Below are 42,893 nucleotides of genomic sequence, written 5' to 3' on the forward strand. Positions count from 1 at the left end.
ATCTACCCACAGTCACGCAGGCGAATCGGTTAACGATCTACAGATGTAGTACCGGCGGCCCCGATCAGCTCCAGCCGGGTACCCGCCCACATCCACCACGTCGGCAGAGAACTCGTTCGCGCCACCCCGGGAGTTGTCTGTCGACGACCGGTGTGAACCTCCGCCTGCTGGCGCTGCACCAACAAGTTGTGGTGATCGACCGGTGTCCGACACTGGCCCCACCCAAGACGCGGGCGTCCATCCGTGACGTCCCGATACCGACCGTCCTCGCCGACGCGCTGGCCGGGCACATCGATCGGCACAAGCCCGAGGGCGCACTGTTCCGGACGACGCGCGGCAACCTGATCCGGCGTGACTACTTCAACGCCGACATCCTCAAGCCCGCGATCCTCGCGGCCGGGGTGCCGGCGGACATGACGTTCCACGATCTGCGGCACAACTTCGCCAGTACGGCACTCGCCGAGGGCGTGCCGATCTCCGAGGTGTCGCGGTGGCTCGGACACGAGTCCATCACCACGACCGTGGACCTGTACGGGCATCTGGTCCCGGAGGCATCCGAGCGGGCGCGGACGGCGCTGGACAACGCCTTCGCCTCGGCGCTCGGGTCCGCGTAATGTGCCCCCGATGTGCCCTCTCAAGGATTCGATCTTCCCGAGCGAGGGTTCCACCGCAGGTCAGGGGCGGATAAGGCGGACGAGTCGGCCTGTAGGCCGGGTTTTGTCCTTCACTGATGTGAAGGGGCGACCATCCATCTAGGGCCGTCGTTGCCGGCGGCCTCAAGCGGTCTACCCGCGCGGCTCGGGCGGGCAGCCCTCGAACGTCGCGCGCGGAACGCTCCGGGGAGCGTCCCTTCTTGACCTTGCTCCAGGTGGGGTTTACCGAGCCGCCCACGTCACCGTGGGCGCTGGTGGTCTCTTACACCACCGTTTCACCCTTACCCCTCCCGCGAGGGAGGGGCGGTCTCTTTTCTGTGGCACTGTCCCGCGGGTCACCCCGGGTCGGCGTTACCGACCACCCTGCCCTGTGGAGCCCGGACCTTCCTCGGCGGGCCCCGCGAAGGGACCCGACGCGGCCGCCCGGCCGGCTCGTCCGCCGTACTCCAAGCTTATCGGCTCCCAACCGATCTCCAACCGGACGACAAGTCGTCTCCGGTCGAATGGGGAGCGCGGGCGGCGCCGAGGAGGGAGCCGCCCGCGCTCCGGACGGACGTGCGGCACGTCACGGCCCCCAGCCTGTACGGACGTCCGGAGCGCAGGCTTCAGCAGGCTTCAGGGACGGGCGGACGTCCGGCGCGCGGATCTCAGCGCGGACGGACGCCCACTCGGTGGACGCCCGGAGAACGGACGTCCACGGACCGGAGGGCCTCAGCGGAGGTGGGAGGTGTCGTTGACCGCCTTCACCACCGCGGGCCCGTCGGCGTAGTACTCGATCAGGGACAGCGCGGCGAGGTCGAGGTGCATGCGGTACAGCGCGGAGGGGGGAGCCTCCAGCGCGAGCCGCAGCAGCGTCTTGATCGGCGTGACGTGGGAGACGGCGAGGACCGTCCTGCCCTCGTAGCGCTCGACCAGCCGGTCCCCGGTCGTCCGGACCCGCCGCGCCGCCGTCTCGAAACTCTCCCCACCCGGCGGCGCGGCGGACGGATCCGCCAGCCACGCGGCGAGCTCGTCCGGCCAGCGGCGCTGGATCTCGGTGAAGGTGTGGCCCTCCCAGTCGCCGAAGTCGACCTCCTTGAGCCCCTCCTCGACCTCGACCTCCAGCCCCAGCCTCGCCGCGACGATCTCGGCGGTGACGCGGGCCCGTTTGAGCGGCGAGCTGACGACAACCTGGATCCCGTACGGCGGGCGCGACAGCCTGGCGGCGGCGGCCTCGGCCTGGGCGATGCCGATGGAGGTGAGCTCGGGGTCGCCGACGCCGGAGAAGCGGCGCTCGGCGGAGAACGGGGTCTCGCCGTGCCGGAGCAGCAGCAGCGAGGTCGCCACGGTGGTGGGCGGACGCCAGCCGGTGCCGACGCCGGATCCGGTCGCCGCGGTCGTCTCGGGATCCGTCCCGTTCGCCGGGCCGTACGGGGCCGGTGTCGCGGTCTCCTCCCCGCCGATGAGGTCCAGCAGGGAGTCCTGGATGGTGGTCGCGGTCCGGTGACCGGCCGGGCCCGTGGAAGCCGGAACGGAGGCCGCCTCGCCGGCGAGGCGCCAGGGGCGGCCCTTGGCCGCGGCGTCCATCGCCTCGTTCGCCAGCCGGTCGGCGTCCTTGTTCTTCTCCCGGGGGATCCACCGCCAGGTGACCCGCAGCCTCCTGGCCAACCCGGCGGCCTCGGAGGCGAGCGGCCGCAGCCCCTCGTTCTTGATCTTCCAGCGGCCGGCCATCTGCTCGATGACCAGTTTGGAGTCCATCCGGACCTCGACGGCCGCGCCGTCGCCGGCGATGGCCAGGAGGGACCGCAGGCCGGCGATCAGCCCGCGGTACTCGGCGACGTTGTTGGTCTGGGTGCCGATCGCCTCGGCGGTCTCGGCCAGCACCTGGCCGTCCGAGGCGTCCTTGACGACGGCGCCGTACCCGGCGGGCCCCGGGTTGCCCCGGGAGCCGCCGTCGGCCTCGATGACGAAGGAGGTCACAGGCCCGATTCCGCGGTGCGGACCAGGATGCGGCGGCACTCCTCGCAGCGGATCACCTCGTCGTGGGAGGTGGCCTTGATGCGGTTGATCTCCGCGATGGACAGGCTCGTGCGGCAGCCGAGGCAGCGGGCGCCCTGGAGCATGGCGGCGCCCACCCCGAACTGCTCGCGCAGCTTCTCGTAGAGGGAGAGCAGGTCGGCGGGGATCTCGGTGGCGACGTCGCCGCGCTTGCCCTTGACCTCGCCGTTCTCCTTGTCGATCTCGGCGAAGGCGGCGTCCCGGCGGTCCTCGGCGTCGGCGCGGAGCCCGGCGAGCCGGTCCCGCTCTGCGGAGAGCTTGGTGACCTGCTCGTCGGCCGCCTCGCGGCGCTCCATGATCTCCAGGACGACCTCCTCCAGGTCGCTCTGGCGGCGGTGCAGGGAGGCGATCTCGGACTGGAGGCTCGCGAGGTCCTTCGGAGAGGTCACCTGGCCGGAGTCGAGGCGCTTCTGGTCGCGGTCGGCGCGGACGCGGACCGAGTCGACGTCGGACTCGGCCTTGGTCTGCTCGCGGGCGAGGTCGCCCGCCTCGGTCTCGGCGGCGATGACCTGCGTGGCGAGCCGGGCCACGCGGGCCGACAGGTCGTCGATCTCGGCCAGCTCGGGCAGGGTGCGGCGGCGATGGGCCAGCCGGTCGATGACGGAGTCGAGTTCGGCCAGGTCGAGTAGGCGCTTCTGCGCCGCCGGGGCTGCTTTCACTTCAGATCCTCGCACTCTGCTGTTGTCGTCCAGGCGTCCGTGACCGTCTCGGATACGCGCGTCTCCACAGTATTCCCCTTCGCGGCCAGTTCGGATGCCAGGCGGCGCGCCGCGTCGGCGAGCCAGGGCCACTCGGTCGCCCAATGGGCGGCGTCGATCAGCGCCGGCCCCCCGGGCTCCTCGGTGAACTCGCTGGCCGGGTGGTGGCGCAGGTCGGCGGTGAGGAACACGTCCACCCCGGCGGCGCGGGCCGCGCCGAGGAGGGAGTCGCCGGAGCCGCCGCTCACCGCGACGCGCCGTACCTCGCGGTCGGGGTCTCCGGCGATCCGCAGGCCGCCGGCGGTGGCGGGCAGGCCCCGCGCCGCCTGCCGGGCGAACTCGCGCAGGGTGACGGGGGCGGGCGGCGATCCGACGCGGCCGAGGCCGCGGCGGGGGTCGTCGGCGGCGGGTACCAGGGGGGTGAGCGGGCCGGTGAGGCCGACGGCGCGGGCCAGCGCGTCGGAGACGCCGGGGTCGGCGACGTCGGCGTTGGTGTGCGCGGCGAACAGGGCGATGTCGTTTCTGATCAGTGTGTGGACCAGGCGGCCCTTGAAGGTGGTGGCCGCCACGCTGGTGGTGCCGCGCAGGTAGAGGGGGTGGTGGGTGACGATCAGGTCGGCGTTCCAGGCTCGGGCCTCCTCGGCCACGACCGGCACCGGGTCCACGGCGAACAGGATCCGCCGCACCGGCGCGGCGGGGTCTCCGCAGACGAGCCCGACCGCGTCCCAGGACTCGGCCCAGCGGGGATCGTAGGTCGATTCGAGCTCGGCGACGACGTCAGCAAGGGTAGGCACGTGCGCAGACTACCGGCCGGGCCGGCGGCCGGTACGGACGGCGTTCCCGGCGTTCCCCGACCACCACGACTCCCTCACGGAGGCCCGGCCGGCGCGAAGACCCTGCCGGTGGGGCGCGCCCTCGTCGCGGTCCGGGGCCGGTCCTTCCGCGCGGTCTTTACTTCGCCGCCCGGTCTGCAGGACGCTGATCTCCAGCGGGGTGTACGGCCCGCCGGGACCTCCCGGCGGGCGGACACGGGCATCCGGGAGGGCCGGCGCATGGGGCCGACTGTCGCGATCATCGGGGCCGGGTTCGCCGGCCTGTGCATGGCCATCCGGCTGAAGGAGGCCGGGATCGGTTCGTTCACGGTCTTCGAGCGGGGGCCGGGCGTCGGAGGCACCTGGCGGGACAACACCTATCCAGGGGCCGGGTGCGACATCCCCTCGCACCTGTACTCCTTCTCCTTCGAGAGGTATTCGAGCTGGACCCGCCGCTACCCCGGGCAGCCGGAGATCCTCTCCTACCTGGAGATGTGCGCCGACAGGTACGGCGTGCGGCCGCACGTCCGGCTGGACACCGAGGTCACGGCCGCCGTCTACGACGAGTCGCTGGGCCGCTGGCGGGTGCGGACCGATGCCGGGGAGGAACTGTTCGACGTGGTGGTGTCGGCGGTGGGGCAGCTCAGCCGTCCCCGCCTGCCGGACATCCCCGGCATGGAGGACTTCCGTGGCGTCTCCTTCCACTCGGCCCGCTGGGACCACTCGGCGGACCTGACCGGGCGGCGGGTCGCGGTGATCGGGAGCGGGTCGTCGGCGGCGCAGCTCATCCCGCCGGTGGCCGAGGCCGCAGCCCACCTGGACGTCTTCCAGCGCACCCCCAACTGGGTGCTCCCCAAGCCCGACGGCGTCTTCGGTCCCGTCGCGCGGACGGCCCTGCACCGGGTGCCGTTCCTGCAGCGCGGGTACCGGGAGTGGTTCTACCGGTACACCGAGGGCACCCTGTATCCGGCCCTGTCCGGCGGGTGGAGCGCCGGGATGGTGCGCGAGCGGGCCCTGGCCCACCTGCGGGCGCAGGTGCCGGACCCGGCGCTGCGGGCGAGGCTGACCCCGGACTACCCGGTCGGCTGCCGGCGGATCGTCATCGACAGCGGGTTCTATCCCGCGCTGACGCGGCCGGACGTGGACGTCGTCACCGAGCCGATCGTCCGCGTCGCGCCGGGCGGCGTGGAGACGACCGGCGGGCTCCGCGAGGCCGATGTGATCGTCTACGCGACCGGTTTCGACGCCACCGGCTTCCTGTCGCCCGTCGAGGTCGTCGGCCGCGGCGGGCGTCGCCTGGCCGAGGAGTGGAAGGACGGCGCCGAGGCGTACCTCGGGATCGCGGTGCCGCGCTTCCCGAACCTGTTCCTGCTGTACGGTCCCAACACCAACCTGGGCCACACCTCGATCGTCTTCATGATCGAGTGTCAGGTCGGGTACGTCATGGGCTGCCTGCCGTACCTGGTGGAGCGGGGGCCGATGGAGGTGGATCCCGCGGCGATGGACGCCTGGCGGCGGCGTCTCGCGGAGGCCATGGGCTCGACGGTGTGGCAGGCGGGCTGCACGAGCTGGTACAAGGACGCGGCGGGCCGGATCACCACGAACTGGCCGGGCCCGACCACCCTCTACCGGCGGCTCACCAGGGCGCCCCGGCCGTCGGCGTTCCGCTTCGCCCGCTGACGGCCGTACGCCTGCTGACGGCCGTACGGCCGCGGCACGGGCGGCGGGCCGTACGCGATGGGCCGGGGGGCCGTGCGTGGCGGGCCGTGCGGCGCGGCGGGCCGGTTGGCGGTAACGTCGCGGGGGCCGAACCGCCATCCCGCGAAGAAGGGCCCGCCCGTGTCCGTTGACCTCCACCGTGCCGCCGTGGTCGCCGACACCCACAACGACCTGCTGATGGCCGTCACCGCCCGGCCGCCGAAGCGGTGGGCGGCGTTCTTCCGCGAGCGCTGGTTGCCCCAGCTCCGCGAGGGCGGGGTGAACGTGCAGGTGCTGCCGGTGTTCGTGGACGACGGGTTCCGGCCCGAAGGCGCGCTCCGGCAGACGCTGCGCATGATCGAGTGCGCGCACGTCATCGCCGAGGGCAACGCCGACGCGGTACGGCTGTGCGCCGACGGCGCACAGATCGACGCCGCGCTCGCCGAGGACCGGATCGCCCTGGTGCTGGCGCTGGAGAGCGCCCCCGGCCTGGACGCGAACGTCGAGCTGCTGTCCACCGTGCACCGGCTGGGCGTGCGGGTCGCCTCGATCGCGCACGTGGGCCGTACGGCGCTGGCCGACGGCAGCGGCGAGGACGCCACCGGCAGCCGGCTCACCGCGGCCGGGGTGGAGGCCGTCCGGGAGATGGAGCGGCTGGGCATGATCTTCGACATCTCGCACCTGAGCGCCTCCGGGGTCGCGCACGTGCTGGAGCTGGCCACCCGGCCGGTGATGGCGACCCACTCCGCGGCGCGGGCGCTGCGCGACCACCACCGCAACCTCACCGACGACCAGATCCGCGGCGTGGCCGCGACGGGCGGCGTGGTGTGCGTCAACTTCCTGGCGGCCTTCCTGGCGGAGGACGCGGCCGACCACACGATGGACCGGCTGGTGGACCACATCGAGCACGTGGTGAGCGTCGGCGGGCTCGACCACGTGGGCCTGGGCCCCGACTTCATGCGGGAGGTCATGACCGACCTCACTCCCCCGTGCTGTGAGGGGTTCAGCTACAGCGGCGTGGACGCCTGGGCGGCCGTCCCGGGGCTGGCCGGGCCGAGCGGCCTGCCGCTGGTCACCGACGCGCTGCTCAAGCACGGGTTCTCCGACGAGGAGGTCGTCAAGATCGTCGGCGGTAACGTCCTGCGGCTGTTCCGCGAGGAGCTGGGCCGCCCGACCTGATCACGGGAGTTCCCGGGCTCAGGCCGGGCCGGTCCGGAAGGCGGCCCGCCCTGCCCCGAGACGGTCCCGCGCTCTCAGGACCCCGCTCTCAGGACCCCGCTCTCAGGACCCCGTTCGGACAGGACCCCGCTCGGACAAGGCCCCGCTCGGACAGGACCCGGCTCAGACGGGACCCGCCGCGGGTCCGGGGGCGCGGTCCGTCAGGTAGTCCTCGCGCAGCCGGGAACGGGAGAGCTTGCCGGTGGGGGTGCGCGGCAGCTCGTCGCGGAACTCGATGATCCGGGGGTGCTTGAACCGGGCCAGGCGCGGGCCGAGGTGGTCCAGCAGCTCCTGCGGGGTGGGCCGGGCGCCCGGCGCGGGCTGGACGAGCGCGGCGACGCGGTGGCCCCACTCCTCGTCGGGCACGCCGATCACCGCGACGTCGGCGACCGCCGGGTGCTCCAGCAGCGCGGCCTCGACCTCCGCCGGGTAGATGTTCACCCCGCCGGAGACGATCAGGTCGGTACGGCGGTCGCACAGGAACAGGTACCCGTCCTTGTCCAGGAACCCGATGTCGCCGGGCGCGTACCACTCGCCGCGCATGCCGGCGGCGGTCTTGGCCGGGTCCTTGCGGTAGGTGAAGCGGCCGAGGCCCGACTTGACGTACACCATGCCGGGCTCCCCCGGCGGCAGCTCCTCGCCCTCGGGGCCGAGGATCCTCGCCTCGAACCCGGGGACGGGACGGCCGACCGTGCCGGGGCGCTCCAGCCACTCGTGCGGCTTGACGGCGAAGGCGATGGCCGCCTCGGTGGAGCCGTAGTACTCGTACAGGACCGGGCCCCACCAGTCCATGACGGCCTTCTTCACCGCCGGCGGGCAGGCCGCGCCGGTGTGCATCACCTGCCGCAGCGACGACAGGTCGTAGGAGCGGCGGACCTCCTCGGGCAGCCGCAGCATCCGGTGGAACATCGTCGGCACCATCATGGAGTTGGTCACCCGGTGGCGGTCCACCAGCTCCAGCACCCCGGCCGGGTCGAAGCCGGGGGCGATCACGAGGGTGTGGCCCAGGTGCAGGGCGAACATGGTGTGCGCGCACGGCGCGGAGTGGTACATCGGCGAGGTCACCAGGTGGATCCCATCGCCCGGCCGCAGGTCGCAGACCTCGCCGAGGAACCAGGTGACGGCCGGGACGGCGGCCTCCGGCTCGGCGCCGGACAGCCGCCGCTGGACGCCCTTGGGGAAGCCGGTGGTGCCGGAGGTGTACCACATGACCGATCCGGCGGTCCGGTCCCCGGGGTCGGTCGCCGGCTGCCCGGCGGCCAGGCCGGCGGCGGTGAGCGCCCCGGCCACGGGGCGGTCCGGTCCGGCGACCACGACCCGGGCGTCGCAGTCGGCGAGGATGTAGGCGATCTCAGCGTCCGTCAGGTGCCAGTTGACCGGCACGTAGTACAGGCCGATCTGGCCGGTGGCCATCAGCATGACCACCTGGTCCAGCCCGTTGGGCAGCACCCCGGCGACCACGTCGCCCCGGGTGAGGCCGCGGGCGCGCAGGCCGTGCGAGACCCGGTTCACCAGGGCGAGCAGCTCGCCGTACGAGGTGGTCGTGCCGTCGCCGTCGATCACCGCGCGGCGTCCCGGGTCGGCGTGCGCGATCCGGTAGAAGCCGGGGAGCGCGGTGATGTCGGGCATGGGTCCTCCCGGTGCCGTCGGCCGACGAGACGCGAACGGGGCCCCGGAGTACGGCGGGCACCCCTTCCGTCCCTTTTGTAGTAGAGATGCGCGCGGCGGTGTCCGGCGAAACCGGAAAGGCGGGACGGGGAGCGGCTAGGGTTCCGATGTGGCACGGGGATTCGGGCGTCTGCGGCGTGACGACCTGCTCCGCGCGGCCTGCGGCGTGATCGCCGCACGGGGGTTCGGGCGCACGCGCACGACCGACATCGCGCGGGCCGCGGGGGTCAGCCAGGCGCTGCTGTTCTATCACTTCGAGACGAGGGAGAAGATGCTCGCGCATGCCCTCGCCTACGCGGCCGAGCGCGACCTGGCGGCCCTGGAGAGACTGGAGGCGTCGGGCGGCTCCCCGCCGGAGCGGCTGCGCGCCCTGCTCGCCCTCTACTCCCCCGGCGGGCGTCCCACCTCGTGGACGCTGTGGATCGACGCCCGCGCCGAGTCGGTGCGCGACGCCGACCTGGAGGCGATCTGCCGGGAGACCGGCCTGCGCTGGCGGCGGGCGCTGCGCTCCGTCGTCGACGAGGGGGTCGGGGCCGGCGCCTTCTCCTGCGCCGACCCCGAGGGCGCGGTCTGGCGGATCATCGCGCTCGTCGACGGCCTGGCCGTCCAGGCGACCGCGCACCGGCGGCTGCTGACCCGGGCCCGGCTGGCAGAGCTCGTCCGCGCGTCCGCCGAGCTGGAGCTGGGTCTGCCGCGTGACGCGCTGTCCTGAGCCGCCCGCCGGGCCACCAGCGGCCTCCGGGCGACCGCCGCCCGCCGGGCCACCACCGCCCGCCCGGCGACCGCCGTGCGCCGCGTGACCTCCGCCCGCCGGACGGTGGGCTCCCGCCGGGCGACCGGCGGCCGCCGGGCCGCCACCGGCCGCCGGGCAGCACGACCATGAGCATGGCCAGGGCGATGAGCCCGCCGCCGACGAGGAAGGTGCCGGTGAGCGGCTCGCCGTACGCCGCGACGGCCAGGGCGGTGACCCAGAGCGGCTGGGCCGACAGGATCACCGCGGCGGGCACCGGCGGCACGTGGAGCTGCCCGAAGGAGCGGGCCAGGAAGCCGAGGGCGCAGGCGACGACCGACAGGTGACCCAGGACCGCCCAGTCGGCCGGGGTGGCGGGCAGCGTGAGGCCGTCCGGCGCGGCGAGGACGCCGGTCATGAGCGCGATGGTGCCGAGCTGGATCACCGCGATCGGGTAGGCGTCGCGGTGGGCGCCGTCGTAGCCGCCCAGCACCAGCGTGTGCGCCGCGTACAGCACCGCCGACAGCAGCGTTACGGCCAGCGCGGGCAGTGACACGTCGCCGCCCTCGGCCTCCTTCAGCAGCGTGAAGGCCGCCATCGCGGTCGTCGCGAGCGCCACCGCGACCCAGGTGCGGCCGGAGATCCGGGCGCCGGTCAGGATCAGCCCGAGGATCGGGGTGATCACCACGTAGGAGCCGACGGCGAAGCCCGAGACCGAGGAGGGGAGGTCGCTCAGGGCGACCGCCTGGGCGGTCTGGCCGACGCCGAACACCAGGCCGAGCAGGGCTCCGGTCAGCCACGTCCGCTCCGGCAGTCCCCGCAGGCAGCGGGGGCGGATCGCGACCAGGACGAGCGTGGCGATGCCGTACCGCTCGGTGAGCAGGTCGGCCACGGGCACGCGGGCGATGAGGTCCTTCATCAGCGGGAAGGCCGAGCCCCAGGCCGCGCTGACGAACAACAGGAGGACGGTTCCCAGGAGGGGACGGGGGGCGGACACCGCTGTCATACCCGGAAGGATTACATCACGTTCGGCGACGTTGACGTCACCGAATGAATCGGAGTGGTCCTAATACGCCCCTGAGGAAGACCGTTCCACCGGCGTGTGACACCTCACACCCCAGGCGGCGGTTTTTGAGGCTTACGGACGTTACGTCCGGTTGCCGGGGGGCGCCAGGAGAGCACCTGCGGATGTTCCGTCCGGTTCCGGGGCGGGGGCCGCTTGCGGGCGTTCCGCCCGGCTCCGGGGTGGGGCACCGGGAGGCCACTTGCGGGTGTTTCGTCCGGTTCTCGGGTAGGGGTGCCGAAAGGCCGTCCGCGGGTGTTCCGCCGATCACCGGGCAGGGTCACCGGACGGCACAGGAGACGCGGGAGGCTGCTGATGAAGACGGCGATCGTGACCGGGGGCGCCTCCGGCATCGGCCTGGCCCTCGCCCGCGAGCTGCGCGGGCACGGCGTCCACGTGGTGGTCGCGGACTCCGACGGCGACGGAGCCGGGCGCGCCGCCGCCGAGCTGGGCTGCGCCGGGGCGGCGCTGGACGTCACCGACGCGGACGCGGTCCGGGACCTGGTGGCGAAGGTCCGGGCCGACCACGGCCGGCTGGACTTCATGTTCAACAACGCCGGGATCGCGGTCGGCGGCGCCGCCGAGGAGTTCGGCCTGGAGCACTGGAACCGGGTGATCGACGTGAACCTGCGCGGGGTGGTCCACGGCGTCCACGCCGCCTACCCGGTCATGATCGAGCAGGGGTTCGGCCGCATCGTCAACACCGCGTCCGTGGCGGGGGTGTTCCCCGCCCCGTTGATGCTGCCCTACACCACGTCCAAGCACGGGGTGGTCGGGCTGTCGCTCGCGCTGCGCGCCGAGGCGGCGGCGCACGGGGTGAAGGTGCACGCGGTCTGCCCGGGTTTCGTCGACACCCCGCTGTTCGACCGCGTCAACCCGGGCCTGCCGCAGACCGCGGTCAGCGCGAACGCCCGGCGCTCGGCGGAGCTGGCGGCGCCCTTCCTCTATCCGGCGGAGACGCTGGCCCGCGACGTCATGCGGGGCGTCGCCCGCGACCGGGCGCTCATCGTGGTCCCGGCGTCGGGCCGGGCGGCCTGGCTCCTGACCCGGCTCTCGCCCGCGCTCGCGGTCCGGGCGGCCTCACTCGGCGTCCGCCGCCTGCTCCGCGGCTGACGACCGGACGGTCCGCCCGGAGGCCCGGCACCGGGCCGGGCCCCTTGGATCGCTCCTGGCCCGGGGCCGGGGTCCGAGGTCCACGGGTTCAAGACACCGCGGGGTCACGGCCCCACGAACTCATGAACTCATGAACTCACGAACTCACGAACTCACGGGCTCACGGGCTCACGGGCTCACGGGCTCACGGGCTCACGGGCTCACGGGGTCGCTCAGGGGGAGGTACTCGAACCAGTCGAAGTCCGCCGGGTTCCGGGCCGCCTCCGGGCCGCCCGCGGCGTACATGCCGATGTAGGCGCCCGTGAAGCCTCCCGCGACGGTCGTGCTGAGCACGCGCCCGTCCACCGCGTCCCCGAGGGGCAGCCACCGCCCGGGGGCCGTGGCGTAGCGCATCCGGTACTCCTGGCCCCTCGCCTCCACCCCGAGGAACAGCCTGCCGCCGGGCACCGGGGCCGTGGCGAGCACCTCGTCGGCGCCGGCGTGCCGGCGGACCACCTCCAGGCCGCGCGCCGACAGGACGTAGCGGATGTGGAAGTCGTCGTTCTGCACCAGCACCAGGCCCGCGCACCCGTCCCCCGCCGGGGTGAAGTCGAGGGCGGTGTGCGCGGCGAAGTCGCGGTGGCACTGCCTGCGCGCCACCAGGCTCGGCGCGGCCCGCTCGGCGAGGGTCCGCGGGCCCGGCCGCAGCCTCAGGTGGCCGGGCCGCTCGGTCAAGCTCCAGTACGGCTCACGCGGGGTGCGCAGGTGGTTCCAGCACGGCGCGAGCCGTTCCGCGTCGAAGTTGTCGCAGACGGGTTCGGCGGGCCAGCGGTGCTCGGGCAGGTCCGGCGCGGCCGCCTCGGGTTCGACCTGCTCGGCGAGCGGCCAGCCGTCCTCCCAGCGCACCCGGGTCAGGAAGGTCTCCCGGCCCAGGTTGTAGTGGTATCCGCCGTAGGGGCGCATCGCCAGCAGCACCATCCACCACTCGCCGGCGGCGGTCCGCACGAGGTCGCCGTGGCCGGTCCCGACGATCGGGTGGTCGAGGCCCAGGTGGCGGTGGGTGAGGACCGGGTTGCGGGGGTTGCCGCGGTACGGCCCGGCGACGTCGTCCGAGCGGGCGACGGTCACTGCGTGGTCGTGCGCGGTGCCGCCCTCGGCGATCAGCAGGTGGTAGCGGCCGTCGACCTTGTAGAGATGCGGGCCCTCGGCCCAGACGGCGTCCTTGAGCGCGCCGTCCCACAGCACGGTCTCCTCGTCGGTGAGGGTCATCGTGCCGAGGTCGAGCCGGCGCAGGAAGATCTCCGTGTGGCCGAGGTCGTTCGTGGGGCGGGTCGCGGTGACCCAGGCGGTCCCGTCGTCGTCGAAGAACAGCGACGGGTCGAAGGCGCGGGGCAGGTCCAGCGGGTACGGCTCGCTCCACGGGCCCGCCGGGTCGGTCGCGGTGACCACGAAGTTCTCCAGGCCGGCCTCCGGCCGCCCGTCGACCAGCGTCGCGATCATGTAGAAGACGCCCTCGTGGTGCCGGAGCGTCGGGGCGTAGATCCCGCCGCTGGGCTTGGTCCCGTCGAGCGGGAGCTGGGAGGGGCGGTCCAGGACGTGGCCCAGCGGCCGCCAGTGCACCAGGTCGAGGCTGTGGAAGATCGGCACCCCGGGGAACCACTCGAAGCTCGACGTGACCAGGTAGTGGTCGTCGCCGACCCGGCAGATCGACGGGTCGGGGTGGAAGCCGGGGAGGATCGGGTTGGCGAACGTCCTCGCCGCGCCCGCCGTACCGGGACCGCCCGCCGTACCCGCCGTACCGGGACCGCCCGCCGTGCCCGCCGGGTTCACCGTGCCGGAGACGTCCGCCGTGCCCGTCGCCTCGGGGCCGCCCGTCGTCTCCGGGACGCCCGCCGTCACCGCGCCGCCAGGTTGCCGGCGAGGAGTTCGAGCAGGGGCTCGCGGCGGACGCAGGCCGGCAGGGCGAAGGAGTCGGCCAGCGCGATCAGCTGCTCGTCGGACAGGCCGCGGAACAGCGAGGCGTACTCCGGCAGCATGGCCTGGGCGACGAGGATGTGCCGGATGAGGTCGTCGGCCTGGTACCGGGCGCCCCACGGGTAGGGGTCCCAGCCGGGGAACTCGGTCTCCAGGAGCCGGTGCAGCGGCGCGAGGATGTCCGCGGACTCCTCCATGGTGGAGCCCCACCGGTCGGCGCCGAGCCGCGACTTCTTCGCGATGAACGGCCCGAAGCGCTCCATGTAGGGGCCCGCGGCGTACACCAGCCCCTGGAGCCCGACGTCCTTGTAGGTCCACAGGGACCAGCCCGCCTCGTGGGCGTCGTAGATGTCGAGCTGGTCGCGGAGGATCTGGTAGCGCTGCCCGTCCACGCCGGGGTCGCCGGTGTAGACGGGGCCGAACTCCCCCACCCACAGCGGTGTGCCCGTCTGGCGCTGGAAGGCGGTGCGCCGCTCGAAGGCCAGCTCCAGCTGCTCGCGGTCCACCCACTCGCCCCGGGTGTGACCGGGGTACGGCCCGCCGTGCGCGAACCCGGCCAGGGCGTAGTCGTGGCAGACGAAGACGGTGTTCTCGTAGACCTCTCGGAAGACGGAGAAGTCGGTGGAGTAGGTGTTGCCGTCGAGGAACAGCACGTGGCCGGGGTCGACCGCGCGGACCGCCTTGACCAGGCGGTCGTAGAACGGCCCGACGACCGTGCCGGTGGGGTCGGCGGGCTCGTTGACCGGGTTGTAGCCGGCCACCCACCGGTGGTCGCGGTAGCGGTCGGCGATCGCCTCCCACAGGTGCACCACTCGATCCTGGAAGTGCCGGTGCCGCCAGAACGACGCGACATGGGTGGGGTTGTCGGAGTGCCAGTGCTGGTTCTGCGCCCCGGGCAGCGCGTGCAGATCGATCACACTGTAGATGCCGTGCTCGCCGAGCAGGCCGACGACGCGGTCGAGGTGCCGGAAGCCCCGTTCGACGATCTCCATGGGGCGGTCGTCGGACTCCAGGTGGCGGTAGTTCACCGGGATGCGCACGCAGTTGACGCCGAGGGAGGCCAGCAGCGCCGCGTCGCCGGGGCCGAAGAAGGAGGTCAGCAGCCGGTCGAAGAACAGCTCGGCCCGGTCCTCACCCAGCACCTCGCCCACCGAGCGCCGCATCTCCGACTCGGTGGAGGGATAGCCGGTGATGAAGTTCTCCATGTTCAGCCAGCCCCCGAGGCCGACGCCGCGCAGCCGTACCGCGGCGCCCTCCGGGTCGACGAGCCGGGATCCGGAGACACGCAGGGTCATGGATTCTCCTTGTGCGACGATCGCCGCCCGCCGAGCGGGCGCCGAAAGCGGTTCTTTGAAACTTTCATCAGGAAATTGAACTTTTCAGAGCCGGGCGATACGCGGAACGCGCATATCACTCGAATGATCCGTTCGGACGGAATGACCGGCATGCCGCGCCGGGCGGGCGGTGAGCCGAAACTTTCGGCTACACTCCTGGGCATGCCAGCGAAGAGGCGGGTGACGATCGCCCTCATCGCCGAGGAGGCGGGGGTTTCCGTCCCCACGGTGTCCAAGGTCATCAACGGGCGTCCGGAGGTCGCCGCCGAGACCCGGCGGCGGGTCGAGCGGTTGCTGCACAAGCACGGCTACCGGCGGCGCGTCAGCCAGAGCGACGGGCCGGTCGGGCTGATCGACCTGGTCTTCTCGGAGATAGAGAGCCCGTGGGCGATGGAGATAGTGCGCGGCGCCGAGACGGCCGCCCGCGAGGCCGACGCCGGCATCGTGGTGTCCGTGCTGCACACGCACGCCGGCCCCGGCCGCGACTGGCTGGAGCGCATCGCGGCCCGCCGTACCGACGGCGTGGTCGTCGTCGCCTCGAAGCTGTCCGCCACGCTGCAGGGGCAGCTCAACGCCCGCGCGATGCCGTTCGCCGTCGTCGACCCGGAGGGCGAGCCCGCGCCGGGCGTCACCTCGGTCGGCGCGACCAACTGGAACGGCGGGCTGGCCGCCACCCGGCATCTGCTGGAGATGGGGCACCGCAGGATCGGGATGATCGGCGGACCGGCCGACATGCTGTGCAGCCGGGCCAGGATCGACGGCTACCGCGCGGCGCTGGAGACCGCGGGCGTGACCGTCGCGCCGGAGCTGATCTGCCACGGCGACTTCCTGGTCGACTCCGGCCGCGACCACGGCCACGCGCTGCTCTCCCTGGACGACCCGCCCACCGCCATCTTCGCCGGCAGCGACATGCAGGCGTTCGGGGTGTTCGAGGCCGCCCGGCGGCGCGGCCTGCTCGTCCCGGACGACCTCAGCGTCGTCGGCTTCGACGACCTGCCGCTGGCGCGCTCGGCCTGGCCGCCGCTGACCACCGTCCGCCAGCCCCTGCAGGACATGGCGGCCGCGGCCACCAGGATGGTCCTGGGCATGGGGCGGGGCGAGCCGGCGCAGGCCCGGCGTGTCGAGCTGGCCACCGACCTCGTCGTCCGGGAGAGCACCGCGCCGCCCCGGGCCGCGCGGGGCTGAGGCGTCCGAGGGGACACCGTACCCCTGGGCCGACGGGGCCGGCGGGGCCGCGCCGTACTCCGGCCCCGTCCGCCCCGGGGCGCCCGCCGGGGTGCCATGTCCCGGGGCGCCCGCGGGGGCGCCGCGTCCCAGATCCACCGGCCGTCAGCCCTTCATCGCGCCGGCGGTCAGGCCGCTGACGAGCCGGCGCTCGGCCAGGGCGTAGAACGCCAGCGCCGGCACCATCGCGACGGTGACGTAGGCGAGGACGCGCGCCCACTCGGTGGCGTACTGCCCCTGGAACTGCTGGACGCCGAGAGGGAGGGTCCACCAGGAGGGGTCGTTGAAGACGACCAGGGGGAGCATGAAGTTGTTCCAGCTCCCCACGACCGCGAGCACCGAGACGGTCGCCAGCGCCGGGCGGGCCATCGGCAGCAGGATCTTCCAGAAGAAGCCGAACGCGCCGCACCCGTCGAGCGTCGCCGCCTCCTCGATCTCCCCCGGGATGCTCCGGAAGAAGCCCCGCAGGATGATGATCGTCATCGGCAGGCCGAAGGCGGCCTGCGGCAGCACGACCCCCAGCGGGTTGTCCAGCAGGCCGGCGGCCCGCAGCAGGACGAACAGCGGGAGGATCGCCACCGCGAACGGGAACATCAGCCCGACCGTGAAGAGCGTGAAGAACAGCTCCCGCCCCCGGAAGGCGAAGCGGGCGAAGACGAAGGCGGCCAGCGCGGACACGCCGACGACGACGAGCGTCGTGGCCGCCGCGATGAGGACGCTGTTGCCGAGCTGTCGCCAGAACGTCGGGGCGGTCAGCACGTCGGCGTAGTTGGTGAACACCCACGGCGACGGCAGGCCGACCGGGTTGGTGGACAGCTGGACGGTGTCCTTGAACCCGCCGAGCAGGCCGAAGAGGATCGGCACGATGACGAACGCCCCGACCGTCACGGCGATGACGTGCAGCCCCAGGGACCGCGGCCGGACTCCGGCGCGGGAGGGGGCGGGCCGCCGGTTCAACGCTGGCTCCGCATGGCGGTGAGGGCTCCCTCGGTGTCGCGGCGCATGACGTACCGCTGGTAGACGAGTGCGAAGACGAGGCTGATCGCGAACATCACGACGCTGATCGCGTTGGCGTAGCCGACCTGGTAGCGCTTGAAGCCGAACTGGAACATCGTGACGGCCATGGTCTCGGAGGAGTGGGCCGGCCCCCCGCCGGTGAGGACCCAGACCAGGTCGAACAGCTGGATCGCTCCGATGACGGACAGGAAGACGCTGATCCGGATCGTCGGGCCGAGCAGCGGCAGCGTGACGTACCGGAACACCTGCCAGCTCCCCGCGCCGTCGATCTGCGCCGCCTCGGTCACCTCGTGCGGGATGCCCTGACGGCCGGTCAGGTAGAGGATCATGTGGAAGCCGAAGTACTTCCAGGTCATCACCAGGAAGAGGGACGGCATGACGGTGGACGGGTCGGAGAGCCAGTCCGACTCCAGTCCCACCGTCCCCAGCACGAGGTTCGCCAGGCCGCCGTCCGGGGACAGGATCATCGAGAACAGCACCCCGGTGATCACCTCGGAGAGGATGTACGGGGCGAAGAAGATCATCCGGTAGACGGCCCGGCCGCGCATGCGCTGGTTGAGCAGCATGGCGACGCCGAGGGCGAACGGGAGCTGGATCACCAGCGACAGGACGATCAGCACCACGCCGCGCCACAGGTCGCCGAGGAAGACCTCGTCGCCGAACATCCGCTCGAAGTTGGCCGTCCCGATGAAGTCGTCCGGGAGGCCGCGCAGGCCGTTCCACTTGAAGACGCTGGTGTAGATCGCCACGAGGATCGGGGCCAGGACCAGCAGGCCGAACAGCAGCAGGGCCGGGAGCAGGAACGCCGCTATCGTCAGCCTGCCCCGGAACCGGTGCCCGCGCGGCGGCCGGGGCGCCGGCGCCCCGGCCGCCGTGTCGGCGGCCGGGGACGGCGCCCGCCGCTCCCCCGTGGGGGGCGCGAGCCGGGAGGTGCCTTCCGCAGCCCTCATCTACTCGGACTTCGCCGTCTCGGTGATGGCCTGCGCGACCTGCTCGGGCGTCTTCTTGCCCACGATCAGCTCGGCGACGCTGTCGTTGACCTCCTGCCCGACCGCCGGAGGGTAGGCCTGGTCGAGGTAGAGCTGGAAGCCGCTCGCCGTCGACAGCGCCTTGGCCACCGTCGCCAGGTTCGGGTCCTTGACGGCGTCCTCGGTGCCCTTCAGCACCGGCAGGACCGCCCCGGACGCCACCACGTCGCGGTGGTTCTTCTCCTCGGAGATGAACTTCAGGAAGTCGAGCGCCTCTGCGGGGGCGTCCGCGCCGACGGCGTACCCGCCGCCGCCGCCGAAGGCGTCCGTCACCTTGCCCGTCCCGCCCTCGACGGCCGGGAAGGGGAAGAAGCCGAGGTCGTCGCCGATACCCTTGCCCGCCTCCTTCTCCACCGACGGCGCCCACTGGCCCATCAGCTCCATCGCCGCCTTGCCGTTGCCGACGAGCGCGGCCTGGCCGTCGGGGGTGTTGTACGCGGCGCCGAGGAAGCCCTTCTGGAACGGGTCGAGGTCGGCGAGCTCCTTCAGGCGCCGCCCGGCCTCCACGAAGGGGGGCTTGGTGAAGTCGTGGTCGGTCGCCGCCTGCTGCAGGGCCTGCAGGCCGCCGATCCGCATGGCGAGGTAGGCCCAGTAGTAGTGGCCGGGCCACTTCTCCTTGCCGGCCAGGGCGATCGGGGTGATGCCGGCCGCCTTGAGCTTCTTGACGGCGTCGATGTAGGCCGACCAGGTGGCCGGCGGCTCGGTGACGCCCGCCTTGGCGAACAGCGCCTTGTTGTACCAGAAGCCGACCATGCCGATGTCGGCCGGGATCGCGTAGGTCTTCCCGTCGACCTGGTACGGCTGCAGCGAGGCCGGGGTGAACGCGCCGCTCCAGGCCGCGCTGTCATCGGTCAGGTCCTTGACCAGCCCGGCGTCCACCTGCTGCTTCAGGACGCCGCCGCCCCAGGTGGTGAAGAGGTCGGGCGTCTTGCCCGACTGGTTCAGCGTCGTCATCCGGGCCTTGAAGGCCTCGTTCTCGATGGGGAGGTTCTTGATGACGACGTTCGGGTGCTGCTTCTGGTACTCGGTGGCCATGCGCGCGAGGAAGGACTTCAGCGGTTCGGTGGTCCCGATGTTCCACCACTCGACCGTGACCTTCCCTCCACTCCCGGAGGCGGCCTTCGGCTCCTCGCCGCCTCCGCCGCCGCATCCTCCGAGGAGGAGCGTGGCTGCGACCAGGGCCGCCGCGCTTCGCCGTCCCAACGACATCACAGTGGTTCCCTTCCTCATCTCTCGGGGGTCGTGCGGGGGCTCAGGCCCTGGCCGACGTCGGGCGGACGCGCCCGGCTCCGCCGCCGCACCACTGTTGCTGAAAGTTTCGACAGATACCCGATATTTTCTGGGTGGCGCCGACGTTACATCGGCGTGACGGCCGGATCAACGGTCGTTGTAGAGACGTTATGGGGCGGTCTCCGCACCTCCGGGGGGTGGATTCGCGACGCCGTACGGTGTCCCAGCTCAGGGCGTTCTCCGACGGCCACCCGGGAGGGCGGCCCCTGCCACGGGGGCCGAAAATCCCGGGAGGGGCATGAAAGTTTCAAAGGCCGGCCGCCGCGGGCCGGTCCCGCACCGGGCCGGCGCGGGACTCCGTCGCTTCGGCCCCGTGCCCGTCACGTCGCCGTGGCCGTGGCCGTGAGCGCGGGGCCGCCACCGACCCGCTATCCGTGGCCACCACGGAGGCGGCCCGCGTCCCCTATGCGGAATGCTGTGACCACGGCGGCCGGGCGGGACGTCCCGCCCGGCCGCACACCCGTACCGACAGGAGTGATGACGATGGCCGGCGACGAGAGCGGCACCTACGAGGGATTCACGGCCGAGGAGCGCGCCGCGATGAAGGACCACGCCCAGGAGCGGAAGAAGGCGGCGCGCCGCGCCTCGCGGGAGGAGAAGGCGGCGGAGGCGGAGCGGGACGTCCTCGCGAAGATCGCCGAGATGGAGGACACCGACCGGATCATGGCCGAGCGCGTCCACGCCGTCATCAGGGCCACCGCCCCGGAGCTCGAACCGAGGCTCTGGTACGGCATGCCCGCCTACGCGCTGGACGGCAAGGTCGTCTGCCACTTCCAGAACGCGGGGAAGTTCAAGACGCGCTACGCGACGCTCGGGTTCAGCGACGTGGCGAAGCTGGACGAGGGCGCGATGTGGCCTGTCGCCTTCGCCCTGACCGAGGTGACGCCCGAGGTGGAGGAGCGGATCGCCGCGCTGGTGAAGCAGGCGGTGAGCTGAGGCCCCCGCGCACCGGGGAGCCGCCGGGCCCCGTTCCCTGCCGGTTCGGCCGGACCGGCGGGGTGTCTCCCGTCAGGGGACGGAGCGGATCTTCCCGACCAGGACCGCGCCGAGGAGCGTCAGCGCCGCGGAGGCCAGGTAGAGGGCCGGGTAGCCGCCGGCGCCCGCCACGATCGGGCCGGCGATGACCGGCCCGAGGACCTGCGGGCCCGAGTTGGCGATGTTGATGACGCCGAGGTCCCTGGCCCGCCCGTCGGCGGCGGGCAGCACCTGGGTGACCAGGGCGTTGTCGACCGACAGGAAGACGCCGAAGCCGACTCCGAGGATCACCGCGGCGACCAGGGCCGCCTGCCAGGTCGGGCGGAACGCGAGCAGGACCGCCGGGACCGCGCTGATCAGGCCGGAGACCACGACCAGGAGCCGGCGGCGGCCGAGCCGGTCGGAGACGACGCCCGAGACGATGGTGGTGACGACCACGGCGGCGGTGTAGATGAGGATCAGCACGAGCAGGCCGTCCTCGGACTTCTCCCCCGGGAAGATCCGCTCGTAGCCGACCGCGTCGGTGAGGAAGTACAGCAGGTAGAGCGTGGCGATCGCGTTGCCGAGCTGCATCAGGAAGCGGGTCAGCCAGGCCCAGAAGAAGTCGGGGTGGGTGCGAGGGCTGATCCGGAAGCTCCTCAGGAAGGCCCGCGCGTCGAACCGGGGCGCGGCGGCCAGCGGAGGGTCGGCGGTGGTGAGCACGAAGGGCAGCACCCCGAGGGGGACCAGTGCGGCGATCAACAGGTAACCGGACCCGACGGTGGTGGCCACGGCGGTGACGAGCACCACCCCCAGCACCACGCCCAGCGCCTGCGGCATGCCGACCCAGCCCGACACCTCGCCCCGCTGGCGCACCGGCACGTGGTCGGGCACCCCGGCGCTGAGCGCCGCCTGCATCGCGTTGAGCCCGGCCTGGGCCAGGCACCAGCAGATCATCACGCCGGCGACGGTGTCCTGCCCGGCCAGCAGCGCCAGCGCCGCGGCCCCGGCCAGCGCGCCGGCCAGCGTCCAGGGGTGCCGGCGGCCGAACCGGCCGGCCGTGCGGTCGGACAGCGCCCCGGCGACCGGGTTGGACAGCATCGCCACCGCGGCCCCCGCACCGGTGACCAGCGCCAGCGCCGTCTCCTTGCCGTCCGGCGCGATCCGCGCCATCTGCAGGGGCAGCAGCATCTGGAGCGGCCCGGAATAGCCGATCCAGAGGGCGAGGTTGGCCAGCGAGATGCCGGTGATCCACCACGGCCCGACCCTGCGCACCGGCTCGGCGAGCGCGGCCGGGACCTCCGGGACGGGCTGGACAGCGCTCATACGGCTCGCACCTCGCGATCACGACCGGGCACCCGACAACATGAGGGGTGCTCGGATGTTACGCCCCTCTCATCCCGTGCGACAGCCCCCGCCGCGAGATCACGGAAGGCGGGACCGGAGGCGGCGGAGACCCGGGCCGGGGCGGAGACGGACGGCTCCGGAACCGTTCGGCCGGGCCGTCAGACGGGCCGGGCGAAGGCGGGCCGAGCCGTCAGGCGGGCGGGCCGGGTGAAGGCGGGCCGGACGGTCAGGGGGGCGGGCCAGGGAAGGCGGGCCCGGCGGTCAGGCGGGGCGGGCGGTCAGGCGGGGCGGGAGGCGTCGCGGTTGCGCGCCCACTCCCCGCCCTCGGGGCCGGTGTCGAAACGGACCGCGGCGACGGCGTTGCCCTCCAGGTCGTTGTCCACCACCCGGCCGGATACGCACCCCCCGGAACCGGTGATCCACAGCCCGTGGGTCTGGGTCCCCGGCCGCCCGCTGTCCCAGATCCGGTTGGCGCGGACGGTGTAGTCGCGGGCCTCGGCGTTCAGCGTGATGCCCGCCCGGACCTCCGGAGACCCCGGCAGCCGGTACGGCGTGCCGGGCGCGGGCGGCTCGCCCCGCCACGCCGAGGCCGCGCCGGGACGCCAGGGGGCCAGTGTCAGCCCGGTGGCGGTGTTGCCCGTCACGACCGCCGTCACGGCCGCCGCGCCGTCGCCGGCCGTGAGGGTCTTGCCGAGGTGCCCGCCGGGCTCCCATCGGGCCGAGGTGTCGGTCATGGCCGTGGCCGTGTAGGTGACGGACGGGCCTCCTCCCTCCGCCGCCGGGGCCCGCCGCGCGCCGTTGTCCCGGATCCGGTTGCCGAGGACGGTGGCGTCGACGACGGGGCTGTCGGTCCGGATGCCGTCGAGGGCGTTGCCCCAGATGTCGTTGCCATCGAGGACCATCGCGACCGAGGCCGCGGAAGCGGTGGAGACGGCGGCGAAGGCGGAGGTGCCGGGGGTGTCGTACTCGCGGTAGCCGTAGCGGCCGTTGCGGCTGATCCGGTTGCCGGTGACGGTGTAGCGGCCGGGGGTGTTGCCGACGCTGACGCCGTCGCGGACGTTGGCGTCGATGACGCATCCGGTGACGATCCCGCCCCGGCCGGGGACGCCGGTGGTGCCCAGGCCGGAGACGTCGAACCCGGCCTCGTGGTTTCCGATCATGACGCAGGCGGAGACCACCAGCCCCTCGGCGCCCCAGTCGGAGATGCCGTAGCGGTTGTCCTCGGCGTGGCAGTTGGTGATGCGGATGCCGCGCGGCGGGGTCCACTTCGCGTCCTGCAGTTCCAGGAAGATGCCGTTGGTGCCGTTGCCGACGGCGGTGCAGCCGCTGATGGTCAGCCGTTCCACCCCGCCCCAGCCGCCGATCCCGATGCCCAGCCCCGCGCCGCCGATCTGCGTGCCGGTGTCCAGCCGCCCGCAGCGCAGCGCGATGACGCCCTGCACCACCGTGTCCTGCAGGAAGTCGCAGCCCAGCCCGGAGGCGGCGGTGTCGTGGATGTACAGGTCGCGGAAGCGGCCGCGGAGCACGTACTGCAGGCCCAGCCCCTTGGCCAGCACGTCGTACGGGTCCGCGCTCACCCCGGATCCGTCGATCTCGAAGTCGGCGAAGGTGCAGTCGGCGATGTGGTGGCCGGGGCCGGCGCCGTGCTGGAGCGCGGTGAAGAAGGCCAGCGGCACCGCGGTGCCCGGGTTGCCGGCGTTGGACAGCGTGAAGCGGGTCGCGCCCGCCCCGGCGCCGATGAGGGACACCCCGCTGCGCCACACCGTGCCGGCGTCCCGGATCGAGTACACGCCGGGCGGGCAGTAGACGGTGCGCGCCCTTCCGTCGGCCGCGCAGGCCGCCCCGACCCGGTCGACCAGCGCGGCCAGCGCCGGCTGGTCGTTGGTGACGCCGTCGCCCGTCAGCCCGTGGTCACGGGCGTTGTAGACACCGTCGGGACCGTTCACCGGCGCGCCCCCTCTCACCGAACCGGACAGTGCGCGCCTCTTCGGTGACGCCCGTCCCATGATCCGGCCGGACACGCCGGATCACGGGCTCAATTCCCCCTTACGGAAAGGAGTAAGCGCAGGTCATCGGCCATTTATCTGCCCCGCCCCGACGCCGGGGGCGGTCAGGGCTCCTCGGCCCCGGCGAGCAGCGCCTCGGCCTCCTCATCGCTCAGCGCGGTCAGCTCCTCGATCAGCAGCCGTTCCGCCTCCTCGGCCAGGGCCGCCACCGTGCTCGCGGCGAAGATCGTCTTGATCGGCACCTCGACGCCGGTGGCCCGCCTGATCCGGGCGGCCACCCGGGTGGCCAGCAGCGAGTGGCCGCCGAGGTCGAAGAAGTCGTCGAAGACGCCGACCGGGCCCGTGCCGAGCAGCTCCTCCCAGATCGAGGCCACCAGCCGCTCGCCGTCGGTCCGCGGGAGGACCCGCGCCGCCGCCGGGGCGGCCTGCGGCTCGGGGAGCGCGGCCCGGTCCACCTTGCCGCCCGGGGTGAGCGGCAGGGCGTCGAGCCGTACCCAGCCCGTCGGGACGAGCTGGCGCGGGAGCGCCCGCTCCAGGCGGGCGCGGAGGTCCGCCGGGTCGGCGGTGCCGGTGACGTAGGCGACGAGCTCCCCGCCCCGCGCGGTGACGAACGCCTGCCCCACACCGGGGCAGGCCAGCAGGCGGCTCTCCACCTCGCCCGGCTCGATCCGGAAACCCCGCACCTTCAGCTGGCCGTCCAGCCGCCCGAGGAACTCCAGCCGCCCGTCCAGTCGGCGGCGCACCCGGTCGCCGGTGCGGTAGCGGCGCGCCCCGGGCCGTCCGCCGGGGTCGGGCACGAAGGCGGCGGCGGTGAGGGCGGGCCGGCCCAGGTAGCCGCGCGCCACCCCGGCCCCGCCGACGACCAGTTCCCCGGCCGCACCGGAGGGCAGCGGCTCTCCCCCGTCGCCGAGCACGTACGCCGTGGTCGCGCCGATCGGGCGGCCGATCGGCGGGCGGCCCGTCGCGGCGTCCGCCCCGAGGTCGCAGGCGGTGGCGATCACCGTCGCCTCGGTCGGGCCGTAGGTGTTGACGAGCCGTACGGCGTCGCCGAACCGGTCACGCCAGCGCGCCACGGCCGCCGCCGAGACCTGCTCGCCGCCCAGGATCACCAGCCGCAGCGCGGCCGGCCAGGCGATCTCCGCCAGGTCCTCGGTCAGCGAGTGCCAGTAGGCGGTCGGCAGGTCCAGTACGGTGACCCGGCCGCCCTCGGGGGAGGCCAGCACGTCGGGCAGGGTCGCCGCGCCGTCGGGCAGGAGCAGCAGCGTGGCCCCGGCGGCCAGGGCCGGGAAGACCTCCTCGACGTGCGCGTCGAAGCTGAGCGAGGCGAACTGGACGACGCGGTCGGCGGGGGTGAGCCCGTAGTCCGCGCGCATCCACCGCACCCGCGCGGCGAGGGCGCCGTGCTCGACCAGCACGCCCTTGGGCACGCCGGTGGAGCCGGAGGTGGTGATGACGTAGGCGGCGTCCCGGGGCGTCACCCCCGCCGGAGGGCCGGCCGTCCCCGGGCCCGGCGGTGACGGGTCGACGGCGGTGAGACCCGCGGGAGCCGCGCGCCGGGTGACAACGTGGGTGGCCGAGGCGTCCGCCAGCGCGAAGGCCAGCCGCTCGTCCGGCACGTCGGGGTCGAACGGGAGATAGGCGGCTCCGGCCCGCCACACGGCGAGCAGCGCGGCGACGGCCTCCGGTGAGCGGGGCAGGCAGACGCCGACGACGTCGCCCGGCCGCACCCCGCCGTCGCGGAGTGCGGCGGCGAGCGCGTCGGCGCGGGCCAGCAGCTCGCCGTAGGTGACCCGCTCGGAGCCGCAGACCACCGCGACGGCGCCGGGCGTCCGCCGCGCGGTCTCGGCGACCATCTCCGGCACCGTCCGCGGTCCGTCTCCGCCAGGGAGGGCCGGGCCGGCGTCGGGGAGGCTCAGTTCGGCCTCGTCGTCGTCCGTCCAGATCCGCAGCGCGGAGACCGGGGTGCCCGGCCCCGCGGCGGCCGACTCCAGCAGCCGCGTGAACCGCCCGGCGAGGCGGCCGATCTCCTCGGCCCCGAACAGCCCGGTGTCGTAGAAGAAGGCCACGGAGAGCCCGCCGGAGCCGTCGTCGCTCCGCCACGCCTCGACCATCAGGTCGGTCTTGACGCGCTGCAGCCCGACGTCGACGTGGGACACCTCCAGGCCGCCGAACGACCGGCGCGGGCCGGCGTCCTGGCTGTGCAGGATGAGCATCGTGCGCAGCAGCGTGTCCGCCGGGTGGCTGAGCTTCTCGAACGGCACGGCGGGGTTGCCCAGGGCGCCCAGGACGTCGCCGCGGGCCCGGCCCACGAGATCGGCGAACGTGGGATCCCCGCTCAGGTCGCCGCGGAGCAGCACCGTCTGGGAGACGTATCCCACCATCGGCTCCAGCTCGACCCGTTCCCGTCCGGCGACGACGCTGCCGACCAGGACGTCCCGCTGCCCGCTGTGCCGGGACAGCAGGACCTGGTAGGCCGCGGTCAGCACGGTGAACAGGGTGGTGCGCGCCGCCCTGGCCAGCTCCTCCAGCGCGCGGACCGTCGCGGGCGCGACCGCGACGCGGTGCAGTCTCCCCTCCCCGGTCGCACCGCCGTCGCGGCGGAACGGCAGCTCGGTCACGGGCGGGCCGGCCAGCCGTTCCAGCCAGTACGGCTCGGCCCGCCCGGCCCGGCGGCGCTGCCAGCGCCCGTAGTCGCCGGCCTGGACCGGCAGCGGGCGCAGGGACGGCTCGACGCCGCGGACCCGCGCCGTGTAGCACTCGGCGAGGTCGTCGAGGACGACGTTCAGCGACCACCCGTCGGCGACGATGTGGTGCATCGTGACGCACAGCAGGTGCTCGCCGCCGGTGACGCGGATCACCGAGACACGCACCGGCGGCCCGGCGGCGAGGTCGAACGGCGTGTCGATCCACTCCGCCGCCAGGCGGTGGGCCTCCCCGTCGTCCACCGGGCCGACCCACTCGACGGGCGGCGGGGCGGGTTCGAGGACCGCCCACGGCACGCCGTCCTCCTCGGCGAACCGGGTGCGCAGGCTCTCGTGCCTGGTCAGCACGTCGGTGAGCGCCCGGGTGAGGGCGTCCTCGTCGAGCGGGCCGCGCAGGCGGCGCGCCAGGTACATGGTGTAGGCGGCGTTTCCCGGGTCGAAACGCTGCAGGAGCCAGAGCCGCTCCTGCGCCGGGGACAGCGGGGCCCTCATGCGCCCGGCGCCATCTCGTCGAGGACGGCGGCCAGCTCGTCGGCGTCGAGGCCGTCGAGCTCGTCGCGCAGCGCGGCGATCTCGGACAGGTCGAGGTCGTCGTCGAGGCGTTCCAGCTCACCGGCGAGCCCGGCGATCGTGGGGTTCTCGAAGAACGCCACGATCGGCACGGCGGCGCCGTAGCGGGACTGGACGCGGGCGATGATCTGGGCCGCGGTCAGCGAGTGCCCGCCGAGGTCGAAGAAGTCGTCGTCCACTCCGACGGGCTCGCCGAGCCCCAGCACCTCGGCCCACATCGAGGCCAGCTCGTCCTCCACGGCCGTCCCCGGGGCCCGGTAGGCGGTGATCCTGGCGGGCGCGGCCTCCGGCGGCGGCAGCGCCGCGCGGTCGAGCTTGCCGTTGGGGGTGAGCGGCAGCGCCGGGAGCGTCACGAGGTGGGCGGGGACCATGTACTCCGGCAGGCTCCGGCGGAGCCGCTCACGCAGCCCCGGCCACAGGTCCGCGCCCGCGGGCGGCGTCGCGCCCCCGGACGGCGCCGGCCCCCCGGGGGGCTCGCCCGCCACCGTGCCGGGGCCCGCGGGGGGCTCGTCCCCGGCGGGGACCACGTAGGCCACCAGCCGGGGCGAGCCGTCGGGTCCGGTCCACACGCCCGCCGCGGCCTGCCGTACCTCCGGGGCGGCGCGCAGCGCGGTCTCGATCTCCCCCAGCTCGATCCGGAAGCCGCGGATCTTGACCTGCTGGTCGGCCCGGCCGAGGTACTCCAGGCGCCCCCCGGGGCCGAGGCGGACGAGGTCGCCGGTGGCGTACATGCGCGCCCCGGGCCGGCCGGACCAGGGGTCGGGCAGGAAGCGGTCCGCGGTCCTGGCGGGCATGCCGTGGTAGCCGCGTGTCACGCCCGTCCCGCCGATGTGCAGCTCGCCGACCTCGCCGCCGGGCACCGGCAGCCCGGTGTCGTCCAGGACGTACAGCGACGTCTCGGCGATCGCCTCCCCCAGGTCGATCGGGGCCGGGGAGGGCAGGACCCCTCCGGCGGCGGACCACACGGTGGTCTCCGTGGGGCCGTAGACGTTCCACAGGCGGGCGCCGCCGGCCAGCAGTTCGTCGGCCAGGTCGCGGGGCAGGGCCTCGCCGCCGCACAGCCGGGTCCGCACGGCCTCCGGGACTCCGCCGGCCTCCAGCAGGATCCGCCACGTCGCGGGGGTGGCCTGCATGACCGTGACCCCCTCGGCGAGGGCCAGTTCCCGCAGCGCCCGGCCGTCGGACGCCTCGCGGGCGTCCGCCAGCACCACCCGGGCCCCGACGGACAGCGGCAGCAGCAGCTCCAGCACCGAGATGTCGAACGACAGGGTGGTGACGGCCAGCCACCGGTCGGCCGGGGTGAGGCCGAGCAGACCGGCGAACGAGACGAGCAGGTTCGTCACCGCCTCACGCGGGACCGCCACGCCCTTGGGACGTCCGGTGGAGCCGGAGGTGTAGATCAGGTAGGCCAGCGCGCCCGGCGGCGTGGGATCGTCCCCGGCGGGAGCCGCCGTGGCCGGAGCGGCGCCGTCTCCCCCGGCCGGGAAGCAGGGGGCGAGGACGTCGCCGTACCCCGAGGCGTCGCCGTACGCCTGGGCGCCGCCGTACGCCAGGACGTCGCCGTATACCGGGGCGTCGCCGTACGCCGGATCCGCGCCGGGTGCGCCGGGGACGGCGGCGCGGCGGGCGTCCGCCGGAGCGGCGCCGTCCCACCCGAGCCGCAGCACCCGGGACACGCCGCGCAGCAGGTCGCCGTCCACCCCGTCCTGGGTCAGCACCAGGTCGATCCCGGCGTCCTCGCGCACCATCCGGAGCCGGTCGGCGGGGAAGGCCGGGTCGAGCGGGACGTACGCGCCGCCGGCCGCCCAGACCGCCAGGAGCGCGACCACCATCCCGGGGGTGCGCTCCATGCACAGCCCGACGAGGGACTCCGGGCCGACGCCGTGCCCGCGCAGCACCGCCGCCAGGTCGTCCACCCGCCGGCACAGCTCGCGGTAGGTCAGCTCGCCCCCGCTCCCGGTGACCGCCACCGCCTCGGGGGCCGCCTCCAGCCGGCGCCGGACCAGCCCCGGCAGGGTCACCGGTTCCGTTCCCGTCGTCTGCGCCGCCGGTCGTGCCGTCGGTCGTGCGGTCGTCGTTGTCATCGCCGTCGTCGTCACGGTCGGATGCCTTTCAGGTCGGACAGCCGGAGTCCGGGGTCGGCCCCGGCGCGCTCCACCAGTTCGGTGAAGGCCCCGGCCAGCCGCCGCGCGGTCCCGGCGGAGAAGACGTCGCTGTTGTAGTCGAGGTGGCCGCCCAGTCCCTCGGGCGCGCGCCAGGCGTCCACCGACACCTCGGCCTTGGTACGGCCCGCCGCCGGGACCGGGTAGACCTCGGCCTCGAGGTCGGCCATGGAGGTCCGCAGCAGGTCGTCCTTGGGCAGGTTGTGCAGGTTGAACATCACCTGGAAGAGCGGCGGGCGGCTCAGGTCGCGGGGCAGGCGCAGCGCGCCGAGGATCCGCTCGAAGGGCACCTCGGCGTGCTGCATGCCGGTGAACACCGCCCTGCGGGTCCGGCCGAGCAGCTCCTCGAAGGTCGGGTCGCCCGACAGGTCGGCGCGCAGCACCATGGTCGTGGCGAAGTAGCCGATCAGCGGCTGCAGCTCGGTCCGGCTCCGCCCGGCGACCGGCACCCCGACGCACAGGTCCTCCTGCCCGGCGGCCAGCCCGAGGACCGCCTGGTAGGCGGCGAGCAGGGCCATGAACAGGGTGCAGCGCCGCTTCCTGGCGGTCTCCTCCAGCCGGGAGACCACCTCGTCGGGTACGGCCAGCTCCACCCGCCCGCCCCGGCCGGTCCAGCGCGGAGGGCGGGGACGGTCCGCGGGCAGGTCGAGGACGGGCACGCCGGCGAGCGTCCGCGTCCAGTAAGCCAGGTGGGCGCCGTCGTCGTGCCCGGCCCGGCGCCGCTCCTCGGCCGCGACCTCGGTGTACCGCACGGGCAGCTCGGCCAGGACCGGCTCGCGTCCCTCGCGGTACGCGGCGTAGCACTCGGCGAGCTCCCGCATGAGGACGTCCAGCGACCATCCGTCCACCACGATGTGGTGCAGGACGATGCAGAGCACGAACTCCCCGGCGGCCAGGCGCAGCAGCGCCACCCGCAGCGGCGGGTCGTTCTCCAGGTCGAAGGGCCGGTTGACGAACTCCACGACGGCGGGCGCGGGGTCGCCGGTGACGTCGGCGCATTCCACGGTGACGGGCGCGGCGGGCACGATGACCTGCACGGGGCGGTCCCCGGCCAGGCGGAAGCGGGCGCGCAGCACGTCGTGCCGTTGGGTCACCCGGGTGAAGGCGGCGGCGAGCCCCTCGGCGTCCACCGGGCCGCGCAGCGTCACGCACCAGGGGGTGTGGTAGGCGGTGTCGGCCGGGTCGAAGCGGCTGAGGAACCACAGCCGCTCCTGCCCGAACGACAGCGGCCACTCCTCCGTCCCGGCTGTCCCGGCGTCGTTCCCGGAACCGGTCCCCGACGTGTCCGCCGTGTCCGCCGTACCCGCGACGTCGCCGGCCGTCCCTGAGCCGGCGGCCCGCTCACGGGCGCGAGCGAGCAGTGCGCGGCGCTCCCCCGGCGGCAGCGCGGCCAGGCGGCCGAGCAGCGCGGCCCGCCGGTCGGCGCTCATCGGACGCCTCCCCCGGCGGCCACGTCCTCGGCGGCCCTGACGGCGCGTGCGGCCTCCACGGGCACGGCCTCCGTGGGCACGGCCACCGCGGGAACGGTCTCCACGCGCGCGGCCTCCACGGGCACGGCCTCCGTGGGCTCCATGGGATCCGTCCCCGCGTCCCCGCCCGCCGCTCCGGGCGTTCCCGGACCGCTCCCGTGGGGCCGGGTGACCGGGGTGATCCCGCACAGTTCCGCGACCGCGCCGAGCGGCACCTCCCCGGCCACACTGCTCACCAGCAGGGTCTCCATCCCCAGCAGCAGCTCGTGGGCGGTGGAACGGGGCAGGCGGGCGGTGTCCACCAGCAGGTGGAGGCCGCAGGTGTGGGTGGCGGGGGTGGTGGAGAAGAACACCGTCGCGTCCACCTCGGGCCACGCGCCGACGGGGAACGTCCGGGTCCGCCCGGTGAGCGCCGCGATCGCGGCGGGATCGCCGGGCGGCTCGACCCGGGGCAGGTTGGGCCAGTGGCCGACGGACCGCGCGTCGTTGAAGTAGGCCGACAGGTCCACGGTCCCGCCGCGTTCCCGTCCGACCTCCTCGCGCAGCGCCATCATCGCGAACGGGTCGTAGTGCGCGTTGCGGTAGGCGGTCAGCGCCCGCCCGTGCCCGGTCCGCGCCGCGTCGGCGAAGGTCCCGCCGGACAGGTCGAGGACGAAAAGTCCGTCCTGTACGGCGGTGCCCGCCATCGCGCCGGTCCTGGGGTCGTGCCGGTTGGCGACGATGAGCTGCATGGCCACCCGGCGGTGCCCGGTCAGCGCGTACAGCAGCACGGCGCTCGCGGTGGTCAGCACGCTGGCGGTGCTGACCGACCAGCGTTCCGCCAGCGTCTCGGCCGCCGCGGCGATGGCGGCCGACTCCATGCCGATCCGGACGAACCGCGGCTCCTCCGGGGTGACGCCGGGGAAGTCGAACAGGGTTAGGGGCGTCGTCTCCAGCTCCGCCCGCCAGTGCCGCAACGCCCTGGCCCCGCGCGCGGCGCCGGCCCCTTCGCGTTCGAATCCGGCCTGGTCGAGCGGCTGCCAGGCGGGGGCGGGCAGTTCCCGCCCGGCGAGCAGCGCCTTCCAGTCTGCGGCGAGGATGTCCAGCGTCCAGGCGTCCACCGCGAGGTGGGACAGGGCGAAGGCGATCGCCCGGGGCCGTCCCTCGCCGGTCACGACGACGCAGCGCAGCGGCGGCTCGGCGGCGTAGTCGAACCCGGTGGAGGCCAGTCCGGCGGCGATCTCCGCGGCCACGGCGAGCGGCCTGGCCTGCCCGGCCTCGGCCACCCCGACCGTCAGCCGGCCCTGCCGGGCCACCCGCTGCACGGGCCCTTCGGGGGTCTGCGCGCAGGTCGTGCGGAGCGTCTCGTGCCGCTCGACGAGCCCGCGCAGCGCGGCGAGGACCGCGTCGAGGTCGTACCGGCCGGGGACGGGCAGCGTCCAGGGCATGTTGAAGTACGGGTCGCCGTCGTCCAGCCACCGGGTCAGCCGCCAGAACGCCTGCTGGCCCCAGGTGAGCGGGGCCTCCCCGCCGCGCGCGCCGGCGAACTCGACCGTCACGGACGCCCGCCGGGCGGCGGGGTCGCCCGTCACCGGGACCCGGCGATCTCACCGGTCACGCCGGCGACGGTCGGGGTGTCGATGAACAGCTCGAAGGACAGCTCTACGCCGAACCGGTCGCGGACCCGGGCGATGATCTGCGTGATGGTCAGTGAGTGGCCGCCGAGGTCGAACAGGTCGTCGTCCGGCTCGATCTCGTCCACGTCCAGCAGCTCCCGCCAGATCGCGGTGACCTCGGCGATGATCTCGGCGTCGGCGCCCGTGCCGGCATCTGGGCCGACGTCCGTGCCGCTCCCGGAGCCGACGACGCCGGAGCCCGCGGTGAGGCCCGTGCCGGCCGCCCGGGCAGCGTCCGCCGGGGCCGCGACGGCGGGACCCTGCACGCGGGACGGCAGCGGCAGCTCGCCGAGCGGGGCGTCGGGCCGGGCCGCGGCGCCGCGCAGCAGCGCGACGAGGTCGGCGGCGACGCTCTCGCATCCGGCCCGGTCGATGGCCCGGGGGTTGAACAGCAGCCGCGCCTCCGGCCCCTCGGGTGCGTCCACCACCTGCAGGTGCAGGGTGTTGCGGACCGCGCCGTTGAACATCGCCCAGTCCACCAAGGCGTCCAGGCCGTCGAAGGCGGGGGCCGGGCCGGTGCGGCGGCGGTAGCTGACCGAGACGGGGGTGAGGGCGCTGCGCGGGCTGATCCCGCCCAGGGCACGGGCCAGCGGCACCTCGCGGTGCCGGTAGACGGCCCGCAGCTCCTCGCGCGTCCTCCGGGCGAACTCGGCGAACGTGCCGCTCTCCCAGGCGGCCTCGGCGGCCGCGCCGCTCTCGCGGGGGGACCCGGCGGACGCGCCGCCCTCGCCGGCGGACCCGGTGGGCGAGCCGCTCCCACCGGCGGATCCGGCGGACGTGCCGTGCGGCGCGGACACCACGGGAAGCTCGTTGACGAACGGCCCCACGTGGTCGCGGGTCTCCTCCGTCCGGGTGGACAGGTCCGCGGCGACCGCGACCCGCTCGTTGCCGTAGGCGTGCAGCAGCACGTGCAGGGCGGCCATCAGTGCCTCGAAGCGGGTGACGCCCAGCCGTTCGGCGACCGCGGCGAGCCCGGAGCCGAGTGCGGCGGCGTCGAGTCCGGCCGTCTCACCGGGGGCGGCGCGCAGCGACGGGGCCGTCAGACCGGGCAGCAGGATCTCCCGGTCGTCGTGCCACCGTTCCCGCCAGAACTCCGCGGCCGCGGCGATCCCCGCGTCCACCCGGTCCTGCTCGGCGCGGGCGGCCTCGCCGTACGGCACGGCCAGGGGCGCGAGGGCGCGCCCGCCGTAGGCGGCGGCCAGGTCGGCCAGCACGACGTCCTTGGACATGCCGTCGAAGACGGCGTGGTGGACGACGAGCAGCAGCAGGTGCCGTCCGGGTGCGAGGCGGGCCAGGGTGAACCGGGCCGGCGGGCCGGTCTCCAGGTCGAAGGGCCGGGCGATCTCGGCCTCGACCAGCTCCGCCGCAGCGGCCTCGACGGTCCCGGCGGCCCCGGCGGATCCGGCGGCCCCGGCGTTCCCGGCCTCGTCACCGGCGGGGCCGCCGTTCACACCGCCGTTCACGCCACCGTCCATGACAGCGTTCGCGCCGCCGTTCGTGACGGTGTTCGCGCCGCCGTCCGCGTCGCCGGTCAGGTCCGTGAAGCGGACCTGCGGGGGCGTCCGGCCGGGGAGCAGGCGCAGCAGCCCGTCCCGCTCGGTCATCGCCGCGGCCAGCACGGGGTGGCGGACGGCGACCGCGGCGCAGGCGGCGAGCATCGCGTCCACGTCCAGCGGGCCGTCCAGCCGGACGGCGAGGGGCATGGCGTAGACCCGGCCGCCCGCGCCCGCGCGCTCGGTGACCCACATGCCGTGCTGTGCCAGGGACGCCCGGTCCCACTCGTCGACCAGGGATGCCGTCATGTCGTCGTGCCTTCCGTGCGAGCGGTCGCGGCGGCGTCGAACAGCCCCCGCAACTCCCTTTTGATGACTTTTCCTGACTGGTTCCTGGGCAGGGTGTCGACGACGAGCACCCGTTCGGGGATCTCGTGTCCGGCCAGGCGTTCCGTCAGGAAGGCGCGCAGCCCGCTGCCGGTGACCCCGCCGGAGCGCGGGACGACGGCCGCGGCGATCGCGGTGCCGAGCACCGGGTGCGGCAGGCCGACCACCGCGGCCTCCGCGACGTCCGGGTGCTCGTAGAGAGCCGCCTCCACCTGGAGGGTCGAGACCTTGAACGCGCCCGACTTGACCACGTCGCTCTCCCGGTCCAGGAGGTGGAGGTAGCCGTCGGCGTCGAGGCGGCCGAGGTCGCCCATCCGGACCCAGCCGTCGCGGAACGCCTCGGCGTCGGCCCGCTCGTCGCGGTAGTAGGAGCGGGGCGCGGTGGGTGAGCGCATCCAGACCTCGCCGGCCTCCCCCGGCGGCAGCGGCTCGCCGTCCGGGCCGGCGATCCGCAGCGAGCCGCCGAACGCGGGCCTGCCCAGCGCCCCGGGCCGGGACGGGTCGTAGATCATGATGGTCTGGGCGGGCGCGGCCTCGGTGGAGGTGTAGTAGTTCGTGATCGTGGCGTTGGGGAACGCCTCCGCCAGCCGCGCCGCGACCGCCGGGGGCAGGGCCGAGGCGGCCGACCCCAGCAGCACGACGCTCGACAGGTCGCGGCGGGTGTGCAGGCCGGCGTTGAGCAGTTCGATCGCCATCGCCGGGACGACGAACACCGTGCCGACCCGGTGGGTCTCGATCAGCCGGGTGAACCGGCCCGGGGTGAACCGGCCGAGGGTGAGCACCGCCGGGCGGGCGTCGAGGGCGTTGAGCAGCATGGTCTGCCCGGCGTTGGTGCCGATCGGGAAGGCGTGCAGCAGGTGGCGCGAGTGCCCGAACCTGCGGCGGTTGGGCCGGGTCTCGCAGCCGTGGGCCAGGTTGGCGTGGCTGGCGGCCACGCCCTTGGGCACGCCGGTCGTGCCGGAGGTGTAGAGGATCTGGGCGAGGTCCCCCGGCCCGACCCGCACGTCCACCGGCCCGGCCGCGTCCCCCTCCAGCTCCGCGGGACGCAGGACGGGGTGGTCGCCCGGCGGCGGGGTGAGGTCGCGGCCGGCCACGACGGCCGAGGCGGCGCAGTGCCCGAGCATGTGCCGGACCTCGGCGGGCGCGAGGCGCTCCGACAGCGGCACGGCGACGGCCCCGGCCCGCTGGACCGCGCAGTAGGCGACGGCGAAGTCCACCCAGTCCCAGCCGCCGAACAGCAGCCCGACCCGGTCGCCGTGCCGTACCCCCCGGTCGAGGAGGCCGTGCGCGACGGCGTCCGCGCGGCGGTCCCAGTCGGCGAACGTCATCGACCCGCCACCCTCGACGACCAGCGCCTCCCGGTCGGGGTCCTGGGCCGCGCGCAGGCGCAGCATCTCCGGCACTGTCCTCGGGACGGGTACGGCCGGCGCGCCCGCCCCGCCCGTCGCGCCCGCCGTCCTCACCGCGTCCCCTCGGCCACGTGGCCGGCCAGCAGCGGGAAGCTGTCGAGGTAGGCGGCGCCGCCGTCGAGGTCGAGGACGACGTCGAACTCCTCCTCCACCGCGTCGATGAGGCGCAGCAGCGCGAGCGAGGTGACGCCGAGCGCGGACAGGGGAACGCCGGGGGACGACGTGCCGGTGGCGAGGATCTCCTCGGGCGTGACACGGCCGTCGCAGGCGTCGGAGATCATCTGGGCCAGCCGGGCCGCGAGACCGGCGTCCACGGGGCCGGCGTCCGCCGGGCTCCCGGCGTACCCGGCGGAGTCCCCCGCGACGGTGTCCCGGGCGGTCATGCCCGCGACCGCCGGAGGCTGAGCGGGCGCATGTCCGTCCACACCCGGTCGATGTGGGCGAGGCAGTCCTCCCTCGGCCCCTCGAACCCCTCGGCCCGCCAGCCCTCGGGCAGTTCCCGGCCCGCGGGCCAGACGGAGTACTGCTCCTCATCGTTCAGCACCACGAGGAAACTCATGCGATGACCTCTTCCTTCTTCTCCGTCTTGTCGGTGTCCGTCACGCTCCGCGCGGTGTCCGTCCCGGCGACCGTCGCGGCGTTCGCGGTGTCCCTCCGGGCGTCCCGCTCCGCGTCCGGCGCGGAACCCGTACCGGCGTCCGTGCGGGGATCCGTCCCGGCGCCGCTTCCGGCGGCGCCGGTGGTACGGCTCCGCACCGCCTCGAACCCGACCAGGTCGTCGGGGAGCGCGTCCGGCACGTCGGTGTCGAACCGCGCCAGCACCGGCACCCGCATCGCGATCAGCGCGACGGCCGCGATGGCCAGGCCGAAGCAGGTGTACATGAACCCGATGCCGCGGCCCGCCCCGGTGCCGATCAGCGCGCCGACGGTGTCCGCCAGCGGCCCGCCGGGCGCCAGCAGCGGCTCGAACACCTGCCCGCCGTACGGCGCGACCAGGCCGAAGCCGATGGGCAGCGTGGACCAGGCGACGAGGGTGTTGAGCGCGATGACCCTGCCGTGGAACCGCTGCGGCACCTTGACCTGGATGATCGTGGCGTAGACGCCGTTGAGCAGGGTCAGGCAGATCGACATGCCGAACGCGCCGGCCGCGATCAGCGGCAGGCTCGCCTGCAGACCGGTGAGCACGCAGAACACCGACAGGGCGAGCGTGGCCAGCAGCACGCCGCGCAGCCGCCGGCGGCGCGGGCCGCCCCAGGCGGTCATCGCGAACCCGCCGAGGAAGACGCCGAGGCCGCCGAAGAACGAGACCCGGCCGACGTCGTCGAGCCCGGCGAACGACAGCACCAGCGGGGAGATCATCAGGAACAGCGGCGACAGGAAGACGTTGAGCGCCGCGAAGAACAGCAGCATGCCGCGGAAGCCGGGGTTGCCCCACGAGTGGCGGACACCGTTCATCATCTCGGCCATGACGCTCTCGCGGCGGCGCCACGGCATTCCCGCGGGGAACCGTACGAACAGCAGGACACCCGTGGCGATCGCGTAGCTGACGACGTCGATGACGAGGATGCCGCCGAGCCCGATGGTCGCCATCAGGCCGGTCGCGATCAGCGGCACGACGAGCTGGGCGGTGCCGGTGGCCATCTGCACGACGCCGTTGGCGTGGCCGAGGAACCGCTTGGGGACGAGCTGCGGGATCGCCGAGCCGTACGCGAAGCGCTGGAAGGTGAGCGCGACCGACAGGCAGACCAGCAGCGGGTAGATGTGCTCGGGGGCCAGTGTGCCGGTCCATGCCAGCACGCCCAGGATGAGCTGGGTCCCGCCGGCGGCGATGTCCCCGGCGAGCATGACCTTCCGCCGGTCGTAGCGGTCGACGATGGCGCCGGCGAGCGGCGCCACCAGCATGCCGGGCACCAGCCCCAGCACCGCGAACAGCGCGAACTTCGTCAGCGAGCCGGTGGTGAGGTAGATCCAGATCGGGATGGCGAACTCGGTCAGCGCCGACCCGGTGATCGACACGAGCTGTCCGACCGCGACCAGCAGGAACCGCCGCATGCTCGGCCGCGGCGACCTCGGCGTGACTCCGGCGTCGCCGGGGCCCTCACCGGAACCCTCGCCGTGGACGAGACGCAGCGCGGGCCTGCGGTCCCCCGGATCCCGCCCGGCGTCCGCGTCCCCGCCGGGCCCTCGCCCGGTCCCCGGGGGCGCGCCGGACCGGCCGGCCGCGTCCGCGCCGGCCTCTCCGGCGGACCCCTCCCGCCCGTCCGGTCCGCCGGGTTCGCCGGCGTCCGCGTACCCGGTCTCCTCCGCCGGGGCGTCCGGTCCGCGGAAGCCCTGCAGCCACCAGGTGGACTCCTCCGTACGGCGCAGCGCCGCGGTCCGCCCCTCGGCCATGGCCCGGTGGGTGCCGGTGAGGATGTCGGCCAGCTCCACGGCCCGGTACTTGACGAAGAAGTGCCCGGCCTCGTCGAGCACCACGCACGCGGCGGTGTCCGACAGCCGCAGCCACTCCAGGTAGCGCTCCTGGTAGAACTCGGCGGCCGGGTCCCGCTCCCCCACGACCGAGATGACCGGAGCCGCCAGCGGCTCGCGTTCCTCCTCGAACAGGCGGGTGAAGTAGCGCTCGGCCGTCCGGGTGCCCTTGCGGCGGTTGGCGATGATCAGCTTGAGCTGGTCGCGGTCGAACTCCTCGACGTCCAGGCCGGCCGCGGCGAGCGCGTTGATCCGGCCCTGGTCGGAGGTCAGCCGGTCCATGAGGTCGCCGAACCAGTCCAGGCCGCGGCCCGGCTTGGCGAAGGGGAACACCCCGCCCAGGTAGACCGCCTCGATGGGACGGCCGGCCTCCTGGAGGAGGCGGGCGATCTCGGCGACGAGCATGACGCCGAGACCGCAGTGGCCGTAGAGCACCAGCGGGCCGTCGATCCCGGCGAGGATCTCCTCGGCGCATCCGCGCGCCACCTCGTCGAGGGGCCGGGCCTCCTCGCCCAGCTCGTGGCCGGGCACCGCGACCGAGTACAGCGCCCAGTCGCCGGGCAGCGCGTCGGCCAGCGGCTGGTAGATCACCGCGCTGCCGCCGCCGAACGGCACGCACACCAGCGTCGCGGTCGCGGCGCGAGCGGGGGTGAGCCGGTGCAGCAGGCCGCGGGGGCCCTCGTCGCCGCTCTCCAGCAGACGGGCCAGATCGGCGACCGTTCGGTGCTTGAACAGCTCCAGCACGGTGAGCGGCCGGCCGGGGACCTCCTTGCGCAGCCGGGCGACGACCCGCATCGCGAGCAGGGAGTGGCCGCCCAGGTCGAAGAAGTCGTCGAGCGCGCCGACCCTTTCCAGCTCCAGCACGTCCGCCCAGATCGCGGCGACCGTCTCCTCCGCCGGGGTGCGGGGCGGGACGAACCCGATGGCCGGGGCGTCGGCCCCGGGGTCGGGGAGGCGCGACCGGTCCACCTTGCCGTGGGACTTCAGCGGCAGCTCGTCCAGCCACACGTAGCGGGCCGGGATCATGGGGTCGGGGAGCCGGTCGGCCAGCCACGCGCGCAGCTCCGCCGCCCCGGCGGGCGCGGCTTCGGCGGGCACGACCCCCGCGGCTCCGGCGAAGGCGGACGCGGACCCGGCTCCGGCGGTCCCTGCGGGCAGGGCGTCCTCGGAAGCGCCGGCGACTCCGGCGGCCCCGGCCGCTCCTGTGCCCTCCGCGACCAGGTAGGCGACCAGCCGTTCGCCGCGCAGCTCGACGACCGCGTGCGCCACGCCCGGGAAGCGGGCGAGCACCGCCTCCACCTCCGACAGCTCCACCCGGTAGCCGCGGATCTTCACCTGAAGGTCGCGGCGGCCGAGGAACTCCAGGTCGCCGGTGGGCAGCCAGCGGCCGAGGTCTCCGGTCCGGTACATCCGGGCGCCGGGGCCGCCGTCGGGGTCGGGCAGGAACCGGTCGGCGGTCAGGCCGGGCCGTCCCAGGTAGCCGCGGGCCAGCCGGTCACCGCCGAGGTGGATCTCGCCGGGGACGCCGACCGGGACCGGCCGCAGGTTCGCGTCCAGCACCCGGACGCGGGCGCCGGGGAGCGGCGAGCCGATCGGCAGCGCCGTACCGGAGCCGATGTCCGTTTCCGGACCGGCGGACGTCCCCGATCCCGCGGACGTCCCACGCCCGGCGGAGGCCCCCGGGGCGGCGGGGCGGGCCGGTTCGACGGCGTAGGTGGTGACGCCGACGGTCGCCTCGGTGGGGCCGTAGTGGTTGACCACCCGGCACCGTCCGGCCGCCGCCAGCTCCGCGGCCCAGGCGCGCGGCGCTGCCTCTCCGCCCAGGATCAGCAGCTCGGAGGGGAGCAGCTCGTCCATGGGCGTGTCGGCCATCAACGCCGCCAGGTGGGACGGGGTGATCTTCAGGTGGCCGACGCGGTGCTCGCGGAGGTAGGCGGCCAGCTCGGGCCCGGCCGTACGGGACGGGACCAGGTGGAGGGTGCCGCCGCTCATCAGGCACAGGTAGAAGACGGTCACGCCGAAGTCGAAGGCGAGCGACTGCAGCAGCGCGAACGTCCCGCCCGGCTCCACCTCCAGCCGCTCCCGCGCGCCGGCGAGGTAGACGGCGACCTGGCGGTGCTGCACGGCCACGCCCTTGGGCCGTCCGGTGGTGCCGGAGGTGTAGATGACGTAGGCCAGGTCATCCGGGGTGACGCCGCTGTCCACCGGCCCGGGGGCTGGTCCGCCGGGATCCGCCGGATCGACCGCCGGCAGGTCGCCGGGCAGGCGGTCGCGCAGCTCAGGAACGGTGACGACCGCCCGCGCACCGGCGTCGGACAGCACGTAGGCGAGCCGTTCGGCGGGGTGCTCGGGGTCCAGCGGGAGGTAGGCGGCGCCGGACTTCAGCACGCCGAGCACCGCGACCGCGAGGTCGGCCGACTGCTCCAGGCAGATCGCGACCCGGTCGTCCGGGCCCACGCCGAGCCGCCGCAGGGAGTGGGCCAGGTGGCCCGCGCGCCGTTCCAGCTCGGCGTAGGTGAGCGAGTCGTCCCCGGCGACGACGGCGACGGCGTCCGGGGTGCGTACGGCCTGCGCGGAGACGGCCTCGTGCAGCAGGTCGTCACCGGCGGGCCTGGCGGGGGCCGAGCCGCCGAACAGCTCGATCCTGCGGAGCTCGTCCGGCGGGAGCAGCTCCAGCTCGGAGATCGGCGTGTCCGGATCGGCGGCGACGGAGCGCAGCAGGGTCTCGAAGCAGGCGGCCATCCGCTCGATCGTGTCGGGGCGGAACAGCGCGGTGCTGTAGGTGAGGTTGCCGCGCAGCCCCTCGGGCGTCTCGAACAGGTACAGCGCCAGGTCGAAGCGGCTGGCCGAGGTCTCGACCGGGTGGGCGGACATGGTCAGCCCGGGGGTGCGCAGCGGCGCCGACCGGTAGTTCTGCAGTGCGAACATCACCTGGAAGACCGGCGAGCGGCTGACGTCCCGCTCCACGGCCAGTTCGGTGACCAGCCGGTCGAACGGCAGCTCCTGGTGGGCGTAGGCGTCGAGCGCGGTGTCCCTGACCCGGTCGAGGAGCTCGGCGAAGGTGGGGGCGCCCGACAGGTCGGCGCGCATCGGCAGCGAGTTGACGAACACGCCGACCACGCGCTCCAGCTCCGGCAGGTTCCGTCCGGAGACCGGGGAGCCGACCGCGAAGTCCTCCTGCCCGGCGTAGCGACCGAGCAGTACCTGGAAGGCGGCCAGCAGCGTCATGTACGGCGTGGCCCCGCGCGCCCGGCCGGCCTCGGTGACCGCCCGGCTGAGCTCGGGGTCCAGCGCGATGCCGTGGACGGCGCCCTCCCAGCGCTGCTCGGCGGGCCGGGGCAGGTCGGCGGGCAGTTCCAGCGGCGGCAGTCCGGTCAGCTTCTCCCGCCAGTAGCCGACCTCGCGGTCGTAGTCCCGGCCGGCCAGCCAGCAGGCGTAGTCGCCGTACTGCAGCGGCACCGGGGCGAGATCGCCCTCGCCGCCCCGGCGGGCGTCGTGCAGGGCGAGCAGCTCCTCCATGACGATGTCGCAGGACCAGCCGTCGGTGACGGCGTGGTGCATGGTGAGCAGCAGCACGTGGTCGTCCGGGGCGATCCTGACCAGCAGCGCCCGCAGCAGCGGGCCCCGGGCGAGGTCGAAGGGCCGCGCCGTCTCCCGGTCCACCGCGGCGAGGTCGTCGGTGACGGTCAGCTCCACCGCGGGCGTCTCGTCGATCACGACGCCGGGCCCGCCGTCCTCGGTGGTGACCAGCCGGGTGCGCAGGCTCTCGTGCCGGGCGGCCACGTCGGTGAGCGCCCCGGCGAGGGCGTCCTCGTCGATCCCGCCCTCCAGCCGGACCGCGAACGCCACGGTGTAGGCGGCGGTGCCCGGAGCGTACTGCTCCAGGAACCACAGTCGCTCCTGGGCGGGGGACAGCGGCGGCACGGTGCCCGGCGGGCGTGGCGGGACGGCGGTGGTGACGGCCCGGCCGCCCAGCCGCCGGGCCAGCAGCGCCTGTTTGGCCGGCGAGAGACTGGCGTTCGTCACCTGAGGACCTCCGTGCTCAAGGGGGGAGGGGAACGGTGCGGGTTCCCCGGCGGCGGAGTGGGAGAAGCCGCCCTCGCGGGCGGTTTCCATGACGGGCTGCCGGACCGGGTGGCCCGGTCCGGGGACGTGTTCCGATGAGGGTGCGGTGCGGCTGTCCCCCGGCGCCTCGGGGTGCGGGCGCCCGGCGGTACGGGTGCCGGTCCGGGCACTTCGGGGGCCGATGGGGCCGCGATTGGTGGGAGCGTTCCCACGGAGGAGGCTAGGGATCGGCCGCGAATGCCGTCAAGGTTTCAGGGTTGTTTTCAAACTGTCAGGAGTACGGAATACCAGTTGTTAGGGGTTTTTCCGCAGTTAAGGGCGGTTTATCCCGCGACACCCTTTCGGCCGGACCCCTTTCCTGATTGACATGGACCGGGCCGACTTCTACGCTCCGCTGGGAGCGCTCCCATGCCGATGTGCCATTTCGCGGCCGAGCGTGTCGTCCGGTCGCCGACGCCAGGAGCGCCCACGTGACTGTCATCGTCCCCGCGCCCATGGGCACCACGCCCCCGGGCGCACGGAGAACACCACCACCGCCGGAGCAGGAGGACCTGGAACTCCTCCTGTTGATCCGGCACTTCGAGCTCACCCTCCTCCGGCTGTTCGAGGCGGGCGAGCTGAGCGGCACCACCCACACGTGCCTCGGTCAGGAGTACATCCCGGTCGCGC

The 42,893-nt window shown here is 74.2% G+C and carries 27 protein-coding genes, 1 other RNA gene and 2 pseudogenes; 8 read left to right on the forward strand and 22 right to left on the reverse strand.

Features of this window, described 5'->3' with window-relative positions; all coding sequences use genetic code 11:
• The first annotated feature begins 152 nt into the window (after window positions 1-152).
• Window positions 153-614 (forward strand): tyrosine-type recombinase/integrase, encoded by a 462-nt coding sequence (locus AB0D67_RS33535; RefSeq protein WP_362944923.1) that lies wholly within the window; start codon window positions 153-155, stop codon window positions 612-614.
• A gap of 76 nt (window positions 615-690) precedes the next feature.
• Here the strand turns inward: AB0D67_RS33535 and rnpB are convergent.
• From rnpB to AB0D67_RS33555, 4 genes are all read right to left on the reverse strand, one after another.
• Window positions 691-1,088, reverse strand: an RNA gene (gene rnpB, locus AB0D67_RS33540) — RNase P RNA component class A.
• A 276-nt stretch (window positions 1,089-1,364) separates the two neighbouring features.
• On the reverse strand, window positions 1,365-2,612 hold the full coding sequence (locus AB0D67_RS33545) for a bifunctional RNase H/acid phosphatase (RefSeq protein WP_362944925.1): 1,248 nt from the start codon (window positions 2,610-2,612) through the stop codon (window positions 1,365-1,367).
• Window positions 2,609-3,349, reverse strand: a complete 741-nt coding sequence (locus tag AB0D67_RS33550; protein ID WP_362944927.1) for a C4-type zinc ribbon domain-containing protein — start codon at window positions 3,347-3,349, stop codon at window positions 2,609-2,611. Before AB0D67_RS33550 ends, AB0D67_RS33545 begins: the two co-directional genes overlap by 4 nt.
• Window positions 3,346-4,182: a Nif3-like dinuclear metal center hexameric protein gene (locus AB0D67_RS33555; RefSeq protein ID WP_362944930.1), complete on the reverse strand. Its 837-nt coding sequence runs from the start codon at window positions 4,180-4,182 to the stop codon at window positions 3,346-3,348. Before AB0D67_RS33555 ends, AB0D67_RS33550 begins: the two co-directional genes overlap by 4 nt.
• Window positions 4,183-4,440: 258 nt before the next feature.
• On the opposite strand from AB0D67_RS33555, the gene AB0D67_RS33560 reads away from it, so the two are divergent.
• Window positions 4,441-5,880: an NAD(P)/FAD-dependent oxidoreductase gene (locus tag AB0D67_RS33560; protein ID WP_362944932.1), complete on the forward strand. Its 1,440-nt coding sequence runs from the start codon at window positions 4,441-4,443 to the stop codon at window positions 5,878-5,880.
• A gap of 159 nt (window positions 5,881-6,039) precedes the next feature.
• A complete protein-coding gene (locus AB0D67_RS33565; protein ID WP_362944934.1) occupies window positions 6,040-7,077 on the forward strand; it encodes a membrane dipeptidase in 1,038 nt (345 codons plus the stop codon).
• A gap of 162 nt (window positions 7,078-7,239) precedes the next feature.
• Here AB0D67_RS33565 and AB0D67_RS33570 read toward each other — a convergent pair whose 3' ends face one another.
• Entirely contained in the window at window positions 7,240-8,745 is a 1,506-nt protein-coding gene (locus tag AB0D67_RS33570; RefSeq protein WP_362944936.1) for an AMP-binding protein, read from the reverse strand.
• Window positions 8,746-8,893: 148 nt separating this feature from the next.
• Between AB0D67_RS33570 and AB0D67_RS33575 the strand changes: the two genes are divergently transcribed.
• On the forward strand, window positions 8,894-9,496 hold the full coding sequence (locus AB0D67_RS33575) for a TetR/AcrR family transcriptional regulator (protein WP_362944938.1): 603 nt from the start codon (window positions 8,894-8,896) through the stop codon (window positions 9,494-9,496).
• 172 nt (window positions 9,497-9,668) lie between these two features.
• Here AB0D67_RS33575 and AB0D67_RS33580 read toward each other — a convergent pair.
• Window positions 9,669-10,520 (reverse strand): annotated as a pseudogene (locus tag AB0D67_RS33580) (DMT family transporter); the annotation flags it as partial.
• Between the two features lie 372 nt (window positions 10,521-10,892).
• Here AB0D67_RS33580 and AB0D67_RS33585 point away from each other — a divergent pair.
• Window positions 10,893-11,690, forward strand: a complete 798-nt coding sequence (locus AB0D67_RS33585; protein WP_362944940.1) for an SDR family oxidoreductase — start codon at window positions 10,893-10,895, stop codon at window positions 11,688-11,690.
• Between the two features lie 192 nt (window positions 11,691-11,882).
• On the opposite strand, the gene AB0D67_RS33590 is transcribed toward AB0D67_RS33585, so the two are convergent.
• Both AB0D67_RS33590 and AB0D67_RS33595 read right to left on the reverse strand, forming a co-directional pair.
• The gene (locus AB0D67_RS33590) at window positions 11,883-13,568 is read right to left on the reverse strand and encodes a glycoside hydrolase family 43 protein (protein WP_362944942.1); all 1,686 of its coding nucleotides are present in this window, start codon (window positions 13,566-13,568) and stop codon (window positions 11,883-11,885) included.
• Entirely contained in the window at window positions 13,565-14,938 is a 1,374-nt protein-coding gene (locus AB0D67_RS33595) for a cellulase family glycosylhydrolase (protein ID WP_362944944.1), read from the reverse strand. The genes AB0D67_RS33590 and AB0D67_RS33595 overlap by 4 nt, the downstream gene beginning before the upstream one ends.
• 201 nt (window positions 14,939-15,139) lie before the next feature.
• Here AB0D67_RS33595 and AB0D67_RS33600 point away from each other — a divergent pair, with 201 nt between their 5' ends.
• A complete protein-coding gene (locus tag AB0D67_RS33600; RefSeq protein WP_362944946.1) occupies window positions 15,140-16,162 on the forward strand; it encodes a LacI family DNA-binding transcriptional regulator in 1,023 nt (340 codons plus the stop codon).
• A gap of 144 nt (window positions 16,163-16,306) precedes the next feature.
• Here the strand turns inward: AB0D67_RS33600 and AB0D67_RS33605 are convergent, their stop codons facing one another.
• Genes AB0D67_RS33605 through AB0D67_RS33615 form a run of 3 tightly spaced genes read right to left on the reverse strand, consistent with a single transcriptional unit; the run spans window position 16,307 to window position 19,455 of the window.
• Window positions 16,307-17,158 (reverse strand): carbohydrate ABC transporter permease, encoded by an 852-nt coding sequence (locus tag AB0D67_RS33605; protein ID WP_362944948.1) that lies wholly within the window; start codon window positions 17,156-17,158, stop codon window positions 16,307-16,309.
• Window positions 17,155-18,168 (reverse strand): sugar ABC transporter permease, encoded by a 1,014-nt coding sequence (locus AB0D67_RS33610; RefSeq protein ID WP_362944950.1) that lies wholly within the window; start codon window positions 18,166-18,168, stop codon window positions 17,155-17,157. Before AB0D67_RS33610 ends, AB0D67_RS33605 begins: the two co-directional genes overlap by 4 nt.
• A complete protein-coding gene (locus AB0D67_RS33615) occupies window positions 18,169-19,455 on the reverse strand; it encodes an extracellular solute-binding protein (RefSeq protein ID WP_362944952.1) in 1,287 nt (428 codons plus the stop codon).
• Between the two features lie 564 nt (window positions 19,456-20,019).
• Between AB0D67_RS33615 and AB0D67_RS33620 the strand changes: the two genes are divergently transcribed.
• The gene (locus AB0D67_RS33620) at window positions 20,020-20,472 is read left to right on the forward strand and encodes a DUF1801 domain-containing protein (RefSeq protein ID WP_362944954.1); all 453 of its coding nucleotides are present in this window, start codon (window positions 20,020-20,022) and stop codon (window positions 20,470-20,472) included.
• A gap of 72 nt (window positions 20,473-20,544) precedes the next feature.
• Here the strand turns inward: AB0D67_RS33620 and AB0D67_RS33625 are convergent, their stop codons facing one another.
• From AB0D67_RS33625 to AB0D67_RS33675, 11 genes are all read right to left on the reverse strand, one after another.
• The gene (locus AB0D67_RS33625; protein ID WP_362944956.1) at window positions 20,545-21,816 is read right to left on the reverse strand and encodes an MFS transporter; all 1,272 of its coding nucleotides are present in this window, start codon (window positions 21,814-21,816) and stop codon (window positions 20,545-20,547) included.
• 299 nt (window positions 21,817-22,115) lie between these two features.
• Window positions 22,116-23,783 (reverse strand): right-handed parallel beta-helix repeat-containing protein, encoded by a 1,668-nt coding sequence (locus AB0D67_RS33630; RefSeq protein ID WP_362944958.1) that lies wholly within the window; start codon window positions 23,781-23,783, stop codon window positions 22,116-22,118.
• 164 nt (window positions 23,784-23,947) lie between these two features.
• Entirely contained in the window at window positions 23,948-27,037 is a 3,090-nt protein-coding gene (locus AB0D67_RS33635) for an amino acid adenylation domain-containing protein (protein ID WP_362944960.1), read from the reverse strand.
• A complete protein-coding gene (locus tag AB0D67_RS33640) occupies window positions 27,034-29,199 on the reverse strand; it encodes a non-ribosomal peptide synthetase (protein ID WP_362944962.1) in 2,166 nt (721 codons plus the stop codon). The genes AB0D67_RS33635 and AB0D67_RS33640 overlap by 4 nt, the downstream gene beginning before the upstream one ends.
• Before the next feature lie 11 nt (window positions 29,200-29,210).
• Window positions 29,211-30,707: a condensation domain-containing protein gene (locus AB0D67_RS33645; RefSeq protein ID WP_362944964.1), complete on the reverse strand. Its 1,497-nt coding sequence runs from the start codon at window positions 30,705-30,707 to the stop codon at window positions 29,211-29,213.
• Window positions 30,704-32,317 (reverse strand): condensation domain-containing protein, encoded by a 1,614-nt coding sequence (locus tag AB0D67_RS33650; RefSeq protein WP_362944966.1) that lies wholly within the window; start codon window positions 32,315-32,317, stop codon window positions 30,704-30,706. Before AB0D67_RS33650 ends, AB0D67_RS33645 begins: the two co-directional genes overlap by 4 nt.
• A complete protein-coding gene (locus AB0D67_RS33655; RefSeq protein ID WP_362944968.1) occupies window positions 32,314-34,203 on the reverse strand; it encodes a condensation domain-containing protein in 1,890 nt (629 codons plus the stop codon). Before AB0D67_RS33655 ends, AB0D67_RS33650 begins: the two co-directional genes overlap by 4 nt.
• The gene (locus AB0D67_RS33660) at window positions 34,200-35,675 is read right to left on the reverse strand and encodes an AMP-binding protein (RefSeq protein WP_362944970.1); all 1,476 of its coding nucleotides are present in this window, start codon (window positions 35,673-35,675) and stop codon (window positions 34,200-34,202) included. The genes AB0D67_RS33655 and AB0D67_RS33660 overlap by 4 nt, the downstream gene beginning before the upstream one ends.
• 65 nt (window positions 35,676-35,740) lie before the next feature.
• Complete coding sequence (locus AB0D67_RS33665; protein WP_362944972.1) at window positions 35,741-36,073, reverse strand: acyl carrier protein; 333 nt, start codon at window positions 36,071-36,073, stop codon at window positions 35,741-35,743.
• The gene (locus AB0D67_RS33670; protein WP_362944974.1) at window positions 36,070-36,249 is read right to left on the reverse strand and encodes an MbtH family NRPS accessory protein; all 180 of its coding nucleotides are present in this window, start codon (window positions 36,247-36,249) and stop codon (window positions 36,070-36,072) included. Before AB0D67_RS33670 ends, AB0D67_RS33665 begins: the two co-directional genes overlap by 4 nt.
• Window positions 36,246-42,185 carry an amino acid adenylation domain-containing protein gene (locus AB0D67_RS33675; protein ID WP_362944976.1) on the reverse strand — a complete coding sequence of 1,980 codons (5,940 nt, stop codon included), beginning with the start codon at window positions 42,183-42,185 and terminating at the stop codon, window positions 36,246-36,248. The genes AB0D67_RS33670 and AB0D67_RS33675 overlap by 4 nt, the downstream gene beginning before the upstream one ends.
• Window positions 42,186-42,694: 509 nt before the next feature.
• Here AB0D67_RS33675 and AB0D67_RS33680 point away from each other — a divergent pair.
• Window positions 42,695-42,893 (forward strand): annotated as a pseudogene (locus tag AB0D67_RS33680) (thiamine pyrophosphate-dependent dehydrogenase E1 component subunit alpha); the annotation flags it as partial.

The sequence above is a fragment of the Streptosporangium sp. NPDC048047 genome (assembly GCF_040653115.1).
GTDB lineage: Bacteria > Actinomycetota > Actinomycetes > Streptosporangiales > Streptosporangiaceae > Streptosporangium.

Excerpts from the sequence above, each read along its gene's own strand:
- AB0D67_RS33560 (WP_362944932.1), top strand. The coding sequence starts at position 4,441 with ATGGGGCCGACTGTCGCGATCATCGGGGCCGGGTTCGCCGGCCTGTGC.
- AB0D67_RS33570 (WP_362944936.1), bottom strand. The coding sequence starts at position 8,745 with ATGCCCGACATCACCGCGCTCCCCGGCTTCTACCGGATCGCGCACGCC.
- AB0D67_RS33585 (WP_362944940.1), top strand. The coding sequence starts at position 10,893 with ATGAAGACGGCGATCGTGACCGGGGGCGCCTCCGGCATCGGCCTGGCC.
- AB0D67_RS33595 (WP_362944944.1), bottom strand. The coding sequence starts at position 14,938 with ATGACCCTGCGTGTCTCCGGATCCCGGCTCGTCGACCCGGAGGGCGCC.
- AB0D67_RS33600 (WP_362944946.1), top strand. The coding sequence starts at position 15,140 with ATGCCAGCGAAGAGGCGGGTGACGATCGCCCTCATCGCCGAGGAGGCG.
- AB0D67_RS33610 (WP_362944950.1), bottom strand. The coding sequence starts at position 18,168 with ATGAGGGCTGCGGAAGGCACCTCCCGGCTCGCGCCCCCCACGGGGGAG.
- AB0D67_RS33615 (WP_362944952.1), bottom strand. The coding sequence starts at position 19,455 with ATGTCGTTGGGACGGCGAAGCGCGGCGGCCCTGGTCGCAGCCACGCTC.
- AB0D67_RS33620 (WP_362944954.1), top strand. The coding sequence starts at position 20,020 with ATGGCCGGCGACGAGAGCGGCACCTACGAGGGATTCACGGCCGAGGAG.
- AB0D67_RS33625 (WP_362944956.1), bottom strand. The coding sequence starts at position 21,816 with ATGAGCGCTGTCCAGCCCGTCCCGGAGGTCCCGGCCGCGCTCGCCGAG.
- AB0D67_RS33635 (WP_362944960.1), bottom strand. The coding sequence starts at position 27,037 with ATGAGGGCCCCGCTGTCCCCGGCGCAGGAGCGGCTCTGGCTCCTGCAG.
- AB0D67_RS33640 (WP_362944962.1), bottom strand. The coding sequence starts at position 29,199 with ATGACAACGACGACCGCACGACCGACGGCACGACCGGCGGCGCAGACG.
- AB0D67_RS33645 (WP_362944964.1), bottom strand. The coding sequence starts at position 30,707 with ATGAGCGCCGACCGGCGGGCCGCGCTGCTCGGCCGCCTGGCCGCGCTG.
- AB0D67_RS33655 (WP_362944968.1), bottom strand. The coding sequence starts at position 34,203 with ATGACGGCATCCCTGGTCGACGAGTGGGACCGGGCGTCCCTGGCACAG.
- AB0D67_RS33660 (WP_362944970.1), bottom strand. The coding sequence starts at position 35,675 with ATGCTGCGCCTGCGCGCGGCCCAGGACCCCGACCGGGAGGCGCTGGTC.
- AB0D67_RS33665 (WP_362944972.1), bottom strand. The coding sequence starts at position 36,073 with ATGACCGCCCGGGACACCGTCGCGGGGGACTCCGCCGGGTACGCCGGG.
- AB0D67_RS33670 (WP_362944974.1), bottom strand. The coding sequence starts at position 36,249 with ATGAGTTTCCTCGTGGTGCTGAACGATGAGGAGCAGTACTCCGTCTGG.